Source organism: Streptomyces silaceus (assembly GCF_001419745.1).
Classification (GTDB): domain Bacteria; phylum Actinomycetota; class Actinomycetes; order Streptomycetales; family Streptomycetaceae; genus Streptomyces; species Streptomyces silaceus.
In genome coordinates this window covers 1-44,182 of the sequence record NZ_LIRJ01000179.1, presented here as the reverse complement: position 1 = coordinate 44,182, position 44,182 = coordinate 1, and the positions used below count along the sequence as shown (strand labels likewise).

Sequence of the window (44,182 nt, the reverse complement as noted above, 5' to 3'; positions counted from 1 at the left end):
CCCCTCCTCTCCCCCACGCACTACACAGGAGACCCTCGTGGCCGAAACCGCACCGTTCGACGCCGACAGCCTGTCCGTGCTGCGCGACCACGCCTCGATCGTCGAGGTCTGCACCCGCCTCGGCTGGAAGGCGGACCGCAGGGAATGGACCGCCTTCGACGACATCTTCACCGAGGAGGTCGACCTCGACTACACCTCGCTGAACGGCGGCGAACCCCTCAGGATGCCCCGCCAGGGCATCATCAACGGCTGGACCACGGCCCTCGGCGGCCTCGACGCCACCCAGCACCTCGTCGCCAACCACCGCGTCACCGTGAACGGCGACACCGCCGAGTGCACCGCGTCCGTGCTGGCCACCCACGTCCTGGAGAACGACCAGGGCGAGGCGACCTGGACCGTCGGCGGCCACTACCTCTTCAACCTGGTCCGGGCCGCCGACCACTGGCGCATCAGCGGCCTGCGGATGACCGCCGACTGGACCAGCGGCAACCGGGACATCATGCTGCTCGGCCTCAAGGACCAGCCCGACCACGTCAAGAACTGGCAGCACGTGAACGACCAGGACTAGTAGCGGGTCGGTGCGGGCCCCGCCCGGGCGACCGGGCGGGGCCCTTCCGGTCCGTTCAGTGAATCCCCACCGCCGCCAGCGCCTTCTTCTGGGCGGCGGCGAGTCTGGTCGGGAAGTACAGATAGCAGACTCCGCCGGTGCCGGAGACGACCTTGCCCGACGCGTTGTAGCGCTGGGTGCGGAGCCAGATGTTCTCCCATTCGCGGCGCTTGTAGACGCGGCGCACCGCCGGGTTGCTCGGTGACGCCGGGTCGTTGGCGATCACGTCTCCGTCGGCGGTGAAGCCGATCACCGTCATGAGATGGCCCGCCGTGCCGTAGCCGGCGCCCGTCAGCTCCTCCCTGAGGAAGGACTGCGACGTTATGGCCGGGATGCCCGCGGCGATCAGGGACTCCAGCTCCGTGAGCGAGGCGAGGCGGGTCACGACGCCCTGGAGGTCCTTGTACGTCGACGCGTACGCGGCGTTGAAGGGCCAGTTGCCGCAGCCCCCGTACTGGTAGTCGTAGGTGAAGCGGGCCGCGTGGCACACCTGGGGGTCGGCGAAGGCCGGGTCGACCCAGGCGAGGTCCTCCGGGGTCGGCTTGCGGCCCCAGTACTCGATGATCATCTGCGAGGAGGTGGGGCTGCACCAGGCCTCGCCGCCGTTGTCGTACTCGGGGTACTGCCCGACGTGCGTCTCCTGCGAGTAGCGCGGGACGGTCAGCTCCTTGGCCAGGCCCGGCTTGGAGGCGGGGACCGTGAAGCGGTCGGGGATCGCGGAGGCCATCGCGCCGAGCCGCCAGACCGTGGGCGTCGCACTCGTGCCCGGCGTGCGGTAGAGCGTCAGGCGCAGCTGGTAGGAGACGACGCGCAGGCCCGTGGTCGCGTCGTCGACCGAGAGCGTGTCCGTCCAGACGGTGGACTTGTCGTCGGTCTGGTCGTCGACCGAGGTCCGCCGGATGTCGACCGCCTTGTCGTCCCCCGAGGTCCAGCGGCCCATGACGTACCAGGGCGTCCGCGTCTTGTCGGAGTACGTGCCCCGCAGCTCGACCTGGAGCCAGGTGCCGGCCGGGGTGCGCGCGTTCCAGGACGCGATCACCTCCGTGGCGGGGACGGTGGAGCGGTGGACGGGCGTCGTCCAGCGGGCGTACTCCCAGGTGGCGGTGCGGCCCGTGTGCGGGTCGGCGTAGTCGGTGCGGCCCGCCGGCGCGGTAATCCGCAGCCCGGGGCGGGACCCGCCGACGGCGGCCGTGCCCTCGTGGGTGCCGGAGCGCCAGTGCTCGTACGAGGTCCAGAAGCGGTTGTCCACCAGGCGGTCCGCGCGTGGCGGGCGCGCCGTTCCCGCGGCGGACGCCGCCAGGGCGGGAGCCGCCGTCGCCGCGAGGGCGGCCACCGCGGCCGCCGTGGCGAGCACGGATCTGCGGGACATGTCATCAGCTCGGTCCATGAAGGGGACCCCCAGTCGACGTGGTTTCCGGCGGGATCCGGAAGGGTCGGGTCGGTGCACGGAAGTGGGCCAACTATGGCCGGTCCCGGCCGACTTCTGCCAGCGATTCGGACACTGCCGCACGCACCAATATTGGCGTCTACCAATGGCATGACCAGGGATGGCGCGCGGAACGCATCCTTCCGCAGTCGTACCCTTGCCGGTGATGACCGGACACCAGCCCACGCCGCTCCCCCGCCTCGCCGCCACCCTGCGCCGCCTGCCGCCCTCCTGCGGACCCGTCCGGCTGATCGCCGTCGACGGCCACGCGGGCTCCGGCAAGTCGACGTTCGCCAGGCTGCTGGCCGAGGCCCTCGGCGGCGCGCCCGTCCTGCGGCTCGACGACATCGCGAGCCACACCGAGCTGTTCGACTGGACGGACCGGCTGCTGCGACGGATCGTCGAACCCCTCTCCCGCGGCGAGAGCGCGCGCCACGAGACGTACGACTGGACCGCGCGCCGCTTCGGTCCCGACGAGCTGACGCTGCCGCCCTCCCCGGTCGTGATCATCGAGGGCGTCGGCGCCGGGCGCCGGGCGCTGCGCCCGCATCTCGCCGCGCTGCTGTGGATGGACATGCCGCGCGAGGAGGCATGGCAGCGGGGACGCCGGCGGGACGGGACGGTCCAGAGTGATTTCTGGGACGGGTGGGAGCCCGCGGAGCTCCGTCATTTCACAGAAGACCCTTCCCGACCCTTCGCCCACCTTTTGGTACGACAGTGCCCGGAGGGATATGAGGTGCTCTCGGGGCCGGATGAGGCGCAAGCGGGGACCCAAATCGTCACGGAGAGTGAGGGGCCGTCGGCGGTCCGCTGAACCTCCGGAAATTCACTTCCACTTGGACCCGCGAGTTTTCATGAGTGCTCCAACTCTGCTTGACCCAGGGCCCATACAGGACTTACGTTCTGAGTGAGCGGTCTTCAGCGGCCGCCCGCAGACACGAAGCCCCCGGTTGTTCCCCCGTGATCGGGGGCTTCGTTCTGCCCTCCGGGCCGTTTTCCGGCCGCTCCGAGCCGCCGTTCGCTCACCCTGGGTCACCACCGGACCCACCCTTCGTCGGCCCTTTCCGGCCGATCCGCCGGTGCGGCACCCTACGGCCCACCGCTCCCCCGCAGGTACGATGCCTCTCGGTGCGTCTTTTCGGACGGCTGCTCTACGCACCGAGTCAACTCCCGTCCGCAGCACGGTGGTTCAGCGCAGTGGCCGGCGGGCACCGGTCCGGCGGTACGCAAACGGGGGCACGGTTTGTGGGGGACCTGATGGACTTCGACGCGGTGGGCTCACCCGCCCCGGCCGACCTCGCCTGGCTGAGGGGCGTCGACGCCTACACCATGGGCGCCTATCCGCAGGCGGAGGAGGAGTTCCGGACCGCGGTACGGATGGACCCGGGGATGGCCGACGGCTGGCTCGGACTGCACGCGCTGCGCATCGACACGACGACGGCGCTGCTGCGGATGTTCCAGCACCGGGACCGGTTCGGGGAGCAGCGCGCGCGGCACGCGCGCACCCTCAACTCCTGGTACTGGCTCGGCTGGTGGGTGCAGCCCGTCCTGGAGAGCGCGCGCGACCTGCTGCTCGCGCACGCCTCGCACTGGCTGGACGGCCGCCACGTCCCCGAGCTCGACCGGGCGCTCGCGGGCCTGCCGCCGGTCGACGCGGACCCGCAGGTGCGCTTCCTGCACGCCTGCCGCTCCTATCTGGTCAAGGACTGGGACCAGTTGGTCCGGCACACCGACCCGCTGATCGACGACCCGATGCTCGGCATCGAGGCCGGGCTCTTCGGCGGCATGGCGCGGGTGCGCCTGGAGATGTACGGCCAGGCGGAGCCGCTGCTCTCCGCGGCCCTGATGCGCTGCCGCAGCGAGCAGCCGCAGCGCAAGGAGCTGCGCTACTGGCTGGCCCGCGCGCACGAGGGCACGGGCCGCTCGGCGGCCGCCCTGCCGCTGTACCGCGCGGTGCACCGGGTCGACGCCTCCTTCATGGACACCTCGGCGCGGCTCGCGGCGATCTCCGAGGGCGACGGGTACGACGAGGCGGCGGACCTGGCCGCCGCGATCAGCCTGGCCGGGGCGGGCCAGGACGTGCTGGAGGGCCCGGACGGCATCGACGTGCTGTTCGGCACGGAGGGCCGGGACGTGAAGGTCACCGACCCCGAACCCCCGCCGGGCGGCGGCCCGCCCGGCGCGAGCGGCCCGGGCGGTCCCGGCGCCCCGGCGGGACCCACGCCCTCCGAGGCCGACACCGTCCGCGAGAAGGCGATCATCCCCGTCAAGACGGGCCCGCCGCAGCTGCCGCCGGGGCCCACCGACCCCGCGCTCCTGGAGGCCGCGCTCGCCGAGCTGGAGCGCATGGTGGGCCTGGAGCCGGTCAAGCGCCAGGTGAAGGCGCTCTCGGCGCAGCTGAACATGGCGCGCCTGCGGACCGCGCAGGGCCTTCCCGTGCAGCCGCCGAAACGACACTTCGTCTTCTCCGGCCCCTCCGGCACCGGCAAGACCACCGTGGCCCGCATCCTCGGCCGGGTCTTCTACGCCCTCGGGCTGCTCGGCGGCGACCACCTCGTGGAGGCCCAGCGCGCCGACCTGGTCGGCGAGTACCTCGGCCAGACCGCCGTGAAGGCCAACGAGCTCATCGACTCGGCGATCGGCGGCGTCCTCTTCGTCGACGAGGCCTACTCGCTCTCCAACTCCGGCTACGGCAAGGGCGACGCGTACGGCGACGAGGCCCTCCAGGTCCTCCTCAAGCGCGCCGAGGACAACCGCGACCACCTCGTGGTGATCCTCGCGGGCTACCCCGAGGGCATGGACCGGCTGCTCGCCGCCAATCCCGGGCTCTCCTCGCGCTTCACGACCCGCGTCGACTTCCCCTCGTACCGCCCCCTCGAACTGACCTCGATCGGCGAGGTGCTCGCCGCGGAGAACGGCGACGTGTGGGACGAGGAGGCCCTGGACGAGCTGCGCTCCATCAGTGGGCACGTCGTCGAGCAGGCGTGGATCGACGAGCTCGGCAACGGCCGCTTCCTGCGCACTCTCTACGAGAAGAGCTGCGCCTACCGCGATCTGCGGCTCTCCGGCTATCCGGGCGAGCCGGGGCGCGACGACCTGTCGACGCTGCGGCTGCCCGATCTGATGCAGGCGTACGGAGAGGTGCTCTCGGGGCGCGGGCCGCAGAATCCGTCCGGCATCTGAGGACGTCGTCCGCGGCCCGCCCCGCGCGCATCACCCCACCAGGGCGCCGCCGCGTGTCTCCCGCGCGCCACCGGCACGCGGCTCCCGGGCCGTGCGCGGCACCGCGACCCGGTGCGCCGGATCGCGGACCTCGCCGACCAGGAGCTCCAGGACGTCCTCCAGGGCGACCAGGCCGAGCACCTTGCCGGACGCGTCGGCGACCTGCGCCAGATGCGTGGCGGCGCGGCGCATCACGGTCAGGGCGTCGTCCAGCGGGAGTTCGGCCCGCAGGGTGGTCATCGGGCGCCACACCTGCTGCGGCACCGCACGGTCGGCCTCCTCCAGGTCGAGTACGTCCTTGACGTGGAGGTAGCCCATGAACGCGCCGTTCTCCGCGCGGACCGGGAAGCGGGAGTACCCGGTGCGCCCGGTGAGCGCGACGACCTGCTCCGGGGTGACCGAGGGGCCCACGGTCACCAGCGTGGCCCGGTCGAGCAGGACGTCCGTCACGGGGCGCGAGCCCAGCTCCAGGGCGTCCTCCAGGCGCTCCTGCTCCTCGGGGGCCAGCAGCCCCGCCTGGCCCGAGTCCTCGACGAGACGACCCAGCTGGACGCTGGTGAAGACCGCCTCCACCTCGTCCTTGGGCTCCACCTTGAAGAGCTTGAGGACCAGGCGCGCGCATGCCCCGAGCGCCACGGTCACCGGACGGCACAGCCGCGCGAAGGCGACCAGACCGGGGCTGAACCAGAGGGCGGTCTTCTCGGGGGCGGCCATCGCGAGGTTCTTCGGGACCATCTCGCCGATGACGAGGTGCAGGAAGACCACGACGGCGAGCGCGATCACGTATCCGAGGGGATGGATCATGCCCTCGGGGAGGTGGATCGCCGCGAAGAGCGGCTCCAGCAGATGGGCCACGGTCGGCTCGGCGACGGCGCCGAGGGTCAGCGAGCAGACGGTGATGCCGAACTGCGCGGCCGCCATCATCTGCGGGAGGTGTTCGAGGCCGTACAGGACCTGGCGGGCCCGCTTGGACTCCAGCGGCTCGATCTGGCTGCGGCGCACCGACACGAGCGCGAACTCGGCGCCCACGAAGAAGCCGTTGGCGAGGACGAGGAGGACGGCGAAGAGGAGTTGGAGCAGGCTCATCGCAGGGCCTCCGCGGCTTCCTTGAGGACGGGTGCCGCATCCGCGTCGGCCTCCCGGGTGCGTACCAGGCGCACCCGCTCGGCGCGGTAGTGCCCGACCTGGCGCACCGAGAGCCGCCAGCCGGGGAGTTCGGCCCGGTCGCCGGGGGCCGGGATGCGGCCGAGCAGATCGGCGACGAGGCCGGCCACGGTCTCGTAGGGGCCCTCGGGCGCGTCGAGTCCTATGCGCCGCAGCGTGTCGACGCGGCAGCCGCCGTCGGCGTCCCACGCGGGCCTGCCGTCCTCGGGCGGCGCCGTGCACAGCTCGGGCAGGTCGTGCACGTCGTGCTCGTCGCGGACCTCGCCGACGATCTCCTCGACGATGTCCTCCAGGGTGACGACGCCCGCCGTGCCGCCGTACTCGTCGACGACGACGGCCATGGGCTGCTCCTCGCGCAGCCGCGCGAGGAGGGGCTGCACGGGCAGCGTCTGGGGGACGAGCAGCGGGGTCCGCGCGATGCGGGCGACGGGGGTGCGCAGGCGTTCGTGTCCGGGCACCGCGAGGGCGTCCTTGAGGTGCACGACGCCGACGACCTCGTCGATCCGCTCGCGGTAGACGGGGAAGCGGGACAGGCCGGTGGCGCGGGTCAGGTTGACGACGTCCTCGGCGGTCGCCGAGGCCTGCAGGGCGCTGACCTTCACGCGCGGCGTCATGACGTGCTGCGCGGTCAGCTCGCCGAGCGAGAGGGTGCGCACGAACAGGTCGGCGGTGTCCTGCTCCAGGGCGCCGGCCTGCGCCGAGTGCCGGGCCAGGGAGACCAGTTCGCCCGGGGTGCGGGCGGACGCCAGCTCCTCGGCGGGCTCGACGCCCAGGGTGCGCACGAGACGGTTGGCCACCGCGTTCAGCAGGGCGATCACCGGCCGGAAGAGCCGGGAGAACAGGTGCTGCGGGCCCGCGACGAACCGCGCGACCTGCAGAGGTCTGGACACCGCCCAGTTCTTGGGCACCAGTTCGCCGATCACCATCTGGACGGCGGACGCGAGCAGCATGCCGACCACCACGGAGACGCCGCCGACGGCGCCCTCGGGGACGCCGACGGCCGTGAACGGGCCCGCGAGCAGGTGCGCGAGGGCCGGTTCGGCGAGCATGCCGACGACGAGGGAGGTGATGGTGATGCCGAGCTGGGTGCCCGAGAGCTGGAAGGACAGCTCCTTGAGGGCGTCGACGACCGTGCGGGCTCTTCGGTCGCCGTCGGCCGCGGCCTTCTCCGCGTCCGGGCGCTCCACGGTCACGAGGCCGAACTCGGCCGCCACGAAGAAGCCGTTGGCGAGAATCAGCAGGAATGCCGCCCCGAGAAGCAGCAGGGGGACTGTCATGCCGCCGCCTCTCCGGTCGTGCCGGTCCCGGTATGTCGGGAGGGGGCGGCGCAGGTACTACAGGACGATCCGTCCATCGCCGGAGGGAGTCACTCCTCGGGTAGCAGGGGCCCCTGGGGGCCGGTCCGGCGCGTCAGGGGCGGGGCGGCACACCATGCGCGCCCCGCCACCAGATTAATCAAGACCGGCCGAGGCACGTCCAGAGCCTGTCCGGTGGATCAGGCCTGTGTGCCCGGGTCCGTACGGGCGTCGGTGAGCGCGCGCAGGGCCCGCGCGTCGACGATGGCCTGCTGCTTGGCGATGCCCGGCTGGATGCCCAGGGCGGGCAGGCTGGTGCCGTCGCTGAGGTTCAGGAACACCCAGGGGTCCCCCGGGCGGAGGTTGACCTGGACGATCTCGGCCCAGGCGAGACGGCGGCTCGTCGCGATGTTGACGACGGTCACGCCGGACTCGTCGGCGACCACCTTGGGCCTGCTCAGCAGCGTGAGCGCCCCGCACAGCAGCGCGCCGGTGAAGACGAAGCTGGTCCGCTCCCCCGGGCTCAGCGTGGGCAGCAGGAAGGCGATCGCCGTGATCACCACGAAGATCGCGACGCCCGCGGTGAGCAGGACGGCACGGGTCCGGGTCGGCCGGAAGGTGACGGGCAGGGTGGGCAGTGCGGGGGTCTCGGACATCGTTCTGCTCCGGCCGGGTCAGAGGCGGCAGGCGTGGATGGCCGTGGTCAGGATGGCCCGCGCCCCGATGGCGTAGAGGTCGTCCATGATCCGCTGGGCCTCCTTGGCGGGGACCATGGAGCGGACGGCCACCCAGCCCTCGTTGTGCAGCGGGGAGATGGTCGGCGACTCCAGGCCCGGGGTGAGGGCGACGGCCTGCTCCAGGTGCTCGGCGCGGCAGTCGTAGTCCATCATCACGTACGACCGGGCGACCAGGACGCCCTGGAGGCGGCGCAGGAACTGCTGGACCTTCGGGTCGTCGGTCCCGGCGCCGGTGCGGCGGATGACGACGGCCTCGGACTTCATGATCGGCTCGCCGAAGACCTCCAGGCCCGCGTTGCGCAGCGAGGTGCCGGTCTCCACGACGTCCGCGATGACCTGGGCGACGCCCAGCTCGATGGCGGTCTCGACGGCGCCGTCCAGGTGGACGACGGACGCGTCGATGCCCTGCTCGGCGAGGTGCTTGGCGACGATTCCCTCGTACGAGGTCGCCACCGTCTTGCCCGCGAGGTCGGCGACGCCGTCCGCGGTGCCCGGCTTCGCGGCGAAGCGGAAGGTGGAGCGGGCGAAGCCGAGCGGCAGGATCGCCTCGGCGTTCGCGCCGGAGTCGATCAGGAGGTCCTCGCCGGTGATGCCGATGTCGAGCTTGCCGGCCGAGACATAGATCGCGATGTCCTTGGGCCGGAGGTAGAAGAACTCGACCTCGTTCTCGGGGTCGACGAGGACGAGCTCCTTCGACTCCTTGCGCTGCTGGTAGCCGGCCTCATGGAGCATCGCCGACGCAGGTCCGGACAGTGAACCCTTGTTGGGGACGGCGATGCGCAGCATGAGGCGGGATTCCTTTGCGTGATGGGTGAGTTGAGCGGATGCGGTGGACGTACGACTCAGAGGTGGGCGTACACGTCGTCGAGGGAGATGCCGCGGGCGACCATCATCACCTGCACGTGGTAGAGGAGCTGCGAGATCTCCTCGGCGGCGGCTTCCTTGCCCTCGTACTCGGCGGCCATCCAGACCTCGGCGGCCTCCTCGACGACCTTCTTGCCGATGGCATGGACGCCCTTGTCGACCAGCTCGGCGGTGCGGGAGGTCGCGGGGTCGCCGTTGGCGGCCTTGTGCTGGAGCTCGGTGAAGAGCTCCTCGAAAGTCTTCTTGGACATGATGGTCGCCACTCTACGCGGCCGCCCGGTCTCCCTCAGCGCCAGGGTTCGGAGATCGTGCGCAGCGTGGTGGCGGTGGCCACGGCCGCGGTGACCGCCTCGTGCCCCTTGTCCTCGCGGGATCCCTCGATGCCCGCGCGGTCCAGGGCCTGCTCCTCGGTGTCGCAGGTCAGTACGCCGAAGCCGATCGGGACGCCGGTGTCCACGGAGACCTGGGTGAGGCCCTGGGTGACGCCCTGGCACACGTACTCGAAGTGCGGAGTGCCGCCGCGGATGACGACGCCGAGCGCGACGATCGCGTCGTAGCCCCGCCCGGCGAGGACCTTGGCGACGACGGGCAGCTCGAAGCTGCCGGGCACGCGAAGGACGGTCGGCTCGCTGATGCCCAGCTCGTTCAGGGCGCGCAGGGCGCCGTCGACCAGGCCGTCCATGACCTTCTCGTGCCACTGCGCCGCGACGACCGCGACGCGCAGGTCGCCGCAGTTCTTCACGCTCAGTACGGGTGCACCCTTGCCGCTCACGCGCTTCTCCTTAGATCCTCTGACCGTGGTCGGTGCTTACTGGTTGCCGCAGGCGGACACGTCGGTGGTGTCCAGCCAGGGCAGGTCGTGCCCCATCCGGTCCCGCTTGGTGCGCAGGTACCGAAGATTGTGTTCGCCGGCCTTGACGGGCATGGGCTCGCGCCCGGTGACCTTCAGGCCGTGCCGCAGGACCGCGTCGGTCTTGTCGGGGTTGTTCGTCATCAGCCGGACGCTGCGGACGCCGAGGTCGTCCAGGATCCGGGCGCCCGCGCCGTAGTCCCGGGCGTCGGCGGGCAGGCCGAGCTCCAGGTTGGCGTCGAGGGTGTCGCTGCCGCGCTCCTGGAGTTCGTAGGCGCGCAGCTTGGAGAGCAGGCCGATGCCGCGTCCCTCGTGGCCGCGCAGATAGACCACGACGCCGCGCCCCTCCTCCGTGATGCGCCGCATGGACGCTTCCAGCTGGGGGCCGCAGTCGCAGCGCAGGGAGTGGAAGACGTCGCCGGTCAGGCACTCGGAGTGGAGCCGGGCCAGGATGTCGGTGCCGTCGCCCAGGTCGCCGTGGACGAGGGCGACGTGCTCGACGCCGTCGACGGTGGAGCGGTAGCCGTACGCCGTGAAGTCGCCGAAGGCGGTGGGCAGGCTGACCTCGGCCTCGCGGCGGACGGTGGGCTCGGCGGAGCGGCGGTAGGCGATCAGGTCCTCGATGGAGATGATCGTCAGGCCGTGCTTGCGGGCGAAGGGGATCAGCTCGGGCAGGCGGAGCATCGTCCCGTCCTCGCCCGCGATCTCCACGATGGCCCCGGCGGGGCGCAGGCCCGCGAGCCGGGCGAGGTCGACGGCGGCCTCGGTGTGGCCGTTGCGCACGAGGACGCCGCCGGACTTGGCGCGCAGCGGGAAGACGTGCCCGGGGCGCACGAAGTCGTCCGCGCCCGCCTCGCCGCCCGCCAGGAGCCGCAGCGTGGTGGCGCGGTCGGCGGCGGAGATGCCGGTGCTCACGCCGTGCGCGGCGGACGCGTCGACGGAGACGGTGAAGGCCGTGCTCATCGACTCGGTGTTGTGCTCGACCATCTGCGGGAGCCGGAGTCGGTCGAGCTCGTCGGCCTCCATGGGCGCGCAGATCAGGCCGCGGCACTCGCTCATCATGAAGGCGACGATCTCGGGGGTCGCCTTCTCGGCGGCGATGACGAGGTCGCCCTCGTTCTCACGGTCCTCGTCGTCGACGACCACGACGGGGCGGCCCGCCGCGATGTCGCGGATGGCCTGCTCGACGGGGTCGAGGGAGAGGTCCTCGACGTTGTCGGTGCTGTACCAGACGGGGAGGCTCGACGGGTCGGCGCGAAGCGCCTCGTTCGGGGCGGTGGCGGGAGACGGGTGGGCGCTCATGCCGGGGCTCCTTCCATGACGGGCTGCGAGGCCGCCGCGCGGGAGCGCAGCCACCAGTCGCGCATGCCCCAGAGGACGAGGGCGAGGTAGACGACGTAGACCAGGCCGGAGAAGGCCAGGCCGCTGCTGAAGGCGAGCGGCACGCCGACCACGTCGACGAGCAGCCAGGCGAACCAGAACTCGACGAGCCCGCGGGCCTGGGCGACCATCGCGGCGAGCGTGCCGACGAAGATGTAGGCGTCCGGCCAGGGGTTCCAGGACAGCGAGGGGACGGCGCTGAACAGGGCGCCGACCGCGAGCGTGCCGGCCGCGGTGCCCGCGAGCAGGAGGCCCCGCTCCTTCCAGGTCGCGAAGCGGATGGCGATGGAGCCGTCCTGCGCCTGCTGCTTGCCGCGCGTCCACTGCCGCCAGCCCCACAGCGCGACGCCGATGACGAGGAGCTGCTTGCCGACGCCGCCGGACAGGTGCGCGGAGGCGTACGCGGCGACGAGGATGACGCCGGAGAGGAACTGCGCGGGCCAGGTCCACACCGAGCGCCGCCAGCCGAGCGCGAGGGCGATCAGACCGACGGTGTTGCCGATCATGTCGGACCACATGATGTGCTGGTCGAAGGCCGTGAAGGCTTCGGCGTTGAGCCAGTTCACTGGGTGGCCTCCCGGGCAGGGGCGCGGTCGCCGAGCAGGCGCTCCACGTACTTGGCGATGATGTCGACCTCGAGGTTGACCGGGTCGCCGGGCTGCTTGATGCCGAGCGTGGTCAGCGCGAGGGTGGTGGGGATCAGGCTGATGGTGAAGTGGTCGGGGCCGGCGTCGACCACGGTGAGGCTGACGCCGTCGACCGTGATGGAGCCCTTCTCGACCACGTAGCGGGAGAGGTCCGCGGGGAGGGAGACCTTGACGATCTCCCAGTTCTCGGACGGCGTGCGCTCGACGATCTCGCCCGTGCCGTCGACATGGCCCTGGACGATGTGACCGCCCAGGCGCGCGCCCACCGAGGTGGGGCGCTCCAGGTTGACGCGGGAACCGACGGCGAGCGCGCCGAGGCCGGAGCGGTTCAGGGTCTCCGCCATCACGTCCGCGGTGAACTCGTCGCCCTCGTGCTCCACGACGGTGAGACAGACGCCGTTGACGGCGATGGAGTCACCGTGCTTGGCGCCCTCGGTGACCACGGGGCCGCGCAGGCGGAAGCGGGAGGCGTCGGGGAGGTTCTCGACGGCGGTGATCTCGCCCAGCTCTTCGACGATGCCGGTGAACACGTCAGTGCTCCTTCGCTACGAGGGTCGCGGTGATGCGGAGGTCGGGGCCGATGCGGACGGTCTCGCTCACGTCGAGCCGCAACGCTTCGGTGATGGTGGTGATTCCGCCGCCGGTCAGGACGGCGGGGCCCGCGCCGAGCAGGACGGGTGCGAGATAGCCGACGACCCGGTCGACGGCGCCGGCGGCGACGAAGGCCCCGGCGAGCGTCGGGCCGCCTTCGAGGAGGACGGAGCGCACCCCGCGCGCGTGGAGCACGTCGAGGAGGGCCGGGATGTCCAACCCGCCCTCGGCACGCGGGAGTCGGACCGTCTCTTCGGCGGCGTACGCGGGAGAGGCGTCGTCGGCGACGGCGATCAGGGTGGGCGCCGCGTCGTCCAGGACGCGGGCGCCCGGGGTGACGGCGGTGCCGTTCGTGTCGACGACGACGCGCAGCGGCTGCACGGCTCCCTCGACGCCGCGCACGGCGAGGTGCGGGTCGTCGGCGCGCTGGGTGCCGGAGCCGACGACGACGGCGTCGCACGCGGCGCGCAGCCGGTGCACGTCGGCGCGGGCCTCGGCGGAGGTGATCCAGCGGCTCGTGCCGTCGGCGGCGGCGATGCGGCCGTCGAGGGTGGCGGCGTACTTCCAGGTGACGTGGGGGCGGCCGAGGCGCACGGAGGTCAGCCAGGCGGCGTTGCCCTCGGCCGCCTCGGCCTCCAGGAGGCCCTGCTCCACCTGGATCCCGGCCGCGCGCAGGGTCTGTGCGCCGCCGGTCGCGGTGGGGTTCGGGTCGCCGACGGCGTAGACGACGCGGGCGATCCCGGCGTCGATGAGGGCCTGGGCGCAGGGGCCGGTGCGACCGGTGTGGTTGCAGGGTTCGAGGGTGACGACGGCGGTGCCGCCGCGGGCCCGCTCCCCCGCCGCACGCAGGGCGTTGACCTCGGCGTGCGGCCCGCCGGCCCGCTCGTGCCAGCCCTCGCCGACGACCTCGCCCGCGGCGTCGAGGACGACGCTGCCGACGACGGGGTTGGGGCTGGTGGCGCCGAGGCCGTGCGCGGCCAGCGTGATGGCGCGCCGCATGGCGGCTGCTTCGGCTACGGCGGTGGCCACCGGGTCCTCCTGCCTCTTCGGGCACGGACTCCGGGGCCTGTCGATGACGACAGAACGTACGGACGAAGACACCTGGAGCGACGCCTGCGCCGGATGACACCTGTCCCCGGGAAAACCCAGGAACCGCCCCTGGGACAACCCAGGAACGAGCCACAACGACGGCGTGCAGAGATGCCCGCCCGCCGCGCACTGCCTCCCATCCGGACTTTCACCGTCGGTCCAGGAATTTCACCTGGTCAACCGGTCGCTGGAGGCGACCGGGTCGCGGACTGTAACCGCCGGTTCGGAATTACACCGACCCCGGAGTGCGCTGCTTCTGGTACGAGGCCAGTGTGCCACGCCTGATCGTGACCCATGCGAGTGACGGGCTGTGGGCTGGCTCACAGCGTGACCGTTCAACGAACTTGGTCCGGACTTATTGACTCAATGGTCTAGTCCTTTTAATCTCTGCGTCACCTCCGAGGAGCCGGACCCGACGGCGTGCGCACGCCAGGGCCCCAGAACGCTTCACATCTCTGCCGGTTGTGTTCCGCCCGTTCGTGTTCCGCCCCCGTCCCAGGAGGCTTCCTTGTCATCCCTCTCCCTCACCCGAGCGAGACCCACCCTGCTCGTGGCCGGTACCGCCGTCGCGGGGCTGCTGGTCGGCCTGCTCTCCGGCGGCGTCTCGCAGGCCGCCGACAACGCGTCCTGTCGCCCCGACGGCCTCTACCAGACGCCCGGCGTCGACGTTCCCTACTGTTCGGTCTACGACACCGACGGCCGCGAGAAGATGGGCGCCGACCACCAGCGGCGCGTCATCGGCTACTTCACCGGCTGGCGCACCGGCAAGAACGGCGAGCCCGCCTACCTCGCCCCGGACATCCCCTGGGACAAGGTCACCCACATCAACTACGCCTTCGCGCACGTCGACAAGGACAACAAGCTGTCCGTCGGCGCCGACGGCGAGAAGAACGCCGCCACCGGCATGACCTGGCCGGGCGTCGCGGGCGCCGAGATGGACCCCGCCCTGCCGTACAAGGGCCACTTCAACCTCCTGAACAAGTTCAAGAAGCAGCACCCGAACGTCAAGACGCTGATCTCCGTGGGCGGCTGGGCCGAGACCGGCGGGTACTTCGGCGACGACGGCAAGCGCGTGAACTCCGGCGGCTTCTACTCGATGGCCACCAACGCCGACGGTTCGGTGAACCAGGCGGGCATCGACACCTTCGCGGACTCCGCGGTCGCGTTCATCAAGAAGTACGGCTTCAACGGCGTCGACATCGACTACGAGTACCCGACCTCGATGAAGGACGCGGGCAACCCGCTCGACTACTCGATCTCCAACGCCCGCCGCGGCGGCCTCGTCAAGGGCTACGCGGCGCTGATGAAGTCCCTGCGCCAGAAGCTCGACAAGGCGGGCGCGGCCGACGGCAAGCACTACATGCTGACCGTGGCGGCCCCCTCCTCCGGCTATCTGCTGCGCGGCATGGAGACCTTCCAGGTCCAGAAGTACCTGGACTACGTCAACATCATGTCGTATGACCTGCACGGGGCCTGGAACGAGTACGTCGGTCCGAACGCCTCGCTCTTCGACGACGGCAAGGACGCGGAGCTCGCGGCGGCGGGGGTCTACGGCAGCCAGCAGTACGGCGGCATCGGATATCTGAACACCGACTGGGCGTACCACTACTTCCGCGGCTCGATGCCCGCGGGGCGGATCAACATCGGCCTGCCGTACTACACGCGCGGCTTCAAGAACGTGCAGGGCGGCACCGACGGGCTGTGGGGCAAGGCGGCCGCGACCACCTGCCCGGCCGGTTCGGGCCTGACCAAGTGCGGCGACGGCGCGGTCGGCATCGACAACCTCTGGCACGACAAGGACGACAACGGCAAGGAGTCCCCGGCGGGCTCCAACCCGATGTGGCACGCCAAGAACCTGGAGAAGGGGATCGTCGGCGACTACGTCACCAAGTACGGCTTCCCCGCGGACACCAGGCTCACCGGCACCTACGCCCGCAAGTACAGCTCCACGCTGGTGGCGCCGTGGCTGTGGAACGCCGACAAGAAGGTCTTCCTGTCCACGGAGGACGAGGAGTCGGTCGGCAAGAAGGCCGACTACGTGGTCGACCGGGGCATCGGCGGCACGATGGTCTGGGAGATGGCGGGCGACTACCGCTGGAACGCCACCAAGGGGCAGTACGAGATCGGCGACACGCTCACCTCGCTGATGTACGACAAGTTCAAGGCCGCGAAGCCCTACGGCGCGAAGGTCTCGAACAAGGAACTGCCCGCCAAGGCCGTCGACATCGGCGTGGAGTTCGGCGACTTCAAGCTCGGCGACTCCAACTACCCGATCACGCCCAAGGTGAAGATCACCAACAACACGAAGACGACGCTGCCGGGCGGCACGGAGTTCCAGTTCGACTACTCCACCGCGGCCCCGGCCAACGCCTCCGACCAGTCCGGCTTCGGCACGAAGGTCATCAGCAGCGACCACACCGGCAGCAACGTCGGCGGTCTGAAGGGCGACTTCCACCGGGTCTCGCTGAAGCTGCCGGCCTGGCAGTCGGTGGCGCCGGGCGCCTCGATCGAGCTGTCCTTCAACTACTACCTGCCGGTGTCCACGCCGTGGAACTGGACGGTGAACATCGGCGGCACGAACTACGCGCTCGCCGGTGACCTGGCGCGCGGCACCACGGTCGTCGAGCCGGGCACGGGCACCGGCCCGACCGACCCGCCGGGCCCGACGGACCCGCCGACCCCGGGCAAGTGCACCGCTCCGGCGTGGAGTTCGGCGTCCGAGTACGGCTCCGGCACGACCGTGTCCCACAAGTCCCACACCTGGAAGGCCAAGTGGTGGACGAAGGGCGACGAGCCCGGCGCCGGCGGCGAGTGGGGCGTCTGGCAGGACCTGGGGGCCTGCTGATTCCCCGGGGGCGCTGACCCCGTCTCCTTCACGTCTCACGCCCGCGGGGTCGCGCACCCCGCGGGCGTGAGCGCTTCCCGGACTGTCCCGGAGGCAGGACTCCCGGTGGCGGCCGGGCGGCGGAGTCCCGTCTCAGTGCCCCGGCGGCGGGCCGAACAGCTCGTCCTGGGCCGTGTCCCTGGCGGCGAGCAGCGCGCCGCGCAGCACCGCCGCGCCGCCCAGCGTGCTCGCACGGACCTCGGTGCGCAGGGGGGACATGGCGCCGACGCGCTCCGTGACGCGGTCGGCGAGCACGGCGCCGCCCGCGCGGCCCACCTCGCCGCCCAGGACGACACAGCCCGGGTCGAGGATCGCGGTCATCGCGGCGGCGCCGACGGCGATCCGGTCGGCGGCGGCGTCCAGGAAGGCGCCCTCGTCGGCCTCCACCGCGTGCCGCACCACCTCGGCGGCGGTCATCTCCGGCTTCAGCAGACCGTGCTCCGCGCCGAGTTCGCGCAGCGCCTCGGCGCAGGCCAGCGAGTGGAAGCCGCCCTCGCAGCCGGTGGCGGACGGCACGGATCCCGTGCCGGGCACCGGCAGGAAGCCGATCTCGCCGGCGCCGCCCGACGCGCCCCGGCGCAGCACCCCGTCGAGCATGACGGCGGCGCCGACGCCGTCGCCGAGCCACAGCAGCACGAAGGTGTCCCGGTCGTGCGCGGCGCCGTCGCGCTGTTCGGCGCGGGCGGCGAGGTTGCTCTCGTTCTCCACCAGGACCCGGGCGCCGAAGCGCTCCTGGAGCACGCCGGCGAGGCGCCGGTGCCAGGCGGGCAGCGAGGTGGTGTCGTGCAGATCGCCGGTGGCGGGGTCGATGAGGCCGGGGGCGCCCATGCCAACCGTGTGCAGCCGCTGGACGCCGCCCTCGCGGGCCGCGCGCCCGACGAGGGCGACGGCGCGCTCGACCGCGGGTCCGGTCTCGCCGTCGATGGGTGCCGAGGCCTCGGCGAGGACCGCGCCGAGCAGATCGGTGACGACGACGGAGACGCTCTCGGTGCGTACGTCGAGGGCCGCGAGGTGGGCCCGGTCGGCGACGATCCCGTACAGCCGGGCGTTCGGGCCGCGCCGCTGGGCACCCGCCTCGCCGACGACCGTGATGAGCCCGGAGCCCTGGAGCCGCTCGACGAGATCGGCGACCGAGGGCCGCGACAGGCCGGTGAGCTGCTTCAACTGGTTCGCGGTCAGTGGCCCTTCGCTCTGCAGGAGGCCCAGCGCGAGCCGGTCGTTGATGGCTCGGGCGGTACTCGGTGAGGCGGGCGAGGCTGGCATGGCCGGATCCTCCCACAGAAGGTCGTCTATTTATCAGGCAGGGTTCCTGATAGTTTACGTCGCCGTAGCGGGGCAGCTCTCGGGAGGGGCACAGCGGAATGAGTGAAGTGGTCTTCGACAAGCACCGGTTGAAGCGGGCGCGGCTCGCCGTCGCGACCGTCTTCTGTGTGCACGGCGCCGTCGCGGGCTCCTTCGCGACCCGGGTGCCCTGGATCCAGGAGCACGCCGACGTCAGCGCGGGCATGCTCGGTCTCGCGCTCGCCTTCCCGGCGATCGGCGCCTCCGTGGCGATGCCGCTGGCGAGCCGGATCAGCCACCGGTTCGGCGCCCGCAACGCGCTGCGCGGCCTGCTCGCGATGTGGACGCTGGCCCTGGTCCTGCCGTCGCTCGCGCCCAACCTGCCGGCGCTCTGCCTGTCGCTGTTCGTGTACGGCGCGACCTCCGGCATGTCGGACGTGGCGATGAACGCGCTCGGCGTCGAGACCGAGAACCGCATGCAGAAGTCGATCATGTCGGGGCTGCACGGCATGTGGAGCGTCGGCGCCCTCATCGGCTCCGCGGCCGGAACGGTCGCCGCCCATCTGGGCTCGGACGCCCGGCTGCACCACGCGCTCGCCGCCGCGGCGCTCACCACGGCGGGTCTCGTCGCCGTCCAGGGCGTCCTCGACCTCCAGCCGGAGCCCGAGGAGGAGGCGCCGCCGCGGTTCTCGCTGCCGCCCAAGTCGGCCCTGCTGATCGGCGCCGTCGGCTTCTGCGCGGTCTTCGCGGAGGGCGCGAGCCTGGACTGGTCGGCGGTCTACCTGCGGGACGTCCTGGACACGTCCGCCGGTGTCGCCGCCGCGTCCACCACCGGCTTCACGCTCACCATGGCGATCGCGCGGCTCGTGGGCGACGCGGTGGTCAACCGGTTCGGCGCGGTGCGCACGGTCCGCGCCGGCGGGATCCTCGCGGCGCTCGGCGGCCTCCTCGTGGTCGTGGCCCCGCACCCGGTGGTCGCCATGTGCGGCTTCGCCCTGATGGGCCTCGGCATCGCGGTCGTGGTGCCGCTCGCCTTCGCCTCGGCCGGGCGCAGCGGCCCCAACCCCAGCCAGGCCATCGCGGGCGTCGCCACCATCACGTACACCTCCAGCCTGATCGCCCCCTCGGCGATCGGCGCCCTGGCGCAGGCGACGAGCCTCGTGGTCTCCTTCGGCCTGGTGACGCTGCTGGCCTGCGGCCTCGCGGTCTTCGCGGGGGTCCTGCGCACGGACGGCCGGACGTCCTCGGTGGCCTCGGCGACGGACGTGGCGGCGCCCGGACCGAGGTCCTGAACGGCCGGGACGACCGTCACGACCTCACGGCGGGTGAACCGCACCGGGGAGAAGTCGCACTGACGCCGCATTAACATGGCGTCGATCATTTCGGGCCAGGCGACACGGCCCCCTCGGCGCACAGAAAGCGACACTCACCATGGACCTCGGCGTGCGCTGGAGACTGCACGGCGACGGGCGCACCCCCGCGCCCGGCGCGGTCGTCCGCCCTGATGAGCGGCTCTCGTGGCCGCGGACCTTCGGGCTCGGCGCGCAGCACGTGGTGGCCATGTTCGGGGCGTCCTTCGTGGCGCCCGTCCTCATGGGGCTCGACCCGAATCTGGCCATCATGATGTCGGGCGTCGCGACCGCCATCTTCCTGCTCGCCACCCGCGGCCGGGTCCCCAGCTACCTGGGCTGCTCGCTCTCCTTCGTGGGCGTCGCCGCCGTCATCCGCGCGCAGGGAGGCTCCAGCGCGACGGTGACCGGCGCGGTCTTCGTGGTCGGAGCCGCGCTGTTCCTCGCCGGTCTCGCGGTGCAGAAGTTCGGGGCGCGGATCATCCACGCCGCGATGCCGCCGATCGTGACCGGCGCGGTCGTCATGCTGATCGGCTTCAACCTGGCTCCGGTCACCGCGTCCACGTACTGGCCGCAGGACCAGTGGACGGCCCTCCTGGTGATGCTGTTCACCGGATTGGCCGTGGTGTGTCTGCGCGGCTTCTGGTCGCGCATCGCGATCTTCCTCGGGCTGATCTTCGGGTACGCCATCTCGTGGGTGTTCGACCAGGTCTTCGGCAAGATCCACTCGGCGGACGGCTCCGGCAAGGTCGTCGACCACTGGCGGCTCGACCTGTCCGCCGTGGGCAAGGCCGACTGGATCGGCCTGCCCTCCTTCCACGCGCCGAGCTTCGAGTGGTCGGCGATCCTCGTGGCGCTGCCCGTCGTCATCGCGCTGATCGCGGAGAACGCGGGCCACGTGAAGGCCGTCGGCGAGATGACCGGCGACAACCTCGACGGCAAGCTCGGCACCGCGATCTCCGCCGACGGCGCCGCCTCCATGCTCTCCACCGCGGTCGGCGGCCCGCCCAACACCACGTACTCCGAGAACATCGGCGTGATGGCGGCGACCCGCGTCTACTCCACGGCCGCGTACTGGGCGGCGGCCTGCTTCGCGCTGCTCTTCGGGCTGTGCCCCAAGTTCGGCGCGGTCGTGGCCGCGATCCCCGGCGGTGTGCTCGGCGGCATCACCGTCATCCTGTACGGCATGATCGGTCTGCTGGGCGCCCAGATCTGGATCAACGCCGGGGTGGACCTGCGCAATCCGCTGAACCTCGTGCCGGCCGCCGCGGGCATCATCATCGGCGTCGGCGGCGTCTCGCTGAAGTTCACCGACAACTTCCAGCTGAGCGGCATCGCACTCGGCACGATCGTCGTCATCACGGGCTACCACGTGCTGCGCGCCTTCGCCCCCGCCCATCTCAAGTCCCAGGAACCGCTGCTGGACTCGGGCACCTCGACGTACGACGAGGAAGGCGCCGCGGAGGGCGGCGGCGAGAAGCGCTGAAACCGTTGGACGTGGTGCGCGCCACCTGGTTAAGGTGCGCACCATGTCCCAGCCCGAGTCCGACAGACTCACGCCACCGGTCGTCCGGTGGCTTCCCGTGCTCACGCGCTGACGCGCTCCGCCGCCTTCCCGCGGCCCGTCACGCCGCCCTCGCGCGGCCGCTCGCGCGCTCCCGGCACCGCCACCACCGGATCACCGCCCCGTGCCCTGATCCTCTCGATCTCCCTCGTGGTTGCGGAGTCCTGCTGTGCCCTTTGCCCTCTACCTGCTCGGCCTTGCCGTCTTCGCGCAAGGCACCTCCGAGTTCATGCTGTCCGGCCTCGTCTCGGACATCGCGCGTGACCTGGACGTCTCCATCCCGACCGCCGGCCATCTGACCTCGGCGTTCGCCGTGGGAATGATCGTCGGTGCGCCCCTGATGGCCCTCGTCAGCCGCCGCTTCTCGCGGCGCGGCGCACTGTTGTCCTTCCTGGTCACCTTCCTCGCCGTCCATGTCCTCGGCGCCCTCACCACCAGCTTCGCGGTGCTGCTCGCCACCCGTGTCGTCGGCGCCCTCGCCAACGCCGGGTTCCTCGCGGTCGCGCTGGTGACCGCCACCTCCCTCGTCGAGCCCGACGCGAAGGGCCGCGCGACCTCCACGCTGCTCGGCGGCGTCACCCTCGCCTGTGTCGCGGGGGTGCCCGCGGGCGCGCTGCTCGGGCAGGCGTGGGGCTGGCGCTCGGCGTTCTGGGCCGTGGCCCTGATCTCCGTGCCGGCCGTCCTCGCCATCGCGCGGGCCGTGCCGTCCGGGGCCCCGGACGCCGGGGGGCCGAGCGCGCTCGGTGAGCTGCGCGCCCTGCGCCGGCCGCGGCTCCTGGTGACGCTGCTGCTGGGCGCGCTGGTGAACGGCGCGACGTTCTGCACGTTCACCTACCTGGAGCCGCTGGCCACCCACGTCAGCGGGTTCGGCTCCGCCGGGGTGCCCGTGCTGCTCGCGCTGTTCGGTGTCGGCTCGTTCATCGGCGTCAGCGCGAGCGGCCGCGTGGCCGACGCGCGGCCGCTGCCGCTCCTGGTCGGCGGCTCCCTCGCGCTGCTGTGCGGCTGGCTCCTCTTCGCGGCGACGGCCGCGCACCCGGCGGCGGTGGTCGTGCTGGTGCTCGTGCAGGGCGCGCTGTCGTTCGGCGTCGGCTCCACGCTCATCTCCCAGGCGCTGTACGCGGCGACCGGCGCCCCCCGTCTGGCGGGCGGGTTCGCCACGGCCGCGCTCAACGTGGGGGCCGCGCTCGGCCCGTGGTGCGGCGGCCTCGCGCTCTCCGCGGGGCTCGGCTACCGCGCGCCGCTCGGGGTGAGCGCGCTGCTGGTGGCGCTCGCGCTGGCCGTCGGCGGCGCGGCGCTCGGCCGGGGACGGCGGGCCGCCGCGCCCGCCGCGGCCGGGTCGCGCGCCGACTCGTAGGCTCCTTCGACACAGTGCTGCCTCCCTCCCGGGCTGCCGGCGCGGCGGGCGTTCCCTCGTTTCGGGGAAGCCTCCGGTGCGCTGGCGTCCGGGCGGGCCCGGGGCTGGGACCCTGCCCCCATGGCGCGGTTGGAGCGGTTCGCAGAGTCCAGGACCCCGGCGCACGGGGTCGACGGCGTGATGGCACGGATGCGGGCGCTCGGCGCCGACTGGCCGCCCCGCGACGGGGTCGCCGTCTTCAACCGTGTGTACCTGTCGGTCACGGAGGAGGTCGCCCGGCGCATCCACCTCGGCGCCTTCCCCGACGCGCACGCGGCGATCACCCTCGACGTCCGGTTCGCCGAGCGCTATCTGGCGGCCGTCGACGCGGCGTCCGAGGGATACCGCACGCCCGCCTGCTGGCGCCCGCTGTTCCAGTACCGTCGCCATCCCGGCGTCCGCCCGCTGCAGTTCGCGCTCGCGGGCATCAACGCGCACATCGGGCACGACCTCGCGCTGGCCCTGGTGGACACGTGTCGGGCGCTCGACTGCGAACCGGCCGACCTGGAGGACGAGTTCGACCGCGTGGGCGACGTCCTGGTGTCGCTGGAGGAGCGGATCCGCGAAGAGCTGATGCCGGGACCGGACCTGCTGCAGATCGGTGATCCGCTGACGCATCTGGCCGGTTCCTGGAGCCTGGAGCGCGCCCGCGACGGCGCGTGGGCGACGGCCCGCACCCTGTGGGCGCTGCGCGAACTGCCCGCCGTCGGACAGGAGTTCAGGGAGCGGCTCGACGCGGCGGTCGGCCTGGTCGGCCGGATCCTGCTGACCCCGCTGCCGGACTGATCCGGCCGGTCCGCCGGCGCCCGGCCCGCGACTCCCCGCGATCGTTGTACGTTGAACGAACGACCTCGACGTGATCCGACGCGAAGGAGCTCCGGCATGGCCACCCGACTCGGACTGGGTCTCCCGCAGACCAGCCCGTACGCCCTCGGACGCGACGTCCCCGCCGTCGCCCGTGCCGCCGAGGACATCGGCTACGAGAGTCTGTGGGTGTTCGAGCGCATCCTCTACCCCGAGCCCGCCACCCAGGGCCTGTACGGCGTCCCGGGCCTCGCCTGGCCCGACCACTACCGCTCGGTCGCCGACCCGCTGGTCACGCTGACGCTCGCCGCAGCGGCCACGCAGACGGCCCGACTCGGCACCAGCGTGCTGGTCGCCCCGCTGCACGTGCCCTTCCAACTCGCCCGCTCGCTGGCCTCGTTGGACGCGGCGAGCGGCGGCAGGGTGCTCGCGGGCATCGGCACGGGCTGGGCCCGCGACGAGTACGCGGCCGCCGCCGTGGCGCCGTTCGAGCGGCGCGGCAAGGTCCTGGACGAGGTGATCGACGTCTGCCGTGCGGTCTGGGGCCCGGACCCGGTGGCGTACACCGGAGAGCTGACCACCGTGGTGCCGTCCGTGGTCGGGCCCAAGCCGGCGCGGCCGATCCCGATCCTGCTGCCCGCGAACAGCCCGCGCGCGCTGCGCAGGCTGGTGGACCGCGCGGACGGCTGGATGCCGGTGGCCACGGGCGCGGAGGCGCTGGCGAAGCAGTGGGCCGCCGTGCGGGAGGCGGCCGCCGAGCGGGGCCGCGTGCGGCCGGTGCTGAGCGTGCTGCGGGCCAACGCGTCGTACACGGCCGCCGCGTACGACGGCGCGGACCGCGCCCCGTTCCAGGGCAGCGTCGCCCAGATCGTCGAGGACCTGGCGGCGCACGCCGCGGTGGGCGTCGACGAGATCATCGTCGAGCTGGCCACGTCGACGCGCGACGCCCAGGAGCTGAAGGACGTCGCGGGCCAGGTGTTCGAGGCGGCGCGGGCGGCCGGGGTCTGACGCCGGGGGCGGCCGGAACCAGGTGACCCGGACCCGGCCGCCGCCGCGCTCAGTCCTCCGGCAGCTCCACCGGCGCGATCTCGTCGTACAGGTCCCCGGGGCCGGGGTTCGTCGCGTCGGTGGCACCGCCGAAGTGGTGCATGACGCCCCACACCGCGTTCAGCGCGGTCTGGATCGCGCCCTCGGCCCAGCCCGCCGTCCAGGAGATGTCGTCGCCCGCGAGGAAGATGCCGCGCTTGTCCTCGGGGAGGCGGTCCTGCATGAAGTGCGTGAACAGGCGGCGCTGGTAGCGGTAGTGGCCCGGCAGGTTCGCCTTGAACGCGCCCATGAAGTAGGGCTCGTTCTCCCAGGACACCGTCACCGGGTTGCCGATGATGTGCTTCCTGATGTCGACCTTCGGGTAGATCTCGCCGAGCGACTTGAGCATGACCTCCATGCGCTCGTTCGCCGACAGCGGCAGCCACTTGAGGCTGTCGTCGCACCAGGTGTACGAGAGGCAGATGACGGCGGGCTTGTCCGGGCCGTCGTCCAGCAGGTAGGTGCCGCGCGTCATGCGGTCGGTGAGCGTCATCGACATGACGTCACGGCCGGTCTCCTCGTCCTTGTCCAGCCAGAACGGCCGGTCCACCGGCACGAAGAGCTTCGAGGACTCCATGTAGTGGGTGCGCTCCATCGCCGTCCAGTGGTCGATGGGGAAGAGCGAGTCGTCGCAGTCGATCTTGGAGAGCAGCATCCAGGACTGGGCGGTGAAGATCGCCGCCTGATAGGTGCGGATGTCGCCCGAGGCGTCGGTGACCGTGACGCGGTTGCCCGCGGTGCGGTTGAGGCGGGTCACGGCGGGCTTGGGCGCGCCGTTCTCGTGCAGCGACCGCAGGGACGTGCCGAGCGCCCAGTGCACGATCTTCTGCGGCTCGCGCTCCCACAGGCGCAGCGGCAGCTGCTGGCTGCCGCCGACGATGCCGCGGTGGTGGTCGTCGGCCTCGGTGTAGACGACGCGCAGGATCTCCAGGATGGAGTTCGGGAAGTCGGTGTCCCAGCCGCCCGTGCCGAAGCCGACCTGGCCGAAGATCTCGCGGTGCCGGAAGGACTTGAAGGCCTCGGAGTCGCAGAGGAAGCCGTAGAAGGTCTGGTTGTCGAGCTTCTCGACGAGCTTCGACCAGATCTCGCGGATCTTCGGTACGTCGCGCTCGCGCAGGGCGCGGTTCATGTCGGAGAAGTCCGCGCCCTCCTCCAGGCAGGCGTTCCAGGCGTTCATCACGTCGCGGTAGACCTGCGGCAGGTCGTCGACGGTGGTGGCGTAGTGCGACTCGCCCTTGAGGTCCACGACCGTCGAGGGGGTCGACTCGGCGAGCGGGTTGGGGAACGCCCTGGTCTCCAGGCCCACCAGGTCGATGTAGTGCTGCAGCGCCGTCGAGGACGGCGGGAAGCGCATGGCGCCCATCTCGGCGGTGAGCCCGTCGGTGCCGGTGCCCTCGAAGCCGACGGTGCGCAGCCGGCCCCCGATCTGGTCGGCTTCGTAGACGACGGGCTTGAGGCCCATCTTCATCAGTTCGTACGCGGCGACGATGCCGGACAGACCGCCGCCGATGACGGCGACCTCGGTGCCGTGCTCGGTCGCGGGTATCTGGCCCAGGCCCGCGGGGTGCGCGAGGAAGTCGTCGTACGCGTAGGGGAAGTCCGGGCCGAACATGGTGATCGGGGGCTGCCCGTCGGTGTGCTGGACGGCGGTGGGCACCGTGGACGTCATGGGGTACGGACTCCTTGCGGGGAACTGAAGCGGAAGGCTCGGGGGCGGAAGCTCGTGGCTCAGACGAGCGACGCGTACAGGCCGGGGCGGCGGTCGCGCAGGTACGGGTTGTTCTCGCGGGAGGCGGCGAGGAACTCCGGGTCGACGTCGCCGAACACCAGGTCCTCGCCGCGTCCCGCGCGGGCGCGGGCGATGCCGTCGGGTCCGGCCAGCGTGGAGAGCCCGACGAACTCGAACTCGCCCTCGGGGCCGACCCGGTTGACGTACGCGACGTACATCTGGTTCTCGAAGGCGCGCACCGGCACGACGGACTCGGCGACGAACTGGAAGGGGTGCATCTGCGCGGTCGGGACGACCAGCAGGTCGGTGCCGGCCAGCGCGTGCGCGCGGACGTTCTCCGGGAACTCCACGTCGTAGCAGATCATGATGCCGACGCGTACGCCGCCCAACTCGGCCTGCACGACGGCCTGTTCGCCGGGCCGGAAGGAGTCGCGCTCGAAGCCGCCGAAGAGGTGGGTCTTGCGGTAGTTCGCCAGGCGGGCGCCGTCGGGGCCGATCAGCTGGGCGGAGTTGAAGACGGTCTCGCCCGCGCGCTCGGGGTAGCCGTAGACGACGCCGACGCCGTGGCGGGCCGCGATCTCGGCGATCGCCTTCGCGGACGCCCCGTCGGCGGGCTCGGCCAGGCGGGCGATGTCGTCGCCGATGGCGTACCCGGTCAGGAAGAGCTCGGGTGCCACGAGGAGCCCGGCGCCCGCCGCGGCGGCGCGTGCGGCGGCCTCGTCGAGCGCCGTGAGGTTCTCGGCGACGGATCCGAGCTGCCCTGAGCTCTGGAGCAGGGCGGTGCGCAGCGCAGGCATGGCGGAACCTCAAGGCGTACGAAGGGGCTGGTGGGGTCCGTATGACGGTACGGTCGGCGGCCCGGCCCGGACAAGGCGCGACCGTTGCGGGCCGCCACACGATCCATTGCGCGTGAGGGGCGCATGGCGGCGATTCGTTGCGCGGTGCGCGAGGGGCCTGGGATGCGGTGGCGTGCGCCCTGGGTATCGGGGGCGTCCGCCCTGAGGAGCAGGGCGGACGCGGCGGACCCCGCCGCGCGGGGGAAGCGGAGTGCCGCCCGTGGCCCGACGTGCCGGACCCCCCGTCCGGGAGAGATTGATCTCGCCCGGAGAGACCGGGTGAACGGCCCTCGACGACGGAGGAACTTCCGTGAACCGCATGATCGCCTCTCGTACCCTCAAGCACCGCCGTGCCCTCGCCGTGGGCGCCGCGCTCCTCATGACGGCGGGGGCCGCGGGCGTGGCCGCGGCGAACGGTGACGACGCGGGCCGCCCACCGGCGGCGGGGCAGCCGGCGGCGCACACCGGCACGGGCGAGCGGGCCCAGCCCAAGGAGGCCGCCGCGCTCACGGGCTCGGCGAAGATGTGGCGCAAGAGCACCGAGGACGTCACGTTCACGTTCGACGCGCACCTCTCGATCAAGGACAGGAACGACCCCTCGCAGGCCACCGGCACCTTCCGCTTCGTCCACCTCGACAAGCCGGGCGGCAAGGGCGGCTGGGCCTCGGGGCGGATCGACTGCCTGATGACCGGCGGGAAGGTGGCCACGGCCACCGGCATCATCGACAAGACGAACCTGCCGGAGATCAAGAACCGGCGGGTCGGCTTCACCGTCCACGACACCGGCAAGGGCAAGCAGGACCGGGTGGGCTACAGCTGGGCGGCCTACGGGGCCACGCAGGGTCAGCCGGACACTCTGGCCAAGTGCGCGAGCTCGGCTCCGTACGAGAAGGTCAGGAGCGGCACCGGCGACTTCACGGTGCTCCCGTGGACGTTCGACTACCCCGGCCAGTGACCCCGGGGGCCGCCCGTACGGGGGTCGGGCGGCTCCTTCCCCGGGAGGGCCCGGAGGCCGGCGTCCCCCGCCGCGCGGCGGAGGCGGTCACCTCCTCGCGTGCGATGTGCGGGGCGCCGGCGCACGGAAGTGTGGGACTCGCCCGGAGGAGCCGGGCGAGAGGCCACAGACGGAGGACATCCCGTGAGACTCACCAACCGGACCGCCCGCACCTGCGCCGCCGCCGCGGGCATCGCACTCGTGCTCGCCGTCGGCGGCGCGGGCTTCTCCGCCGTCGCGTCCGAATCGGGCGGGGACGGCTCCCCGCCCCGGTCGGCCACGGAACGCGCGGCCGCCGCCCTGACCGGCACCGCGATGATCGACCGGCCCAAGGGCGACGAGATCACGTTCACCTTCGACGCCCGGCTGGACGCCGCGGACGCGAAGGACCCGGGCAAGGCCCACGGCACGATCCGGTTCAGCCACTACGTGGAGGAGCTGAAGTGGGGCGGCGCCGGCGAGGCGAGGGTGGACTGCCTGATGACCGGCGGGAAGGTCGCCACGGTGTCCGCGGTGGTCACCGAGGCGGACGGCGACCTGAAGAACACGGTCGGCAAGCGGGTCGGTCTGACGGTCCACGACCAGGGCAAGCAGGACCGCTTCGGCTACAGCTGGGCGATGACCGGTCTGCCCGGCGAGCTGCCGGACGACATGCCCAAGTGCGTGAGCTCGGCCCCGTTCGAGAAGACGAGGCCGGGCTCGGGGACGTTCCACGTACTGCCGATGAAGGACCGCTCCTGAAGAAAGCCGCGCAAGGGGCGCGGGGAGCCACGCGCCCAGCCGGAGCGGCGCCGCGGCGGACGGCCTACGCGGGGGACCCCGAAGAGAATCTCCGCATCAGGGGCGAGAGCACCAGCACGGACTTCGTCCGCTCCACGAACGGCTCCCCCGCGATCCGTTCGAGCACCCGCTCGAAATGCCGCATGTCGGCGGCGAAGACCTGGACGATCGCGTCCGCGTCACCGGTCACGGTGGACGCGGACGCGATCTCCGGGTACCGCTCGAGACCCCGCTGGATCGCCTCCGGCGAGGTGTTGCGGCGACAGTAGATCTCGATGAACCCCTCGGTCTCCCAGCCGAGGGCCGCCGGGTCCACCCGTACGGTGAACCCGGTGATGGCTCCCGTGGCCCGCAGCCGGTCCACGCGCCGCTTCACGGCGGGCGCGGAGAGGCCGACCAGCTGGCCGATGTCGGCGTAGGAGCGGCGGGCGTCCTCGGCGAGGGCGTGCACGATGCGTTCGTCGAGATCGTTCAGTCGCACGGGGGGTGGATCACTTCTCTGCAGTGGCCAATCGGGAGCGGCGCATGCCGTACAGGAAGTAGAACACGAGGCCGACGGCCATCCAGACACCGAACACGACCCAGGTCACGGAGTCGAGGCTGAACATGTTGTACGCGCAGAAGGCGAAGCCGAGGACCGGGAAGAGCCAGCCCAGCGGCACGCGGAAGGTGCGCGGCATGTCCGGGCGGGTCCGGCGCAGCACGATCACGGCGATGTTGACCAGGCCGAAGGCGAAGAGCGTGCCGATGCTGGTGGCGTCGACGAGCTTGCCGAGCGGGATGACCGAGGCGAGGGCGCCGCAGAACAGCGAGACGATGACGGTGTTCACGCGGGGCGTGCCCGTCTTCTTGCTGACCTTGCCGAAGACCGAGGGGACCAGGCCGTCGCGGGACATGGCGAACAGGACGCGGGTCTGGCCGTAGAGGACGGTCAGGACGACGGACGCGATGGAGATGACCGCGCCGGCGGCGAGGATCGTGCCCCACATGTGCTGGCCGCTGACGTCGTTCATGATCGCGGCGAGCGTGGCCTCGGAGCCCTCGAAGTCCTTCCAGTTCCACGCGCCGACGGCGACGGCGGCGACCAGGACGTAGAGGGCGGTGACGATGACCAGCGACAGCATGATCGCGCGGGGCAGGTCGCGCTGCGGGTTCTTCGCCTCCTCCCCGGCGGTGGAGGCGGCGTCGAAGCCGATGTACGAGAAGAAGAGGCTGGCCGCGGCGGCGCTGACGCCGGCCGTGCCGAGCGGCATGAAGTCCTCGTAGTTGCCGGACTTGAAGCCCATGAAGCCGATGGCGCAGAAGAGCACGAGCGCGGCGATCTTCACGATGACCATGATCGTGTTGGCCGTCGCCGACTCCTTGGCGCCGCCGAGCAGGAAGACCATGGCGAGCAGTACGACGAGCAGGCCGGGCAGGTTGATGATGGCGCCGTCGACCTCGCCGGGCGCCGCGGAGAGCGCGTCGGGGATGGTGACGCCGATCGTTCCGTCGAGCAGTTCGTTGAGGTATTCGCCCCAGCCGACGGCGACGGCCGCGACGGACACGCCGTACTCCAGGACCAGGCACCAGCCGCAGACCCAGGCGATGAGTTCACCCATCGTTGCGTACGCGTACGAGTAGGACGAGCCCGCGACCGGTATGGAGCCGGCCAGTTCGGCGTACGAGAGGGCCGAGAAGAGGGCCGTGAGTCCGGCGATCACGAAGGAGATCGTGACGGCGGGTCCGGCCTTGGGGACGCTCTCGCCGAGGACGACGAAGATGCCGGTGCCGAGCGTGGCACCGATGCTGATCATGGTCAGCTGCCACATGCCGAGGGAGCGCCGGAGCGAGCCGCCCTCGCCCTGGCCACCCTCCGCGACCAGGAGTTCCACCGGCTTGCGGCGCATGAGACGGCCGGCGAGGCCAGGGCTGCCCGGGGGGCTTGGGCGGTTCTGCGGGGGTGCGCCTTGGTCGAGCACGCGCTGGCTCCTTCATCGCTGCCGGTCAGGGCGGCGAGGACCCATGGCACCCGCGACTGGAGACGGGAACCACCGAGCAGGCAGTCCCCGCCACACCACGTTCAGCGGATGACTCTAGAGGCAGCGGCTTCCCGACCGTAACGCAGCACCCTTGCGCACCGCCGGATGATCATTGCGCACTTCCGTCATATACGTCACTTCGTTGCGCGGTCCGTTTCGTCCGTTGCGTTCCACGGCCCGCGGGGAACTGTTGACACTTCGTCAGATCTGCCCCATCGTGCACCCCGGTCGAGAGGGAGGCGGCAGGCCATGGACCTCGATGTGCTCTACGAGATCGACGTACCGAAACCCTGGGACGGACCCCACCCCCACGGCCAGCGCGCCGCCGAGCAGCGCGCCTATCGCGAGGCCGTCGAGCAGATCCGCCTCGCGGACCAGATGGGCTTCCGCACCGTGTGGGCCGTCGAGCACCACTTCCGGGAGGGCCGCTCGCACTGCCCCGCGCCGGAGGTCCTGCTCGGCCATCTCGCGGCCCTGACCGAGCGGATCCGCCTCGGCTTCGGCGTCACGCTCACGCCCTTCGGCTTCACGCCGCCGCAGCGGATCGCGGAGAAGGTCGCGGCGGTGGACGTGCTCTCGGACGGCCGCGTGGAGTGGGGCACGGGACGCTCGACCCCCATGGAGCAGACGGCCTTCGGCGTCGACCGCGAGCGGTCGCGGGCCGACTGGCGCGAGGCGATCGGGATCGTCACGGGCATGTGGCGCGAGGAGTACTTCGCGTACGAGTCGGAGCGCTTCTCCTTCCCGCGCCGCATGGTGACCCCGAAGCCGGTGCAGGACCCGCACCCGCCGTGCTGGATGGCGGCGACGTCGCCCGGCTCGGCCGAGGTGGCGGGGGCGGCGGGCCTCGGGCTGCTCTCCTTCTCGATCATGCAGCCGCTGGAGGCGATGGCGCGGCAGGTGGCGGCCTACCGGGCGGCCGCCCGCACGCCGTCGCCGGTCACGGACGTCACCACGGACCGCGTCAGCGCGTACACCCTGGTCCACGCGGCGGACCGCCCCTCACGGCGCGTGTGGGACTCGGTCGCCTGGTGGTACCGCAACCTCGCCCAGTTCACCCTCGACTGGGAGCTGCCGCATCTGTCCCCCGAGGAGCGCGAGCGCACGTTCCCCTTCCTCACGCCGATCATCGAGGGGAACATCCCGGTCCAGGAGTTCGACGACGGCGACATGATCCTCATCGGCGACGCGGAGACCATCGTCCGCAAGGCCAAGCACTACGCCGACCTCGGCATCGACCGGCTCATCTGCTACGTCCAGTGGGGCTATCTGGAGCACCGGGAGATCCTGCGGACGATCGAGATCCTCGGCAAGGAGGTCATTCCGGAACTGGCGTCGTACGTGCCGAAGGGAGCGGCACGGCCCACGGGAGCGCCACGCGCGAGCGCGGAGCGGCCGGAGGGGACCTCGGCGTGACGGAGCCCCTGGACGACTCCCCCGTCCCCGACTACGCCGCGCTCCACCGCCTCGACGGCAGGGCGTTCGTGCTGCTCGGCGCGGGCAACGGCATCGGCAGGCAGACCGCGCACGCCCTCACCGCGGCGGGCGCGCGGGTGCTGTGCGTGGACGTCGACACGGCACGGGCGGAGGCGGTCGCGGCGCAGACGGGCGGCGTCGCGTACGTCGCGGACGTGACACGGCGCGAGGAGGTCCGGGACCTCTTCACCTGCTCCACCAGGGAGTTGGGCCCACTCGGCGGTGTCGTCGACATCGTCGGCATGGCCCGCTACGCGGCGCTCGCCGAGCTGGACGACGAGGCCTGGGACTGGCACTTCTCGATGGTGCTCCGGCACGCCTGGCTCGCGGTGCAGTACGGCGCCGAGGCGCTCGCGGACGCGGGCGGCGGCCCCATGGTCTTCGTCGCGTCGGTGTCGGGCCTCACGGCGGCGCCGCTGCACGCGGCGTACGGCGCGGCGAAGGCGGGCCTGGTCTCGCTGGTCCGCTCGGCGGCGGTGGAGTACGGGCCGCGCGGGGTGCGGGTCAACGCGGTGGCGCCGGGTGTGGTGTGGACCCCGCGCGTGGCGGCCCTGATCGGCGAGGAGGGCCGCGCGCGCAACGCCCGCAACGCCCCGCTGGCCCGGGTCGCCGAGACCTCGGACATCGCCGCGGCGCTGCTCTTCCTCGCCTCGCCGCTCTCGTCGTACGTCACCGGGCAGACGCTCGTCGTGGACGGCGGGGTCGGCGTGAAGTTCCCCTACCCGACACTCGGTGACGCGCGGTGAGGGAGTTCGTGCGGGGCGCGGCGTGGTGGTCGCGGGACGGGCGGCCCCTGCGGGCGGACCCCGCGGACCACGACCGGCTGCCCGGGGACACCTGGGCGCGGGCGCAGGTCCCGGCGGGCGTACGGCTGGAGTTCGTGGCGCGCGGAGTGAGCGCGGTGGAGATCGCGTACGCCGCCTCTCCCCCGTCGAACGCCGACGCGTACCGCACGACGGCGCCTGTCTTCACCCTGGTCACGGCCGAGGGCACCGCCCACGACACCCCGGCGGCACCCGGCGCGCACACGGCCCGCGTCGAACTGCCCTCTCCCAACGGGTAGTTCACGGTCCATCTGCCGGAGACGCTGCGCCCGTCCCCGCGCGCGCTGCGCCCCGTCGGCGGCGGCACCCTGCGCCCCGCCCCGCCGAAGCCACGCTGGCTGGCGTACGGCGACTCGATCACCGAGGGCTGGACGGCCTCGCGCCCGCACCTGGCCTGGCCCGCGCTGGCCGGGCGCGCGCTCGGGCTCGACACGGTGAACCTCGGCTACGCGGGCGCGGCCCGCGGCGAACTCGCCTCGGCGCAGCACCTGGCGTCCCTGGAGGCGTCGTTCATCACGCTCGCGTTCGGCACCAACTGCTGGTCCCGCACGCCGAGTTCGGCGTCGCACCTGTACGAGACGACGCGGGCGTTCCTGGCCCTCGTCCGCACGGGCCATCCGCGGACCCCGCTGCTCATCGTCTCCCCGGTCCTGCGTCCGGACGCCGAGTCGACGCCGAACGCGCTGGGGGCCACCCTGGCCGGCCTGCGCACGGCACAGGAGGAGGCGGTCCGGGACACGATCACGTCCGGTGACGCCCACCTGTCCCTGCTCCCGGGCGCGTCCCTGCTGAAGCCGCACCACTTGGCGGACACGGTCCACCCGGACGACGAGGGCCATGCCCTGCTGGCGGCCGCGGGACGGCCGCCCGGCGCCCCTGAAGGGCGCCGGGCAGTCGTTCAGGGGCGCGGGAACTGCGCGACCGGCCCCCACCGGCCCGCAGCCGAATCCCCGCCCAGGCCCGCAGCGGGATCCGCGCCCGACAGAGAGCGCTAGCTCCAGCTGGCGTGCAGCGGTTTGCCCTCGGCGTAGCCCGCCGCGCTCTGGATGCCGACCGTGGCCCGCTCGGCGAACTCCTCCAGGGAGCCCGCGCCCGCGTACGTGCAGGAGGAGCGGACGCCCGCGATGATCGAGTCGATCAGGTCCTCGACGCCCGGACGGGCCGGGTCGAGGAACATCCGGGAGGTCGAGATGCCCTCCTCGAACAGGGCCTTGCGGGCGCGGTCGTAGGCCGACTCGTCCGAGGTCCGGTTCTTGACGGCGCGGGCCGAGGCCATGCCGAAGGACTCCTTGTACGCACGGCCCTGGGCGTCGTGCTGCAGGTCGCCCGGGGACTCGTACGTACCGGCGAACCAGGAGCCGATCATCACGTTCGACGCGCCGGCGGCCAGCGCCATGGCGACGTCGCGCGGGTGACGGACACCGCCGTCGGCCCAGACGTGCTTGCCGTACTTCTTGGCCTCGGCGGCGCATTCGAGGACCGCGGAGAACTGCGGCCGGCCGACGCCGGTCATCATGCGGGTGGTGCACATGGCGCCGGGGCCCACACCGACCTTGATGATGTCCGCGCCCGCGTCGATGAGGTCCTTGACGCCCTCGGCGGCGACGATGTTGCCCGCGACGATCGGCACCTTCGGGTCGAGACCGCGGACGGCCTTGATCGCGGAGATCATCGACTCCTGGTGGCCGTGCGCGGTGTCCACGACGATCGTGTCCGCACCGGCGTCGAGGAGCTGCTTGGCCTTGCCCGCCACGTCGCCGTTGATGCCGACGGCGGCGGCGACGCGCAGGCCGCCCTCGGCGTCGACGGCCGGGGTGTAGAGGGTCGCGCGCAGGGCGCCCGTGCGGGTGAGGATGCCGGCGAGGCGGCCGTCCTTGTCCACGGCGGGGGCGTAGCGGCGGTTGGCGCCGTCCAGCTTGTTGAAGGCGTCGCGCGGCTCGATGTCGGCGTCCAGGAGCAGCAGGTCCTTGGACATGACCTCGGAGAGCTGCGTGAAGCGGTCGACGCCGCTGAGGTCCGCGTCCGTGACGACGCCGACGGGCTTCTGGTCGGCGTCGACGACGACACCGGCGTTGTGCGCGCGCTTGGGCAGCAGCGCGAGCGCGTCCGCGACGGTCTGCGAGGGGGCCAGGACGATCGGGGTGTCCAGGACGTGGTGGCGCGTCTTGACCCAGGAGATGACGTCGGTGACGACCTCGATCGGGATGTCCTGGGGGATGACGACGAGGCCGCCGCGGCGGGCCACGGTCTCGGCCATGCGCCGGCCGGCGATCGCGGTCATGTTGGCGACGACCAGCGGGATCGTGGTGCCGGTGCCGTCGGGCGAGGAGAGGTCGACGCCCTGACGGGAGCCGACGGCGGACCGCCTCGGGACCATGAAGACGTCGTCGTACGTCAGGTCGTAGGGGACCGGAGGACTCGAAACATGCCGACCCGTACCGGGCTCAAGAAAACGCATAAGTCTCACATTTTCACGCGAAACGGCGCAGGTCACTCCCACGAAGACACAGCAAAACGCCCCCGACCATGTGTGGTCCTCCAAAGAGGTACGGGGGCTGATGCGCAGAACAGTGGGCCTGCCTTACGTCGAAAGGCTACCCGAGCCCGAACGGATCGGCGAGCCGGAGGAACGCGCGTCCGATCGGGCGGGCCGATCGGACAGGTCGATCGGACAGGTCGATCGGACAAGCGATCCGGCGGGCCGGTCCGGCCGGTCCGACCGGTCGCGGGAGCCTTCCGATGAGGGCCGCGAGCCACCTCCCGAGTACCGCCCGAAATGCGCTCGACAACGTGCCGAAGGGGGAACGGAGTTGAGAATCCAGGTTTACAACTGGACGAGTCCCGAGTCACATTGACAGCGACGATCACCGAAGCCTACGCTCACTTTTGAACAACCGTAAGATAAAGCCGCTTTGAGCATGCAGCAGCGGCCATCGCGCTCTCGGGCGCCCCCTTCGGAAGAACCCAGTCCAGCCCAGCCGTTTACGGAGATCTTGGTCGCATGAAGGGCATAATCCTGGCCGGGGGAAGTGGCACCCGGCTCTACCCCTTAACGTATGCCATATCGAAGCAGATCCTCCCGGTCTACAACAAACCCCTGATCTATTACCCGCTCTCGGCACTCATGCTGGGCGGGATCCAGGACATTCTCGTCATTTCCTCGCCGCGCCACTTGGGCACGTTCCGCGATCTCCTCGGGGACGGCAGCCAGCTGGGCCTGAACATTGAATACGCCGAGCAGGCGGAGCCGAACGGCATCGCCGAGGCATTCGTCATCGGCGCGGAATTCATCGACAATGACTCGGTGACGCTGATTCTCGGCGACAACATCTTCCACGGCCCCCGCTTCGGCAGAATGCTGCAGGCGGAGATGCGGGACGTCGACGGCTGCGTCCTCTTCGGCTATTCGGTGAGCGATCCCGAGCGCTATGGAATCGGCGAGGTGGACGACGAGGGACGGCTCGTCTCCCTGGAGGAGAAGCCGAAGGACCCCCGCTCCAACCTGGCCATCACCGGTCTGTACGTGTACGACAACGACGTCGTCGACGTGGCCAAGAACGTCCGCCCCTCGCCCCGCGGCGAGCTGGAGATCACCGACGTGAACCGCGTCTACCTGGAGCAGGGCAAGGCCAGGATGGTCAACCTCGGCCGCGGGTTCGCCTGGCTGGACACCGGGACCCACGACTCGCTGCTCCAGGCGTCGCAGTTCGTGCAGACGCTGGAACAGCGCCAGGGAGTGCGGATAGCGTGTCTCGAGGAGATTTCTTTCCGTATGGGCTTCATCGACGCCTCGGCCTGTTATGAGCTGGGCAGTCAGCTGGGGAAGACCGATTACGGGAAGTATTTGATGGAGATTTCCCGCCAAGGCTGAAAGGTGTCCAGTGCGCATAGTTGTCACCGGTGGTGCAGGATTCATCGGATCGAACTTCGTCCGGCACGCGGTGCAGGGTGATTACCCGGCTCTCGCGGGGGCCGAAGTGGTGGTTGTCGACAAGCTCACCTACGCGGGCAGAAAAGAGAATCTCGCACCGGCCGCCGGGAATTCCGCGCTGAGTTTCGTGGAGGGCGACATCTGCGACGCGCGACTGATGGGCGAGGTCCTGCGGGACACCGACCTCGTCGTGCATTTCGCCGCCGAGTCGCACGTCGACCGTTCCATTTCCGGGGCCGGCGAGTTCGTGCGGACCAATGTGCAGGGTACGCAGACGCTGCTGACCGCCGCGCTCGACGCGGAGGTGGGCAAATTCGTCCATGTCTCGACCGACGAGGTGTACGGCTCGCTGGACGCCGACGGGACGCCCTGGACGGAAGAGGAACCCCTCTCCCCCAACTCCCCCTATGCGGCCTCGAAGGCGTCGTCCGACCTCATGGTCCTGGCTTTTCACCGGACGCATGGACTGCCGGTCAGTGTGACCCGCGGATCCAACACCTATGGCCCGTACCAATATCCCGAGAAGATTATCCCGCTGTTCGTCTCGAATCTCCTGGCCGGCCGCAAGGTGCCGCTCTACGGCGACGGCGCGAACATCCGGGACTGGCTGCACGTCGACGACCACTGCCAGGGCATCGCGCTGGTGGCCGGCGGCGGCGCGCCGGGCGAGGTCTACAACGTCGGCGGAGGCACGGAACTGACCAATCTGGCACTGACCGAGCGGCTGCTCGACCTGCTCGGCAAGGACTCCTCGATGGTGGAGCGGGTGGCCGACCGCAAGGGGCACGACCGCCGGTACGCGATGGACATCTCCAAGATCTCCGGCGCCCTCGGCTACCAGCCCGCGGTGCCCTTCGACGACGGGCTCGCGGCGACGGTCGACTGGTACCGGCAGCACCACGGCCTCTGGGGCGACGCCGCGTAACCCCGCCGCGCCGAGACCGAGACGGTGCCGGGCCACGGTCGAGAGACCGTGGCCCGGCACCGTCTTCGTGTGCGGGGTCCGTCAGTTCACCGCGGGGGTCCGCACGGTGGCGCCGGTACCGGTCGCCTCCACCACCCGGTCGCACGACGGGAGTTCCCCGCCGGTGCCGGTGAGCAGCCAGCAGGCCCGGCCACCGGCGAGCGTGCGGAACAGCTCCGCGAGCCGCGGGTCGGCGCCGAAGGGGTCCTCACCGGCGGTCGCGTCGACGACCACCAGGGACGGATCGCCCCGCAGCGCCCGCAGCAGCGCGAGCCGCCAGCGGTCCCGCTCGGACAGCGCCACGGCGGAGTCGCTCTCCCGCTCCACCGCCGCCCGCAGCCCCTCCAGCGCGTCCCGCACGCCGGGGCGCTCCGCCGACTCCTCGGGGAAGGAGTCGAGCACCCGGGCGGCCTCCTCGCGGGTGAGCACCGGAGCCTGCGGCGAGACCCGCGCGATGTGCCGCTCGACCACGGCGGGGGCGAGCGCGGTGACGTCCGTGCCGCCGACGCGCACCTGCCCGGACGTGGGCGTCACATCGCCGGTCAGCAGATCGCCCAGGAGCAGCCGGGGGCCGTCGGGGGTGCCGACGAGCGCCGTGGTGGCCCCGTCCGGAACCTCGAACGACACGTCGGCGAGCACGTCCGTGCCCTCGACCCGCAGGCCGACGCCGTCGAAGACGACCTCGGTGCCGCCGGGCCACTCGGCCGCGGGCTCCGCGGCCCGCTGCCCCTCCTGCTCATGGGTGCCGAGCAGCCGGCCGATGCCCGCCATGACCTCGCGGGCGTTCATGATGGTGCTCGTCAGGAGGACGGCCTCCATCATGGGCCGGTACGTGAGCACCGCCAGCACGATCAGCGCGACGCCCTTGGTCGCCGAGAGCCCGTCGTCGGAGGCCAGCGCGGCCGCGACGCCGACGGCGGCGCAGGCGGCGAGCTCGACCACGCGCCACAGCAGCACCTCGCCGGCGGCCGGCACCAGATGGCCGCCGGAGTGCGCCGCGCCGCCCTGCTCGTACGTGCGCCGCAGCCACTCCGCGCCGTCCGGCTCCTCGCGCCGGGACAGCAGCCGGCCCACGAGCAGCGAGGAGAGTCCCAGCACGACCAGGCCCGCGGCCAGCGTCAGGGCGACGCGCACGTCGAGGAAGAGGCTGATGACGATGACGGTCACCGGCGTGAACACCGCCGCCACCGCCGGGCGCAGGACGTGCGCGGGCAGGCCCATCAGGACCACGACCGCGGTGCCGTCGAGCGCGGCGAGGCGGTCGGAGTACCCCGCGTCGAGCGTGCGGTTGGGCAGCTTGCCCACGCGCTCGGCGACCGACCGGTGCAGGGTGGTCACCAGTTCGGCGCCCAGGTTGTTGCCCATGGGCACGCTGAGGTAGTGCAGCACCCCGTAGACCACGCCGACGGCCGCGAGGACGCCGATCCAGGCCCAGGGCACGTCCGCGTCCGGAGTCAGCAGGTCCTCGGTGATCGGCACCACCAGGGCGAACGCGATGCCCTGGATGACGGCGCCGACCAGCAGGAACAGGCACAGCGACCGCAGTGCCCGGGTCCCCGTGACCTTGAGGAAATGAGCGAGTACGGGCCTCATCGAGACACCTCCTGAGACGCTGCGGCCCCGGTGAGCAGATCGGTGTACGGACCGTCGGGACCGGTCAGTTCCTCGTGCGTGCCGGAGGCGACGACCTTCCCGTCCTCCGTGACCACGAGCCGTCCCTCGGTGACCGCGGGCGGCCCGGCCGCGACGACGACCACGGCGGCCCGCTCCCGCAGGTCGGCGACGGCCGCCCGGACGGTCTCCGGGTCCCCGGGGAAGGCGCGCTGGTCGAGCAGGACGACGTCGCGGTCGGCGGCGAGCAGCCGGGCGAGCGCGAGCCGCTGGAGCTCCGGGTAGGACTGCGGCGCCTCGGTGCCCACGACCGCGTCGTAGCCGCGCGGCAGCGCGGCGACCGACTCGTGGCAGCCCGCGGCGCGCGCGGCCCGCTCGGCCTCCTTGGCGCCGCCGTCCGGGCGGTCGGAGGTGACGTAGGCGCCGATCGCGCCGATGACGACGGCCGGGTCGGCCTCCACCGCGGCGAACCGCTCCGCGGGCGTCTCGGCCGTGATCCGGTCGATGACCGCGTCGGCGTCCGCGTCGGTGGCGGCGACGACGGTCAGCACGCCCCGCTCGGGCAGTTCCAGCGCGGGGCCCGGGTCCGGCTCGGGCTCCGGCTTCGCGCCGTCCTCGGCGTCGCCCTTGGCTTCGTCCTTGGCGTCGCCGTCGGCGGCGGGCGCCGCGTCGGCCGGTGCCGCGCCGGAGGCGAACTCGGTCAGGCGTGCCGCGGCCTTCTTGCCCTCGCCCACCTCTTCGAGGAAGTAGGTGATGGCCAGCAGGGGCGCGGCGAGGCCCGCGCCGAGCAGCAGGAACGGCACGAGGTCGGCGGGCGCCAGGCTGTCGGAACGGATCAGCAGCCCGCCGCCGCACAGCACGAAGATGAGCACGCACAGCGGCGAGAAGGCGATCTCGGCGAGCGCGCGCCCGCCGAGCAGCGAACCGATGCGTACGCGGAAGAACTCGCTGAACTCGTCGGTGACATCGGCGAGCCGCCCGGCGGCGTGCCGGGTCGCGGCGGCCGTGTCGGACCGGGTGCCGGCCGGGTTGACGCGCCGGTCGAGGGCGATGGTGGGACGCACCGCGTCGATGCCGCCGATGCTCACCGCGTAGTCGGTCGCCATCTCGCGGAAGAAGCGCGCGGAGATGAAGCCGAAGACGGCGAAGCCCAGCAGGATCGGCGCCAGCGTGATGAGGGCCATCAGCCAGTCGACCCAGAACAGGTAGCCGATCGACAGGACGAAGACCAGGACGGCCGAGAGGAGCTCGGAACCCGCCCGGCCGACCATCACCCCCATCGAGTGGACGTCACGGCCCAGGGTGGTGCCGTGCCGCTGCCAGGAGGCGTGCAGCGGCCGGGCCGCGCGGGCGCCGCGCAGCCGGCCGGTGAGCGCGAGGAGCAGGGTGTGCTGGGTGCGCACCCCCGCCTCCTTGCTCAGGACGCGGCCCACGAGCTGCGCGACGAATCCGGCGACCGCGGCGGCGGCCACGAGCAGCACGAGCCGGCTGATCCGGCCGCTGTCGGGGTCGCCGCCGAGCAGTTCCCTGCAGACCTCGATGACGGCGATGACGGGGCCGACGGTGGCCACCGCGCCGATCGCCTCCAGGAGCAGTGCCGTCCGCGCGCGCCAGGCGATTCCGGTGGTCGCGCTCACCGCTTGGTGACCAGGTAGTCGCCGAGCACCAGGTAGTCGATGTCGGTGCCGAGGAAGCACTCGACCGCGTCCTTCGGGGAGTTCACGACCGGCTCGCCCGCGACGTTGAAGGAGGTGTTGACCAGGCACGGCACGTCGGTGCGCGCGGTGAACTCGCGCAGCAGCGTGGCCAGCCGGGCGTTGGACTCGTCGGTGACGGTCTGGATGCGCGAGGTGGCGTCGACGTGCGTGGCGGCCGCGATGGTGTCCACGTAGTCGGGCTTCACCGGGAACACGAAGGTCATGTACGGCGAGCGCGTCTTCTTGCCCAGCTCGAAGACCTTCGCCGCGTTCTCCTCCAGGACGATGGGGGCGAACGGCCGGAACGGCTCGCGGTGCTTGACGCGGGTGTTGATGATGTCCTTCATGTCCGCGTGCGACGGGTTGGCGAGGATGGAGCGGTTGCCGAGGGCGCGCGGGCCGTACTCGGTGCGGCCCTGGAACCAGCCGATGACCGTCTTGCCGCTGAGGAGTTCGGCGGTCTTCGGGACGATCGCGCCGTCGGGGTGCTCCTCCCAGGTGACGCGGTCGGTGTAGCCGTCCAGGACGGCGAGGATCTCCTCCGCGGAGAACTCCGGGCCGAGGTAGGGCGACTTCACGGGCACGATCGGGACGTTCTGCTCGCGGACGACGTGCGCGCCGGCACCGATGGAGACGCCCGGGTCGCTGGCGCCGAAGCTGACCTCGGCGCGCTCGAAGGGCAGGTCCTCCAGGAGCTTGGTGTTGTTGACGCAGTTGAGCGCCACACCGCCCTCGTAGATGAGGTCGCGCAGGTCGGTGAGCTCGGCCAGGGCGCGCAGCTGGTGGGCGGTGACCACTTCGAGCATCTGCTGGGCCGCGGAGGCGACGCGGACCTGGAACTCGAACTCGCCGCGGTTGTCGTCGTTGCCGCCGAAGATCTCGTCGAAGAGACCCGCGTAGGCGCGCGGACCGCGCGGGTCGTTGGCCAGGGCCAGCGAGTAGCGGCCGGGCTCGTCGAGGCTGACGACGTGGTTCAGGAAGGGGTTCTCCTCCTGCTTGGGCGGCCGGCCGAAGCCGCCCAGGCCCATGACCTTGTACTCGTCGTTGTTCGGGGTGAATCCGAGGTACCGCGTGATCTCCGCGAAGAGCTGGGCGATCGAGTTGGCGGCGTCGATGGTGAACTGCTCGAAGACCTTCACCTCGCCGCCGCGGATCTCGCCCATGATGGCGCTGTCGGCCTCGCCCTGGCCGTCGCTGATGAGGAAGGCGGCGTCGTCGAAGCCGGCGAAGGTGCGGCCGCAGGCGAGGTGCGCGCGGTGGTGCGGCACGGTGACGAGCTTGTCCTCGGACAGCGTGTGCCCGGTGTGGCGGGCGAAGTCCTCGAGGATCGCGTTCTTGCTCAGGGCACTGGTGTAGAGCTCACCGAAGGAGTTGATCGCCTGGAGCTTGTACTCGGCCGGTATGGGGGCGCCGGCGAACCGGTTGATGACCGTGTCGACGAACTCGTCGGTGAACTTCCAGCCGAAGGCGTAGTAGTCGACGTCGTCGAAGTCGAGACCGGCCTGGTCCAGGCACCAGCGCATCGCGTTGATCGGGAAGGCGGTGGTCTTCTTCTGCCGGTTCATGCGCTCTTCCTCGACGGCGGCGACCAGCTTGCCGTCGATGAAGAGGGCCGCGGCCGCGTCGTGGCCGAGGAAGCTGTGCCGGTCGACGCCGTCCTGGGTGTAGCCGAAGAGCCTGCCGAAGAGTTCGGCGACGCGGGAGTAGCCGTTGTAACCAAGAACAATCACGCTGAGATGTCTCCTTCGGAGCACGGATCTTTGGGAGCCGCTGGTTGGCTGTGGTGCGGGGTCGGGCGGCTCGGAGCGGTCGGCCCGCCCCGGGGGCCGGGGCGGGCAGCGGACCACAACTTCGTTGTGCTGCCCCGTGGTTCAGATATCACGTTCAGATGTCTCGTTCCGCGAGCCAGGTGCGGATCGCGCCGGTCGTCGCGGAAATGTTGTCCTCCATGATCGTGAAGTGGTCGCCGGGGGTGGTGACCAGCGTGTGCGGGAAGGACCAGGAGGCCCGCCAGCCGTCGCCCTCGAAGGCGTCCGCCTGGTTCGGCATGGGGTCCTGGGGGCGCAGGAAGAGCGTCGGCGCCTGGGTCGGCGCGATCTCGCACTCGTCCATCAGCGTGTGGTAGTGACCCATCGCACTGAGCCGTACGCCGCTCAACGCGCCCTTGCCGAAGAGGTGTTCACGAGCGAAGAGGGCGTCCATCATGGCCCGGCTCAGCTCCGCGGAGAACTGGGTGCCGGCCTGGAAGGCGTCCAGGACGACGGTGGCCGCCGGGCCGAAGCCCGCCCGCTCCGCCCGCATGGCCAGCGCGTGCCCGATGAGCCCGCCGGCCGAGTGCCCGAGGAGCACGTAGGGCCGGTCGCCGACGGCCGCGCGCAGCGCCTCGACCTGGAGGTCGAGGAACGCGTCGAACGTCGCGGGCACCGACTCCCCTTCGCCGAAGCCCGGGTTGACCAGAACCAGCACGTCCCGCTCGCCCTGGATCTGCTGGGCGAGCCCGACGTACTGGAGAGGTCCGGCGGTCGCCGTGATGGCCGGGACGCAGACGAGGACGGCCTTCTCCTCCTCGCCCCTGGCCAGCCGGACCGGATCCTGGAGGTGGTCCGCCACGGCGTCGGCGCCGAAGGAGGCCCGCAGCCGGCCCGCGGCCTGGATGAGGTCCATGCCGACCGAGCCCGCCTGCCCCAGCGCGTGGGACTGGCGGTAGAGCGCCTCCACGCTGTCGAACGGCGAGGCGGGGACTCCCGCGGGAGCCGCAGGGGCCGCCGCGTCCGGGTCGGGCGCGGTACCCACGAGGCCGACCAGGTGCGCGGCGAGCAGGGCCGTGGTCGGGTGCTCGAACAGCTCGGCGGCGGCGAGCTCCAGACGGAGCAGCGAGCCGAGCCGGGCGCGCATGTCGATGCCCGCCATCGAGTCCACGCCCAGGTCGAGGAACTCGGCGTCCACGTCGATGACTTCGGTGTCGCCGTGCCCGAGCACCGCCGCGAGTTCGGTGCGGATCACGTCCTGGAGGAGGAGGGCCCGCTGGTCCGGCTCGGTGGCGAGGAACCGCGCGACGGTGTCCTGCGCGGGACGGGCGGCGGGGG

General features: G+C 71.8%; 38 protein-coding genes and 1 riboswitch. Of the genes, 17 read left to right on the top strand and 21 right to left on the bottom strand.

Annotation, left to right across the window (positions count from 1 at the left end; translation table 11 throughout):
* Positions 1–568, top strand: a 568-nt coding sequence (locus tag AOK22_RS17950; protein WP_341845581.1) for a nuclear transport factor 2 family protein, incomplete at its 5' end; no start/stop codon positions are given.
* A 55-nt stretch (positions 569–623) separates the two neighbouring features.
* Here AOK22_RS17950 and AOK22_RS17945 read toward each other — a convergent pair.
* Positions 624–1,994, bottom strand: coding sequence for a peptidase C39 family protein (locus AOK22_RS17945; RefSeq protein WP_079036644.1), 1,371 nt, complete (start codon positions 1,992–1,994; stop codon positions 624–626).
* Between the two features lie 205 nt (positions 1,995–2,199).
* Between AOK22_RS17945 and AOK22_RS17940 the strand changes: the two genes are divergently transcribed.
* Together AOK22_RS17940 and AOK22_RS17935 are read left to right on the top strand one after the other, a co-directional pair.
* Entirely contained in the window at positions 2,200–2,847 is a 648-nt protein-coding gene (locus tag AOK22_RS17940) for a uridine kinase family protein (protein ID WP_055699676.1), read from the top strand.
* Between the two features lie 443 nt (positions 2,848–3,290).
* On the top strand, positions 3,291–5,216 hold the full coding sequence (locus AOK22_RS17935; RefSeq protein ID WP_055699675.1) for an AAA family ATPase: 1,926 nt from the start codon (positions 3,291–3,293) through the stop codon (positions 5,214–5,216).
* Positions 5,217–5,246: 30 nt separating this feature from the next.
* Here the strand turns inward: AOK22_RS17935 and AOK22_RS17930 are convergent, their stop codons facing one another.
* The 10 genes from AOK22_RS17930 to ribD form a co-directional block, all read right to left on the bottom strand.
* Entirely contained in the window at positions 5,247–6,341 is a 1,095-nt protein-coding gene (locus AOK22_RS17930; RefSeq protein WP_055699674.1) for a hemolysin family protein, read from the bottom strand.
* Positions 6,338–7,696, bottom strand: coding sequence for a hemolysin family protein (locus tag AOK22_RS17925; RefSeq protein WP_055699673.1), 1,359 nt, complete (start codon positions 7,694–7,696; stop codon positions 6,338–6,340). Before AOK22_RS17925 ends, AOK22_RS17930 begins: the two co-directional genes overlap by 4 nt.
* 218 nt (positions 7,697–7,914) lie before the next feature.
* On the bottom strand, positions 7,915–8,370 hold the full coding sequence (locus AOK22_RS17920) for a PH domain-containing protein (protein WP_055699672.1): 456 nt from the start codon (positions 8,368–8,370) through the stop codon (positions 7,915–7,917).
* Between the two features lie 18 nt (positions 8,371–8,388).
* Positions 8,389–9,237 (bottom strand): ATP phosphoribosyltransferase, encoded by an 849-nt coding sequence (hisG, locus tag AOK22_RS17915; protein WP_055699671.1) that lies wholly within the window; start codon positions 9,235–9,237, stop codon positions 8,389–8,391.
* Positions 9,238–9,293: 56 nt separating this feature from the next.
* Positions 9,294–9,566: a phosphoribosyl-ATP diphosphatase gene (locus AOK22_RS17910; protein ID WP_030951748.1), complete on the bottom strand. Its 273-nt coding sequence runs from the start codon at positions 9,564–9,566 to the stop codon at positions 9,294–9,296.
* Between the two features lie 35 nt (positions 9,567–9,601).
* The gene (gene ribH, locus AOK22_RS17905) at positions 9,602–10,087 is read right to left on the bottom strand and encodes a 6,7-dimethyl-8-ribityllumazine synthase (protein ID WP_055699670.1); all 486 of its coding nucleotides are present in this window, start codon (positions 10,085–10,087) and stop codon (positions 9,602–9,604) included.
* A gap of 36 nt (positions 10,088–10,123) precedes the next feature.
* Positions 10,124–11,467: a bifunctional 3,4-dihydroxy-2-butanone-4-phosphate synthase/GTP cyclohydrolase II gene (locus tag AOK22_RS17900; protein WP_055699669.1), complete on the bottom strand. Its 1,344-nt coding sequence runs from the start codon at positions 11,465–11,467 to the stop codon at positions 10,124–10,126.
* Positions 11,464–12,063: a nicotinamide mononucleotide transporter family protein gene (locus tag AOK22_RS17895; RefSeq protein ID WP_055699682.1), complete on the bottom strand. Its 600-nt coding sequence runs from the start codon at positions 12,061–12,063 to the stop codon at positions 11,464–11,466. The genes AOK22_RS17900 and AOK22_RS17895 overlap by 4 nt, the downstream gene beginning before the upstream one ends.
* Positions 12,064–12,107: 44 nt before the next feature.
* Entirely contained in the window at positions 12,108–12,722 is a 615-nt protein-coding gene (locus tag AOK22_RS17890) for a riboflavin synthase (protein ID WP_055699668.1), read from the bottom strand.
* Position 12,723: 1 nt separating this feature from the next.
* Positions 12,724–13,782 carry a bifunctional diaminohydroxyphosphoribosylaminopyrimidine deaminase/5-amino-6-(5-phosphoribosylamino)uracil reductase RibD gene (gene ribD, locus AOK22_RS17885; RefSeq protein WP_055699681.1) on the bottom strand — a complete coding sequence of 353 codons (1,059 nt, stop codon included), beginning with the start codon at positions 13,780–13,782 and terminating at the stop codon, positions 12,724–12,726.
* Positions 13,783–13,994: 212 nt separating this feature from the next.
* Positions 13,995–14,125, bottom strand: a riboswitch (FMN riboswitch).
* 255 nt (positions 14,126–14,380) lie between these two features.
* On the opposite strand from ribD, the gene AOK22_RS17880 reads away from it, so the two are divergent.
* Entirely contained in the window at positions 14,381–16,717 is a 2,337-nt protein-coding gene (locus AOK22_RS17880) for a chitinase C-terminal domain-containing protein (RefSeq protein WP_055699667.1), read from the top strand.
* A 132-nt stretch (positions 16,718–16,849) separates the two neighbouring features.
* Here the strand turns inward: AOK22_RS17880 and AOK22_RS17875 are convergent, their stop codons facing one another.
* A complete protein-coding gene (locus AOK22_RS17875; RefSeq protein WP_055699666.1) occupies positions 16,850–18,019 on the bottom strand; it encodes an ROK family transcriptional regulator in 1,170 nt (389 codons plus the stop codon).
* Positions 18,020–18,117: 98 nt separating this feature from the next.
* Between AOK22_RS17875 and AOK22_RS17870 the strand changes: the two genes are divergently transcribed.
* The 5 genes from AOK22_RS17870 (at position 18,118) to AOK22_RS17850 (ending at position 24,155) form a co-directional block, all read left to right on the top strand.
* Positions 18,118–19,329 carry an MFS transporter gene (locus AOK22_RS17870; RefSeq protein ID WP_055699665.1) on the top strand — a complete coding sequence of 404 codons (1,212 nt, stop codon included), beginning with the start codon at positions 18,118–18,120 and terminating at the stop codon, positions 19,327–19,329.
* A gap of 139 nt (positions 19,330–19,468) precedes the next feature.
* A complete protein-coding gene (locus AOK22_RS17865; protein WP_055699664.1) occupies positions 19,469–20,872 on the top strand; it encodes a uracil-xanthine permease family protein in 1,404 nt (467 codons plus the stop codon).
* 247 nt (positions 20,873–21,119) lie between these two features.
* A complete protein-coding gene (locus AOK22_RS17860) occupies positions 21,120–22,304 on the top strand; it encodes a Cmx/CmrA family chloramphenicol efflux MFS transporter (protein WP_055699663.1) in 1,185 nt (394 codons plus the stop codon).
* Between the two features lie 120 nt (positions 22,305–22,424).
* The gene (locus tag AOK22_RS17855; protein ID WP_055699662.1) at positions 22,425–23,129 is read left to right on the top strand and encodes a DUF5995 family protein; all 705 of its coding nucleotides are present in this window, start codon (positions 22,425–22,427) and stop codon (positions 23,127–23,129) included.
* Between the two features lie 96 nt (positions 23,130–23,225).
* Positions 23,226–24,155 carry a TIGR03619 family F420-dependent LLM class oxidoreductase gene (locus tag AOK22_RS17850; RefSeq protein ID WP_055699661.1) on the top strand — a complete coding sequence of 310 codons (930 nt, stop codon included), beginning with the start codon at positions 23,226–23,228 and terminating at the stop codon, positions 24,153–24,155.
* A 49-nt stretch (positions 24,156–24,204) separates the two neighbouring features.
* On the opposite strand, the gene AOK22_RS17845 is transcribed toward AOK22_RS17850, so the two are convergent.
* Both AOK22_RS17845 and AOK22_RS17840 read right to left on the bottom strand, forming a co-directional pair.
* Positions 24,205–25,902 (bottom strand): flavin monoamine oxidase family protein, encoded by a 1,698-nt coding sequence (locus tag AOK22_RS17845; protein ID WP_055699660.1) that lies wholly within the window; start codon positions 25,900–25,902, stop codon positions 24,205–24,207.
* A 59-nt stretch (positions 25,903–25,961) separates the two neighbouring features.
* Positions 25,962–26,759 carry a carbon-nitrogen hydrolase family protein gene (locus AOK22_RS17840; protein ID WP_193433102.1) on the bottom strand — a complete coding sequence of 266 codons (798 nt, stop codon included), beginning with the start codon at positions 26,757–26,759 and terminating at the stop codon, positions 25,962–25,964.
* 358 nt (positions 26,760–27,117) lie between these two features.
* Between AOK22_RS17840 and AOK22_RS17835 the strand changes: the two genes are divergently transcribed.
* Positions 27,118–27,753, top strand: coding sequence for a hypothetical protein (locus tag AOK22_RS17835; RefSeq protein WP_055699679.1), 636 nt, complete (start codon positions 27,118–27,120; stop codon positions 27,751–27,753).
* 183 nt (positions 27,754–27,936) lie between these two features.
* Positions 27,937–28,533 carry a hypothetical protein gene (locus AOK22_RS17830; protein WP_055699659.1) on the top strand — a complete coding sequence of 199 codons (597 nt, stop codon included), beginning with the start codon at positions 27,937–27,939 and terminating at the stop codon, positions 28,531–28,533.
* Positions 28,534–28,597: 64 nt separating this feature from the next.
* Here AOK22_RS17830 and AOK22_RS17825 read toward each other — a convergent pair whose 3' ends face one another.
* Both AOK22_RS17825 and AOK22_RS17820 read right to left on the bottom strand, forming a co-directional pair.
* Positions 28,598–29,053, bottom strand: coding sequence for an Lrp/AsnC family transcriptional regulator (locus tag AOK22_RS17825; protein WP_055564807.1), 456 nt, complete (start codon positions 29,051–29,053; stop codon positions 28,598–28,600).
* Positions 29,054–29,063: 10 nt separating this feature from the next.
* Entirely contained in the window at positions 29,064–30,533 is a 1,470-nt protein-coding gene (locus AOK22_RS17820) for an amino acid permease (RefSeq protein WP_055699658.1), read from the bottom strand.
* Positions 30,534–30,842: 309 nt separating this feature from the next.
* Between AOK22_RS17820 and AOK22_RS17815 the strand changes: the two genes are divergently transcribed.
* From AOK22_RS17815 to AOK22_RS42800, 4 genes are read left to right on the top strand one after another with little or no spacing between them, the layout of a single operon-like run.
* Positions 30,843–32,009: an LLM class flavin-dependent oxidoreductase gene (locus AOK22_RS17815; protein WP_055699657.1), complete on the top strand. Its 1,167-nt coding sequence runs from the start codon at positions 30,843–30,845 to the stop codon at positions 32,007–32,009.
* Positions 32,006–32,815: an SDR family NAD(P)-dependent oxidoreductase gene (locus AOK22_RS17810; RefSeq protein ID WP_063795289.1), complete on the top strand. Its 810-nt coding sequence runs from the start codon at positions 32,006–32,008 to the stop codon at positions 32,813–32,815. Before AOK22_RS17815 ends, AOK22_RS17810 begins: the two co-directional genes overlap by 4 nt.
* Positions 32,812–33,132 carry a hypothetical protein gene (locus AOK22_RS42805; RefSeq protein ID WP_063795288.1) on the top strand — a complete coding sequence of 107 codons (321 nt, stop codon included), beginning with the start codon at positions 32,812–32,814 and terminating at the stop codon, positions 33,130–33,132. The genes AOK22_RS17810 and AOK22_RS42805 overlap by 4 nt, the downstream gene beginning before the upstream one ends.
* 12 nt (positions 33,133–33,144) lie before the next feature.
* A complete protein-coding gene (locus tag AOK22_RS42800) occupies positions 33,145–33,888 on the top strand; it encodes an SGNH/GDSL hydrolase family protein (RefSeq protein WP_341845582.1) in 744 nt (247 codons plus the stop codon).
* Here the strand turns inward: AOK22_RS42800 and AOK22_RS17800 are convergent.
* Positions 33,885–35,351: a GuaB1 family IMP dehydrogenase-related protein gene (locus AOK22_RS17800; protein WP_055699656.1), complete on the bottom strand. Its 1,467-nt coding sequence runs from the start codon at positions 35,349–35,351 to the stop codon at positions 33,885–33,887. The genes AOK22_RS42800 and AOK22_RS17800 overlap by 4 nt on opposite strands.
* Before the next feature lie 543 nt (positions 35,352–35,894).
* On the opposite strand from AOK22_RS17800, the gene rfbA reads away from it, so the two are divergent.
* Positions 35,895–36,764: a glucose-1-phosphate thymidylyltransferase RfbA gene (rfbA, locus tag AOK22_RS17795; protein ID WP_055699655.1), complete on the top strand. Its 870-nt coding sequence runs from the start codon at positions 35,895–35,897 to the stop codon at positions 36,762–36,764.
* A gap of 10 nt (positions 36,765–36,774) precedes the next feature.
* The gene (rfbB, locus tag AOK22_RS17790) at positions 36,775–37,749 is read left to right on the top strand and encodes a dTDP-glucose 4,6-dehydratase (protein ID WP_055699654.1); all 975 of its coding nucleotides are present in this window, start codon (positions 36,775–36,777) and stop codon (positions 37,747–37,749) included.
* An 81-nt stretch (positions 37,750–37,830) separates the two neighbouring features.
* On the opposite strand, the gene AOK22_RS17785 is transcribed toward rfbB, so the two are convergent.
* From AOK22_RS17785 to AOK22_RS17770, 4 genes are all read right to left on the bottom strand, one after another.
* The gene (locus AOK22_RS17785; RefSeq protein ID WP_055699653.1) at positions 37,831–39,381 is read right to left on the bottom strand and encodes an ABC transporter transmembrane domain-containing protein; all 1,551 of its coding nucleotides are present in this window, start codon (positions 39,379–39,381) and stop codon (positions 37,831–37,833) included.
* Positions 39,378–41,036, bottom strand: coding sequence for an ABC transporter ATP-binding protein (locus AOK22_RS17780; RefSeq protein ID WP_055699652.1), 1,659 nt, complete (start codon positions 41,034–41,036; stop codon positions 39,378–39,380). The genes AOK22_RS17785 and AOK22_RS17780 overlap by 4 nt, the downstream gene beginning before the upstream one ends.
* Positions 41,033–42,826 carry a carbamoyltransferase family protein gene (locus tag AOK22_RS17775; RefSeq protein WP_055699651.1) on the bottom strand — a complete coding sequence of 598 codons (1,794 nt, stop codon included), beginning with the start codon at positions 42,824–42,826 and terminating at the stop codon, positions 41,033–41,035. Before AOK22_RS17775 ends, AOK22_RS17780 begins: the two co-directional genes overlap by 4 nt.
* 154 nt (positions 42,827–42,980) lie before the next feature.
* Positions 42,981–44,182, bottom strand: a 1,202-nt coding sequence (locus AOK22_RS17770; protein WP_157872257.1) for an alpha/beta fold hydrolase, incomplete at its 5' end; no start/stop codon positions are given.

Bases quoted from the DNA above. Each gene is read 5' to 3' on its own strand.
- AOK22_RS17900 (WP_055699669.1), bottom strand. From the start codon at position 11,467: ATGAGCGCCCACCCGTCTCCCGCCACCGCCCCGAACGAGGCGCTTCGC.
- AOK22_RS17870 (WP_055699665.1), top strand. From the start codon at position 18,118: ATGAGTGAAGTGGTCTTCGACAAGCACCGGTTGAAGCGGGCGCGGCTC.
- AOK22_RS17850 (WP_055699661.1), top strand. From the start codon at position 23,226: ATGGCCACCCGACTCGGACTGGGTCTCCCGCAGACCAGCCCGTACGCC.
- AOK22_RS17920 (WP_055699672.1), bottom strand. From the start codon at position 8,370: ATGTCCGAGACCCCCGCACTGCCCACCCTGCCCGTCACCTTCCGGCCG.
- AOK22_RS17855 (WP_055699662.1), top strand. From the start codon at position 22,425: ATGGCGCGGTTGGAGCGGTTCGCAGAGTCCAGGACCCCGGCGCACGGG.
- AOK22_RS17815 (WP_055699657.1), top strand. From the start codon at position 30,843: ATGGACCTCGATGTGCTCTACGAGATCGACGTACCGAAACCCTGGGAC.
- AOK22_RS17945 (WP_079036644.1), bottom strand. From the start codon at position 1,994: ATGGACCGAGCTGATGACATGTCCCGCAGATCCGTGCTCGCCACGGCG.
- AOK22_RS17865 (WP_055699664.1), top strand. From the start codon at position 19,469: ATGGACCTCGGCGTGCGCTGGAGACTGCACGGCGACGGGCGCACCCCC.
- AOK22_RS17940 (WP_055699676.1), top strand. From the start codon at position 2,200: ATGACCGGACACCAGCCCACGCCGCTCCCCCGCCTCGCCGCCACCCTG.
- rfbA (WP_055699655.1), top strand. From the start codon at position 35,895: ATGAAGGGCATAATCCTGGCCGGGGGAAGTGGCACCCGGCTCTACCCC.
- hisG (WP_055699671.1), bottom strand. From the start codon at position 9,237: ATGCTGCGCATCGCCGTCCCCAACAAGGGTTCACTGTCCGGACCTGCG.
- AOK22_RS17800 (WP_055699656.1), bottom strand. From the start codon at position 35,351: ATGCGTTTTCTTGAGCCCGGTACGGGTCGGCATGTTTCGAGTCCTCCG.
- AOK22_RS17930 (WP_055699674.1), bottom strand. From the start codon at position 6,341: ATGAGCCTGCTCCAACTCCTCTTCGCCGTCCTCCTCGTCCTCGCCAAC.
- AOK22_RS17925 (WP_055699673.1), bottom strand. From the start codon at position 7,696: ATGACAGTCCCCCTGCTGCTTCTCGGGGCGGCATTCCTGCTGATTCTC.
- AOK22_RS17785 (WP_055699653.1), bottom strand. From the start codon at position 39,381: ATGAGGCCCGTACTCGCTCATTTCCTCAAGGTCACGGGGACCCGGGCA.
- AOK22_RS17845 (WP_055699660.1), bottom strand. From the start codon at position 25,902: ATGACGTCCACGGTGCCCACCGCCGTCCAGCACACCGACGGGCAGCCC.
- AOK22_RS17910 (WP_030951748.1), bottom strand. From the start codon at position 9,566: ATGTCCAAGAAGACTTTCGAGGAGCTCTTCACCGAGCTCCAGCACAAG.
- AOK22_RS17840 (WP_193433102.1), bottom strand. From the start codon at position 26,759: ATGCCTGCGCTGCGCACCGCCCTGCTCCAGAGCTCAGGGCAGCTCGGA.
- AOK22_RS17875 (WP_055699666.1), bottom strand. From the start codon at position 18,019: ATGCCAGCCTCGCCCGCCTCACCGAGTACCGCCCGAGCCATCAACGAC.
- AOK22_RS17835 (WP_055699679.1), top strand. From the start codon at position 27,118: ATGATCGCCTCTCGTACCCTCAAGCACCGCCGTGCCCTCGCCGTGGGC.
- AOK22_RS17935 (WP_055699675.1), top strand. From the start codon at position 3,291: ATGGACTTCGACGCGGTGGGCTCACCCGCCCCGGCCGACCTCGCCTGG.
- AOK22_RS17895 (WP_055699682.1), bottom strand. From the start codon at position 12,063: ATGTGGTCCGACATGATCGGCAACACCGTCGGTCTGATCGCCCTCGCG.
- ribD (WP_055699681.1), bottom strand. From the start codon at position 13,782: ATGCGGCGCGCCATCACGCTGGCCGCGCACGGCCTCGGCGCCACCAGC.